Source organism: Stenotrophomonas sp. TWI1183 (assembly GCF_039673115.1).
Lineage (GTDB): Bacteria > Pseudomonadota > Gammaproteobacteria > Xanthomonadales > Xanthomonadaceae > Stenotrophomonas > Stenotrophomonas maltophilia_AA.
On record NZ_JBDJKZ010000023.1, the window covers coordinates 1 to 55155 of the forward strand.

The 55155-nt window shown below is 64.6% G+C and carries 58 protein-coding genes and 5 tRNA genes (1 of these 63 only partly in view); 55 read left to right on the forward strand and 8 right to left on the reverse strand.

The features are described from left to right. The first annotated feature begins 468 nt into the window (after nucleotides 1-468). Complete coding sequence (locus tag ABE434_RS16810) at nucleotides 469-2214, forward strand: S8 family peptidase (protein WP_346479633.1); 1746 nt, start codon at nucleotides 469-471, stop codon at nucleotides 2212-2214. Nucleotides 2215-2290: 76 nt separating this feature from the next. On the opposite strand, the gene ABE434_RS16815 is transcribed toward ABE434_RS16810, so the two are convergent. The 3 genes from ABE434_RS16815 to wrbA all read right to left on the reverse strand — a co-directional run bounded on the left by ABE434_RS16815 (nucleotide 2291) and on the right by wrbA (nucleotide 3814). Then, nucleotides 2291-2776, reverse strand: coding sequence for an asparaginase domain-containing protein (locus tag ABE434_RS16815; protein WP_121044584.1), 486 nt, complete (start codon nucleotides 2774-2776; stop codon nucleotides 2291-2293). 103 nt (nucleotides 2777-2879) lie between these two features. Beyond that, nucleotides 2880-3227 carry a DUF2069 domain-containing protein gene (locus ABE434_RS16820; protein WP_346479634.1) on the reverse strand — a complete coding sequence of 116 codons (348 nt, stop codon included), beginning with the start codon at nucleotides 3225-3227 and terminating at the stop codon, nucleotides 2880-2882. Next, on the reverse strand, nucleotides 3224-3814 hold the full coding sequence (gene wrbA / locus ABE434_RS16825) for an NAD(P)H:quinone oxidoreductase (RefSeq protein WP_019186096.1): 591 nt from the start codon (nucleotides 3812-3814) through the stop codon (nucleotides 3224-3226). Before wrbA ends, ABE434_RS16820 begins: the two co-directional genes overlap by 4 nt. Nucleotides 3815-3919: 105 nt before the next feature. Here wrbA and ABE434_RS16830 point away from each other — a divergent pair, with 105 nt between their 5' ends. Further along, complete coding sequence (locus ABE434_RS16830; protein WP_346479635.1) at nucleotides 3920-5194, forward strand: YihY family inner membrane protein; 1275 nt, start codon at nucleotides 3920-3922, stop codon at nucleotides 5192-5194. Further along, entirely contained in the window at nucleotides 5191-5754 is a 564-nt protein-coding gene (locus ABE434_RS16835) for a TlpA disulfide reductase family protein (protein WP_346479636.1), read from the forward strand. Before ABE434_RS16830 ends, ABE434_RS16835 begins: the two co-directional genes overlap by 4 nt. Nucleotides 5755-5865: 111 nt before the next feature. On the opposite strand, the gene ppk2 is transcribed toward ABE434_RS16835, so the two are convergent. From ppk2 to hemA, 4 genes are read right to left on the reverse strand one after another with little or no spacing between them, the layout of a single operon-like run. Next, a complete protein-coding gene (gene ppk2, locus ABE434_RS16840) occupies nucleotides 5866-6645 on the reverse strand; it encodes a polyphosphate kinase 2 (protein WP_346479637.1) in 780 nt (259 codons plus the stop codon). Between the two features lie 51 nt (nucleotides 6646-6696). Next, a complete protein-coding gene (locus ABE434_RS16845; protein ID WP_346479638.1) occupies nucleotides 6697-8406 on the reverse strand; it encodes a tetratricopeptide repeat protein in 1710 nt (569 codons plus the stop codon). Between the two features lie 25 nt (nucleotides 8407-8431). After that, nucleotides 8432-9517 (reverse strand): peptide chain release factor 1, encoded by a 1086-nt coding sequence (prfA, locus tag ABE434_RS16850; RefSeq protein WP_176990860.1) that lies wholly within the window; start codon nucleotides 9515-9517, stop codon nucleotides 8432-8434. After that, nucleotides 9495-10793: a glutamyl-tRNA reductase gene (gene hemA, locus ABE434_RS16855; RefSeq protein WP_176990861.1), complete on the reverse strand. Its 1299-nt coding sequence runs from the start codon at nucleotides 10791-10793 to the stop codon at nucleotides 9495-9497. Before hemA ends, prfA begins: the two co-directional genes overlap by 23 nt. Nucleotides 10794-10858: 65 nt before the next feature. On the opposite strand from hemA, the gene ABE434_RS16860 reads away from it, so the two are divergent. The 8 genes from ABE434_RS16860 to ychF all read left to right on the forward strand — a co-directional run bounded on the left by ABE434_RS16860 (nucleotide 10859) and on the right by ychF (nucleotide 17926). Continuing rightward, nucleotides 10859-12547: a tetratricopeptide repeat protein gene (locus tag ABE434_RS16860; RefSeq protein ID WP_346479639.1), complete on the forward strand. Its 1689-nt coding sequence runs from the start codon at nucleotides 10859-10861 to the stop codon at nucleotides 12545-12547. Continuing rightward, nucleotides 12544-13203: a lipoprotein insertase outer membrane protein LolB gene (gene lolB, locus ABE434_RS16865; RefSeq protein WP_176990863.1), complete on the forward strand. Its 660-nt coding sequence runs from the start codon at nucleotides 12544-12546 to the stop codon at nucleotides 13201-13203. The genes ABE434_RS16860 and lolB overlap by 4 nt, the downstream gene beginning before the upstream one ends. A gap of 2 nt (nucleotides 13204-13205) precedes the next feature. Next, a complete protein-coding gene (ispE, locus tag ABE434_RS16870; RefSeq protein WP_346479650.1) occupies nucleotides 13206-14069 on the forward strand; it encodes a 4-(cytidine 5'-diphospho)-2-C-methyl-D-erythritol kinase in 864 nt (287 codons plus the stop codon). Nucleotides 14070-14078: 9 nt separating this feature from the next. Beyond that, nucleotides 14079-14155: transfer RNA gene (locus ABE434_RS16875), tRNA-Gln, on the forward strand. A gap of 136 nt (nucleotides 14156-14291) precedes the next feature. Next, nucleotides 14292-15251, forward strand: a complete 960-nt coding sequence (locus ABE434_RS16880; RefSeq protein WP_026070235.1) for a ribose-phosphate diphosphokinase — start codon at nucleotides 14292-14294, stop codon at nucleotides 15249-15251. 111 nt (nucleotides 15252-15362) lie between these two features. Beyond that, complete coding sequence (locus tag ABE434_RS16885) at nucleotides 15363-15977, forward strand: 50S ribosomal protein L25/general stress protein Ctc (protein WP_102789571.1); 615 nt, start codon at nucleotides 15363-15365, stop codon at nucleotides 15975-15977. 81 nt (nucleotides 15978-16058) lie between these two features. Continuing rightward, nucleotides 16059-16637, forward strand: coding sequence for an aminoacyl-tRNA hydrolase (pth, locus tag ABE434_RS16890; protein WP_179460844.1), 579 nt, complete (start codon nucleotides 16059-16061; stop codon nucleotides 16635-16637). A 197-nt stretch (nucleotides 16638-16834) separates the two neighbouring features. Next, complete coding sequence (gene ychF, locus ABE434_RS16895) at nucleotides 16835-17926, forward strand: redox-regulated ATPase YchF (protein ID WP_088434937.1); 1092 nt, start codon at nucleotides 16835-16837, stop codon at nucleotides 17924-17926. Nucleotides 17927-18489: 563 nt separating this feature from the next. On the opposite strand, the gene ABE434_RS16900 is transcribed toward ychF, so the two are convergent. Then, nucleotides 18490-21237: a TonB-dependent receptor gene (locus tag ABE434_RS16900; protein ID WP_346479640.1), complete on the reverse strand. Its 2748-nt coding sequence runs from the start codon at nucleotides 21235-21237 to the stop codon at nucleotides 18490-18492. Nucleotides 21238-21404: 167 nt separating this feature from the next. On the opposite strand from ABE434_RS16900, the gene ABE434_RS16905 reads away from it, so the two are divergent. From ABE434_RS16905 to rpsD, 44 genes are all read left to right on the forward strand, one after another. Then, nucleotides 21405-22421 (forward strand): cyanophycinase, encoded by a 1017-nt coding sequence (locus tag ABE434_RS16905; protein ID WP_346479641.1) that lies wholly within the window; start codon nucleotides 21405-21407, stop codon nucleotides 22419-22421. A 111-nt stretch (nucleotides 22422-22532) separates the two neighbouring features. Next, nucleotides 22533-23546 (forward strand): isoaspartyl peptidase/L-asparaginase, encoded by a 1014-nt coding sequence (locus tag ABE434_RS16910; RefSeq protein ID WP_346479642.1) that lies wholly within the window; start codon nucleotides 22533-22535, stop codon nucleotides 23544-23546. A 138-nt stretch (nucleotides 23547-23684) separates the two neighbouring features. After that, a tRNA-Tyr gene (locus tag ABE434_RS16915) sits at nucleotides 23685-23770 on the forward strand. Nucleotides 23771-23798: 28 nt separating this feature from the next. Next, nucleotides 23799-23872 (forward strand) — tRNA-Gly (locus ABE434_RS16920). Between the two features lie 47 nt (nucleotides 23873-23919). Continuing rightward, nucleotides 23920-23995: transfer RNA gene (locus ABE434_RS16925), tRNA-Thr, on the forward strand. A 41-nt stretch (nucleotides 23996-24036) separates the two neighbouring features. Continuing rightward, the gene (tuf, locus tag ABE434_RS16930) at nucleotides 24037-25227 is read left to right on the forward strand and encodes an elongation factor Tu (RefSeq protein ID WP_176990870.1); all 1191 of its coding nucleotides are present in this window, start codon (nucleotides 24037-24039) and stop codon (nucleotides 25225-25227) included. Nucleotides 25228-25330: 103 nt separating this feature from the next. Then, nucleotides 25331-25406, forward strand: a tRNA-Trp gene (locus ABE434_RS16935). Between the two features lie 44 nt (nucleotides 25407-25450). Next, complete coding sequence (gene secE, locus ABE434_RS16940; RefSeq protein WP_121044666.1) at nucleotides 25451-25858, forward strand: preprotein translocase subunit SecE; 408 nt, start codon at nucleotides 25451-25453, stop codon at nucleotides 25856-25858. Nucleotides 25859-25868: 10 nt separating this feature from the next. Further along, complete coding sequence (gene nusG / locus ABE434_RS16945; RefSeq protein ID WP_019186115.1) at nucleotides 25869-26429, forward strand: transcription termination/antitermination protein NusG; 561 nt, start codon at nucleotides 25869-25871, stop codon at nucleotides 26427-26429. 243 nt (nucleotides 26430-26672) lie between these two features. After that, nucleotides 26673-27101: a 50S ribosomal protein L11 gene (gene rplK / locus ABE434_RS16950; RefSeq protein WP_019186116.1), complete on the forward strand. Its 429-nt coding sequence runs from the start codon at nucleotides 26673-26675 to the stop codon at nucleotides 27099-27101. Between the two features lie 4 nt (nucleotides 27102-27105). After that, the gene (gene rplA / locus ABE434_RS16955) at nucleotides 27106-27804 is read left to right on the forward strand and encodes a 50S ribosomal protein L1 (RefSeq protein ID WP_121044663.1); all 699 of its coding nucleotides are present in this window, start codon (nucleotides 27106-27108) and stop codon (nucleotides 27802-27804) included. 387 nt (nucleotides 27805-28191) lie between these two features. Further along, a complete protein-coding gene (rplJ, locus tag ABE434_RS16960; RefSeq protein WP_123728446.1) occupies nucleotides 28192-28725 on the forward strand; it encodes a 50S ribosomal protein L10 in 534 nt (177 codons plus the stop codon). 62 nt (nucleotides 28726-28787) lie between these two features. Next, nucleotides 28788-29156, forward strand: a complete 369-nt coding sequence (gene rplL, locus ABE434_RS16965) for a 50S ribosomal protein L7/L12 (RefSeq protein ID WP_019186119.1) — start codon at nucleotides 28788-28790, stop codon at nucleotides 29154-29156. Between the two features lie 296 nt (nucleotides 29157-29452). Continuing rightward, complete coding sequence (gene rpoB, locus ABE434_RS16970) at nucleotides 29453-33607, forward strand: DNA-directed RNA polymerase subunit beta (RefSeq protein ID WP_346479643.1); 4155 nt, start codon at nucleotides 29453-29455, stop codon at nucleotides 33605-33607. 89 nt (nucleotides 33608-33696) lie between these two features. Beyond that, nucleotides 33697-37944, forward strand: coding sequence for a DNA-directed RNA polymerase subunit beta' (gene rpoC / locus ABE434_RS16975; RefSeq protein ID WP_176990872.1), 4248 nt, complete (start codon nucleotides 33697-33699; stop codon nucleotides 37942-37944). Nucleotides 37945-38288: 344 nt separating this feature from the next. Next, nucleotides 38289-38663, forward strand: coding sequence for a 30S ribosomal protein S12 (rpsL, locus tag ABE434_RS16980; RefSeq protein WP_017356008.1), 375 nt, complete (start codon nucleotides 38289-38291; stop codon nucleotides 38661-38663). A gap of 12 nt (nucleotides 38664-38675) precedes the next feature. After that, entirely contained in the window at nucleotides 38676-39143 is a 468-nt protein-coding gene (gene rpsG, locus ABE434_RS16985; RefSeq protein ID WP_019186122.1) for a 30S ribosomal protein S7, read from the forward strand. A gap of 136 nt (nucleotides 39144-39279) precedes the next feature. Next, nucleotides 39280-41421 (forward strand): elongation factor G, encoded by a 2142-nt coding sequence (gene fusA / locus ABE434_RS16990; RefSeq protein WP_346479644.1) that lies wholly within the window; start codon nucleotides 39280-39282, stop codon nucleotides 41419-41421. Between the two features lie 53 nt (nucleotides 41422-41474). Next, nucleotides 41475-42665: an elongation factor Tu gene (gene tuf, locus ABE434_RS16995; protein WP_176990870.1), complete on the forward strand. Its 1191-nt coding sequence runs from the start codon at nucleotides 41475-41477 to the stop codon at nucleotides 42663-42665. Between the two features lie 333 nt (nucleotides 42666-42998). After that, entirely contained in the window at nucleotides 42999-43310 is a 312-nt protein-coding gene (rpsJ, locus tag ABE434_RS17000; RefSeq protein WP_010341589.1) for a 30S ribosomal protein S10, read from the forward strand. Between the two features lie 11 nt (nucleotides 43311-43321). Next, a complete protein-coding gene (rplC, locus tag ABE434_RS17005) occupies nucleotides 43322-43972 on the forward strand; it encodes a 50S ribosomal protein L3 (RefSeq protein ID WP_019186145.1) in 651 nt (216 codons plus the stop codon). Nucleotides 43973-43984: 12 nt separating this feature from the next. Continuing rightward, nucleotides 43985-44590 carry a 50S ribosomal protein L4 gene (gene rplD / locus ABE434_RS17010; RefSeq protein WP_128095571.1) on the forward strand — a complete coding sequence of 202 codons (606 nt, stop codon included), beginning with the start codon at nucleotides 43985-43987 and terminating at the stop codon, nucleotides 44588-44590. Then, a complete protein-coding gene (rplW, locus tag ABE434_RS17015; protein WP_019186147.1) occupies nucleotides 44587-44886 on the forward strand; it encodes a 50S ribosomal protein L23 in 300 nt (99 codons plus the stop codon). The genes rplD and rplW overlap by 4 nt, the downstream gene beginning before the upstream one ends. 10 nt (nucleotides 44887-44896) lie before the next feature. After that, nucleotides 44897-45724, forward strand: coding sequence for a 50S ribosomal protein L2 (gene rplB, locus ABE434_RS17020; protein ID WP_017355408.1), 828 nt, complete (start codon nucleotides 44897-44899; stop codon nucleotides 45722-45724). Nucleotides 45725-45730: 6 nt separating this feature from the next. Then, nucleotides 45731-46000 carry a 30S ribosomal protein S19 gene (rpsS, locus tag ABE434_RS17025; RefSeq protein ID WP_019186148.1) on the forward strand — a complete coding sequence of 90 codons (270 nt, stop codon included), beginning with the start codon at nucleotides 45731-45733 and terminating at the stop codon, nucleotides 45998-46000. A 12-nt stretch (nucleotides 46001-46012) separates the two neighbouring features. Continuing rightward, a complete protein-coding gene (gene rplV, locus ABE434_RS17030) occupies nucleotides 46013-46348 on the forward strand; it encodes a 50S ribosomal protein L22 (RefSeq protein WP_017355410.1) in 336 nt (111 codons plus the stop codon). 17 nt (nucleotides 46349-46365) lie between these two features. After that, entirely contained in the window at nucleotides 46366-47100 is a 735-nt protein-coding gene (gene rpsC / locus ABE434_RS17035; protein ID WP_121042874.1) for a 30S ribosomal protein S3, read from the forward strand. Nucleotides 47101-47105: 5 nt separating this feature from the next. After that, nucleotides 47106-47519 carry a 50S ribosomal protein L16 gene (gene rplP / locus ABE434_RS17040; protein ID WP_019186150.1) on the forward strand — a complete coding sequence of 138 codons (414 nt, stop codon included), beginning with the start codon at nucleotides 47106-47108 and terminating at the stop codon, nucleotides 47517-47519. Further along, nucleotides 47519-47704, forward strand: coding sequence for a 50S ribosomal protein L29 (gene rpmC / locus ABE434_RS17045; protein WP_019186151.1), 186 nt, complete (start codon nucleotides 47519-47521; stop codon nucleotides 47702-47704). Before rplP ends, rpmC begins: the two co-directional genes overlap by 1 nt. Before the next feature lie 11 nt (nucleotides 47705-47715). Then, a complete protein-coding gene (gene rpsQ, locus ABE434_RS17050; protein ID WP_346479645.1) occupies nucleotides 47716-47985 on the forward strand; it encodes a 30S ribosomal protein S17 in 270 nt (89 codons plus the stop codon). Nucleotides 47986-47998: 13 nt separating this feature from the next. Further along, complete coding sequence (rplN, locus tag ABE434_RS17055; protein WP_038690286.1) at nucleotides 47999-48367, forward strand: 50S ribosomal protein L14; 369 nt, start codon at nucleotides 47999-48001, stop codon at nucleotides 48365-48367. 16 nt (nucleotides 48368-48383) lie between these two features. Continuing rightward, nucleotides 48384-48701, forward strand: coding sequence for a 50S ribosomal protein L24 (rplX, locus tag ABE434_RS17060; protein WP_017355416.1), 318 nt, complete (start codon nucleotides 48384-48386; stop codon nucleotides 48699-48701). A 10-nt stretch (nucleotides 48702-48711) separates the two neighbouring features. After that, the gene (gene rplE, locus ABE434_RS17065) at nucleotides 48712-49254 is read left to right on the forward strand and encodes a 50S ribosomal protein L5 (protein ID WP_176990876.1); all 543 of its coding nucleotides are present in this window, start codon (nucleotides 48712-48714) and stop codon (nucleotides 49252-49254) included. An 18-nt stretch (nucleotides 49255-49272) separates the two neighbouring features. After that, entirely contained in the window at nucleotides 49273-49578 is a 306-nt protein-coding gene (gene rpsN / locus ABE434_RS17070; RefSeq protein WP_121042878.1) for a 30S ribosomal protein S14, read from the forward strand. A gap of 241 nt (nucleotides 49579-49819) precedes the next feature. Continuing rightward, nucleotides 49820-50218: a 30S ribosomal protein S8 gene (gene rpsH, locus ABE434_RS17075; protein WP_019186156.1), complete on the forward strand. Its 399-nt coding sequence runs from the start codon at nucleotides 49820-49822 to the stop codon at nucleotides 50216-50218. A gap of 18 nt (nucleotides 50219-50236) precedes the next feature. Continuing rightward, on the forward strand, nucleotides 50237-50764 hold the full coding sequence (rplF, locus tag ABE434_RS17080) for a 50S ribosomal protein L6 (RefSeq protein ID WP_176990877.1): 528 nt from the start codon (nucleotides 50237-50239) through the stop codon (nucleotides 50762-50764). A gap of 32 nt (nucleotides 50765-50796) precedes the next feature. Further along, complete coding sequence (rplR, locus tag ABE434_RS17085) at nucleotides 50797-51150, forward strand: 50S ribosomal protein L18 (RefSeq protein WP_121042882.1); 354 nt, start codon at nucleotides 50797-50799, stop codon at nucleotides 51148-51150. Nucleotides 51151-51308: 158 nt separating this feature from the next. Beyond that, nucleotides 51309-51848: a 30S ribosomal protein S5 gene (rpsE, locus tag ABE434_RS17090; protein ID WP_121042884.1), complete on the forward strand. Its 540-nt coding sequence runs from the start codon at nucleotides 51309-51311 to the stop codon at nucleotides 51846-51848. Then, nucleotides 51841-52032, forward strand: coding sequence for a 50S ribosomal protein L30 (gene rpmD, locus ABE434_RS17095; RefSeq protein WP_121042886.1), 192 nt, complete (start codon nucleotides 51841-51843; stop codon nucleotides 52030-52032). The genes rpsE and rpmD overlap by 8 nt, the downstream gene beginning before the upstream one ends. 4 nt (nucleotides 52033-52036) lie before the next feature. Further along, nucleotides 52037-52480, forward strand: coding sequence for a 50S ribosomal protein L15 (gene rplO, locus ABE434_RS17100; RefSeq protein WP_019186161.1), 444 nt, complete (start codon nucleotides 52037-52039; stop codon nucleotides 52478-52480). A 3-nt stretch (nucleotides 52481-52483) separates the two neighbouring features. Beyond that, nucleotides 52484-53839, forward strand: coding sequence for a preprotein translocase subunit SecY (secY, locus tag ABE434_RS17105; RefSeq protein WP_176990879.1), 1356 nt, complete (start codon nucleotides 52484-52486; stop codon nucleotides 53837-53839). 344 nt (nucleotides 53840-54183) lie between these two features. Then, a complete protein-coding gene (gene rpsM / locus ABE434_RS17110; protein WP_019186163.1) occupies nucleotides 54184-54540 on the forward strand; it encodes a 30S ribosomal protein S13 in 357 nt (118 codons plus the stop codon). A 12-nt stretch (nucleotides 54541-54552) separates the two neighbouring features. Continuing rightward, nucleotides 54553-54942: a 30S ribosomal protein S11 gene (gene rpsK, locus ABE434_RS17115; RefSeq protein ID WP_017355427.1), complete on the forward strand. Its 390-nt coding sequence runs from the start codon at nucleotides 54553-54555 to the stop codon at nucleotides 54940-54942. 14 nt (nucleotides 54943-54956) lie between these two features. Further along, nucleotides 54957-55155, forward strand: partial view of a 30S ribosomal protein S4 gene (gene rpsD / locus ABE434_RS17120; protein WP_019186164.1) — the 5' portion only. Its footprint extends 431 nt past the window's final position; 199 of the gene's 630 nt are visible here — the first part of the coding sequence; its start codon is at nucleotides 54957-54959; its stop codon lies off the right edge, out of view.

Sequence of the window (55155 nt, forward strand, 5' to 3'; positions counted from 1 at the left end):
CACTACAGGATGGTCGGGAGCCGGCCAGCGGCCGGCACTACAGGATGGTCGGGAGCCGGCCAGCGGCCGGCACTACAGGATGGTCGGGAGCCGGCCAGCGGCCGGCACTACTGTCCTGCGGTGGCAGTGGCGTAAGTCATTGATGCGCAAGTGGTGTCCCGGTTTTGTCGCGCGTGACAGCCATTTCAGACAATCCGTGGCGCAATCGGACCACCCGAAAGGCCGTGAGGTCCTTCACTTTCACAAACCCTCGACCCGGAAAGTCTCAGATCCGACATTTCATGTGACTGAAGTGCAGCTGAAACGTTGTTGATCGGCCAGCCAGCCACTAGCGTCGGGTTGGGCGGTTTGATTCAGGGGAACCGATCCACTCACCCGGCCGATCCGCGCCATCGATTTCAGCAGCCCCGGATCGGACCTGGATTCTCAGCCGCGACGACGGCATTCACTGTCTGAAAGGGAAATCCGATGTCTCATGTCTCGCAACACCGTTTGCGTCAGCGTGCATTGGTTGTACTGGGCGCGTCCGTTCTCTCGACCCTGCTGCTGGCCACCCCGGCGTTCGCCGGCGATGTGCAGTTGAGCGGCCTGTCCTCGGCGCCGACCCATCAGCGCTTCATCGTGAAGTACAAGGATGGCAGCACCGAGGTCGCCACGCCGACCGCGCTGGCCAGCTCGCTCAAGGCTGCCGCCGCGGCGGTGCCGGCCGCACAGGGCCGCGCGCTGGGACTGCAGAAGCTGCGTCAGCTGGCGATCGGCCCCACCGTGGTCAAGGCCGACCGGCCGCTGGACCGTGCCGAAGCCGAGTTGCTGATGCGCCGCCTGGCAGCCGACCCGAGCGTGGAATACGTCGAGGTCGACCAGCTGATGCAGGCCACCCTGGTGCCCAACGACACGCGTTTCTCCGAGCAGTGGGGCTTCGGCACCAGCAATGCTTCGATCAACGTGCGCCCGGCGTGGGACAAGGCCACCGGCACCGGCGTGGTGGTCGCGGTGATCGACACCGGCATCACCAACCATCCCGACCTCAACGCCAACATCCTGCCCGGCTATGACTTCATCAGCGACGCGGCGATGGCGCGCGATGGCGGTGGCCGCGACAACAACCCCAACGACGAAGGCGACTGGTACGCCGCCAACGAATGCGGCTCGGGCATTCCGGCCTCCAACTCGAGCTGGCACGGCACCCACGTGGCCGGTACCGTCGCGGCGGTAACCAACAACAGCACCGGCGTGGCTGGTACGGCCTTCAATGCCAAGGTCGTCCCGGTGCGCGTGCTCGGCAAGTGCGGCGGCTACACCTCCGACATCGCCGACGCGATCGTCTGGGCCTCCGGCGGCACCGTCAGCGGCGTCCCGGCCAACGCCAATCCCGCCGAAGTGATCAATATGTCGCTCGGCGGTGGTGGCAGCTGCTCCACCACCTACCAGACCGCGATCAATGGCGCCGTCTCGCGCGGCACCACCGTGGTGGTCGCCGCGGGCAACAGCAACACCAACGTCTCGTCCTCGGTGCCGGCCAACTGCGCCAACGTCATCGCCGTCGCCGCGACCACGTCGGCCGGCGCCCGTGCCAGCTTCTCCAACTACGGCACCGGCATCGACATCTCGGCGCCGGGGCAGGGGATTCTCTCCACCCTCAACAGCGGCACCACGGTCCCGGGCAGCGCCTCGTACGCCTCCTACAACGGCACCTCGATGGCGGCCCCGCATGTCGCCGGCGTGGTGGCCCTGGTCCAGTCCGTCGCCCCCACCGCGTTGAGCCCGGCCTCCATCGAGAGCCTGCTCAAGAGCACTGCACGTCCCCTCCCGGGTGCCTGCTCGGGTGGCTGCGGCGCAGGCATCGTCGACGCCGATGCGGCGGTGACGGCGGCGCTCAACGGCACCGGCCCGGGACCGGGTACCGGCACCGTGCTGCAGAACAACGTCCCGGTCACCGGCCTCGGCGCCGCCAGCGGTGCCTCGCTGGCCTACACCGTGGCCGTGCCGTCGGGCAGCAGCCAGTTGAAGGTCACCATCGCCGGCGGCAGCGGCGATGCCGATCTCTACGTCCGCTCCGGCAGTGCCCCGACGGATACCGTCTACACCTGCCGCCCGTACCTCAGCGGCAACAACGAAACCTGCACGATCAGCGCCCCCGCGGCCGGCACCTGGCATGTGCGGGTGAAGGCCTACTCGACCTTCTCCGGGGTCACCCTTACCGCGCAGTACTGATCGCTTTCCCATCGCACCAACGCAGAACGCCCCGGCATGCCGGGGCGTTCGTTCGATCAACATGCTGCGCCAATGATTACGCCGCTTCGAACCGGTTGGCCGCCACGTTCTTGCGCACCTGCTCTGGATTCCAGATGCGGCCGTTCATCGCAATGTACACACCGCTCGGCAACGACTGCACCGCACCGATCGCACACCCGATGTTGAACTCCGCATCCGAGCCACGGAAGCGCGCCGGGCTCAGCGCACCGGTCATCACGATCGTCTTGTCGGTGATCGACTTCAGCACCTGGCCGGTCTGCACCATGGAGTCGGTCCCGTGCGTCACCAGCACATGCCGCGTCGGCTGCGCCGCGATCGTCGCGCGGATCAGCTCGCGGTCATCGTCGGTGATGTGCAGCGAATCCTTGCGCAGGATCGGAATCACATTGAAACGGAAGGTCACGCCCAGCTCGCGCAGGATCATCCCGATCTGCGGATCACCGATCTGATAGTCCGACTTGTCGTCGAAGTAGATCTTGTCGATCGTGCCACCGGTGGTGATGATCAGTAGTTCTTCCATTGCAAGCATCCTGGGTACCAGACAGAAGGGCACGGAACCGCCGCGCCGACCCGTAGATGATACGGCTGCCGCCCGCCGGATGCAGGCCCGCGACGCCGGACGGTCAGCCAGCCGTTTTCTTCTGCCCGAAGCGCCGCCGCAGCCCCGGCGTGCTCGCCACCGCGATCACGGCCAGCGCAAGCCCGAGCTCGATCCAGGCCCACAGCGCCACCTCCGGATGGCTCCAGGCGCTCATCACCCCGTGGCTGAACCAGAACAGCGCCAGTACCCCGGCCCAGAACATCGCCTTGCCGCGCCGCACCAGCACCCCCAGCGCCAGCAGCAGCGGCGGCAGGGTGAACACCAGCTGGGTGGCCAGCCAATGCTTGTCCTGCGCGAACCAGACCGCGAACAGCACCGCCAGCGCGACCAGCAGCAGGGCAAGGACGATTTCCTGCGCCCGCGTGCTCACGCCAGCCGCCGTGCGATATCGGCCACCCGCCGCCCCAGCGCCCGCGCCAGGATGCTTTCATCCTCGCTCGGCACCGGATTGTCGTCCGCGCCGGCGACATGGCTGGCGCCATACGGCGTGCCGCCGGTGGTGGTGTGGCTCAGCGCCGGCTCGGTGAAGGGAATGCCCACGATCAGGCAGCCGTGGTGCAGCAGCGGCACCTGCATCGAGAGCAGGGTCGATTCCTGCCCCCCGTGCAGTGACGCCGTCGAGGTGAACACCCCCGCCGGCTTGCCGGCCAGCGTGCCGTTCACCCACTCCGCGCCCAGCCCGTCCAGGAAATGCTTCACCGGCGCGGCCATGTTGCCGAACCGGGTCGGGCTGCCCAGCAGCAGGCCCGTGCACTCGGCCAGGTCGGCCACGCTCACATACGGTGCGCCGTCCTCGGGCACCGGCGGCAGCGCCGTCTGGGTTACCGCCGCCACCGGCGGCACCGTGCGCAGGCGCGCGCTCATGCCCGGCACCTCACCGATGCCGCGGGCAATCTGGCGGGCAAGCCGTGCCACTGAACCGCCACGGCTGTAGTACAGCACCAGGATCTCCGCCATTTCGCTTCCATCTCGTCGAATCCGATGCGGCCAGTATGGCAACGCAGCCCGCTGAGGGCGAGGTCCGTGCATGCCGCACACCCGTCATCGGGTACCCTTGCGCCGATGGAACCTCTCGATACGATCAACCTGTGGATCGAACGCGTCCGGGACCGCGCGCGCGCGACCAGCTTCGGCCGCTTCCTGTGGCGCCGCTTCCTCGATGACCGCCTGTTCCAGGCAGCCGCCTCGCTGGCCTATACCACGGTGTTCGCGCTGGTGCCGCTGGCCATCGTCGTGTTCGGGGTGCTCTCCGCGTTCCCGGTGTTCGACCGCTGGAGCGATACCCTCAGCGACTACGTGTTCTCCAACTTCGTGCCCAACGCGGCGCGTGCCGCCGAAGGCTACCTGCGGCAGTTCTCGGCCAGTGCCGGGCAGCTGACCGCCGCAGGCTTCATCGCCCTGGTGGTGTCGCTGCTGATCACCCTCAACAGCGTGGAGGAAACCTTCAATCAGATCTGGCGGGTGAGCTCCACCCGGCCGAAGCTGACCCGCTTCCTGGTCTACTGGACCGTGCTCACCCTCGGCGCGATGCTGGCCGCCGCCTCGCTGGCGGTCTCGGCGCGGGTGTTCGCGCTGCCGCTGTTCGGGACCAGCGAAGGCCGCTGGCTGGCCAACGTGTCGTTGACGGTCGCCCCGATCCTGATCGAGTTCATCTGCATCATGCTGGTCTACCGCGTGGTGCCGCACCACACGGTCAAATGGCGGCATGCCATTCCCGGTGCGATCCTGGCCGCGCTCATGCTCGAGCTGGTCAAGTGGGGCATGGGCGCCTACCTGGGCAGCTTCCAGTCCTATCAGAAGCTCTACGGCACGGTCGCCTTCGTGCCGATCCTGCTGCTGTGGATCTACCTGTGCTGGGTGTCGGTGCTGCTCGGCGCCTCGCTGGCCTCTTCGATCGCCGCGTTCCGCTATCAGCCGGCCGACCTGCGCCTGCCGGTGGGCTATGAGATTTACGGCCTGCTGCGCCTGATCGGCCGGTTCCACCAGGCACGCGCCGAAGGCCGCAGCCTGGATGACGACGAGATCCTGAGGCTGGAGCCGATGCTGACCGACTCGCTGCTGCAGACCCTGCTCTGCGACCTTGAAGCGATCCGCGTGGTCCGTCGCGACGAGCGGGGCGAATGGCTGCTGGCACGCGATCTGGACAAACTCACCCTGGCCGACCTGTACGAGACCACGCAGATGCGGATCCCGATCAAGGAAGCCTACCTGCCGTATCGCGACGACAGCCTCGGCACGGCCTCGGTGGCCGCGCTGGACACGCTGCGCCTGCCGCTGCGCGAACTGCTCAAGCGGCGCGTCAGCGACATCTATACGACCCCCGGAGACAAACCATGACCGCCAAGCCCCTGCTGCTGGCTCTCGGCCTGCTGACGCTGGCCGCCTGCAACAAGCCCGCCGCCCAGAGCGAGGCCACCGCGCCCGCCGCCCCGGCGCCGATCGAAGAACCGGCCGCGGCGCCGACGGAGGCCGTTCCGGCCACCGAGCGCAAGACCGTCGAACAGCCCACGCTCAAGGCCAAGGCGCTGGATGGCACCGAGTACGACCTGGCCGCGCACCGCGGCAAATGGGTGGTGGTGAACTTCTGGGCGACCTGGTGCGCGCCGTGCCGCAAGGAAATGCCCGAGCTGTCCGCGCTGCACGCGATGCGCAGCGAGATCGAAGTGGTTGGCCTGGCCTTCGAGGACATCGAGCCGGCCGAGATGAAGGCCTTCCTGGAGAAGCGTCCGGTCACCTATCCGATCGTGATCGTGGATACCTACAACCCGCCGGAAGACTTCGCGATCCCGCGCGGCCTGCCGATGACCTACCTGATCGCGCCGGATGGCAAGGTCGCCAAGGAGTTCCTCGGCCCGGTCACCGCGCATGACATCGAAGCGCGGATCAAGGAAGGCTGATCCTCACGGGCATGCCGACGGATACCCGGCATGCCTGTGCCTCGCTGTGCGCGGTAGATCCACGCCATGCGTGGATACGGGATGCATGAAGCATCCACGCATGGCGTGGATCTACCCGACGATGAAGGGTTCAATCGGCTTCAAGACCCCGAAGTGCTCCTTGTGCAGCTTGCCCTTCAGCGGCGGCAGCGCCAGCACCGGTTCGTCCACCCGGGTATCGGGCAGGCGGTCGAGCAGGTTGCGGATCAGGCCCAGGCGCCCGCGTTTCTGGTCATTGAAGTCGACCAGGGTCCACGGCGCCGCGTCGTTGTGGGTCGCGCGCAGCATCGCTTCGCGGCTCTCGGTATAGGCGCTGTACTTGCTGCGTGACTTGAGATCCACCGGCGACAGCTTCCAGCCCTTGAGCGGATCGAGGTGACGCTCGGCGAAGCGCTTTTCCTGCTGCGCCTGGTCCACGCTCAGCCAGTACTTGAACAGCACGATGCCATCGTCGATCAGCAGATTCTCGAACACCGGCGCCTGCGCCAGGAAGCTGCGGTACTGCGCTTCGGTGCAGTAGCCCATGACATGCTCGACGCCGGCACGGTTGTACCAGCTGCGGTCCATCAGCACGATCTCGCCGGCCGCAGGCAGGTGGGAGACATAGCGCTGGAAATACCATTGCGTGCTTTCGCGGTCGGTCGGCTTGGGCAGCGCGACCACCTTGCACTGGCGCGGATTGAGATGCTCGGCGATCGCCTGGATCGCGCCGCCTTTGCCGGCCGTGTCGCGGCCTTCGAACAGCACCAGCACGCGCTGCCCGGTGTGCTGCACCCAGCGCGCCATCGCCGCCAGTTCCAGTTGCATCGGTTCCAGCAGGGCCTGGTACTCCTTGCGCTTGAGCTTGCCCATCGGCGTGCCTCGGTGATCCACGGGGAAGCCCGAGCCTAGCGCAGCCGATGCTCAGGCGATGTGTGGGCCATGCCAGCCACGCTCACGGGCAAGCGCTTCAATCATCTCGGCGATGTCATGCGCGAAGCCGGCCATGTCGAACAGCCCACTGTCCTCGCGCCGGTGGGCCAGCGTGGCGCGCGCCGCCTCCAGTGCAGCCGGGTCGTTGCCGAGCCGGAGGGCGGTGGCCACGAACGCCGCGTCGTCGGCCACGTTGAAATCGTGCATGCCCAGGTGATGGTTGAGGCTGCCGGCCACCCGCGAGGCGAACGTCGTACCGGGGCAGGTCAGCACCGGGCAGCCGGCCCACAGCGCATCCGAGGCGGTGGTGTGGGCGTTGTACGGATGCGTGTCCAGGAACAGGTCGGCGTGCTGGTAACGCGCCAGATACTGCAGGTGGGGCAGGCGTGGCATGAACACCAGCCGCGCCGGATCCAGCTGTGCCTGGCGGGCCGCGCTGCGCAGCCGCGCATCCGCATCGCCCGGGCCGGACAGCAGCCACAATACGCTGCCCGGCACGCCCTGCAGCACCGCGAACAGCCGCTGCATGCTGCGCGGGTTGAGTTTGTAGCTGTTGTTGAAACAGCACAGCACCACGCCGTGCGCGGGCAGGCCACAGGCCTCGCGCGCGGGCACCGGCTCCAGCACCCGGGTGTTGTCCGACGGCTGGAACGCGCGCGGCAGCCGCCGCACGTTCTCACTGAAGGCCGGCGCCATCGCCTCGGGAAGCACGAAGGCATCGGCCAGCACATGATCGATCCACGGCGCGCCGGAGGTACCCGGATAAGCCAGCCAGTTGATCTGCACCGGGGCCGGGCGCATCGCCAGCACCTGCGGGGTACCGCCGCCGCCCCAGCCGCGCAGATCGAACAGCACATCGATGCCGGCCTCGCGGATGCGCCGGGCGATGATCTGGTGCGGCTGCGTGCTGACATCGTGCAGCGTGTTGGCCGCCTGCTGCAGGCGCTGTCGGATGGGGCTGCCGTCGTCGCCGGTGAGCGCGAACAGATGCAGCTCCAGCGTGCCGAGCGCACGCAGCTGTTCGAACAACGCGACGGTCAGCAGGCCGGTCGGATGTGCGCCGAAGCCGTTGGAGAGAAAGCCGACCCGCAAGGTGCCCTGCGGCCGCACCGTGCTCGGGGGCAGGCGCGCAATGCCCTCGGCCAGGGCGGCCGCGCGCTGGCGGGCGCAGGCGAGCTGCTCGGCGGCGCTGCTGTCTTCGCTGAGGAAAGCGAACGGTTCGACCACCGCCTGGCCCTGCGCGACGGCCTGGCGGACCTGCGCCGACAACCGCTCCAGATCGCGCCAGTCGCACAGGCGGCGCTGCCAGTTGAGCAGCTGCGCGGTGATGTAGGGCTCGCCCGGCAGCAGGCGATGCGCATGGCGATAGGCATCGGCGGCCGCTTCGGGCTGGCCGGCATCCTCCAGTGCGTGGCCGAGCCACAGGGTGATGCCGGGATGTTGTGGGGCGCGATCCGCCGCCTGGCGCAGCAGCGTGGCCGCTTCGCCGTGGCGGCCCTGCATCCAGCGTGCGCGACCCAGCCGGGCCAGCGCCTCGGGATGGTCGCCGCGCAGCTGCAGGGCGCGCGTGGCGGCCTGTTCGCCCGCCCGCACATCGCCGGCCTCCAGCTCCGCGTCGGCCAGCATGACCCAGGCGATGAAGTCCGCCGGTTGCCGCTGCACGGCCTGGCGCAGCTGCAGGCGCTGCGGATCGACACTCATCGCTGCCGCTCGGCGGCCGCCATGCTCAGTTGCCTTCCGCGAGCCGGGCCAGCTCGTCGGCCTGGTGTTCGTGGGTCAGGCGGCTGACCAGTGCATCCAGATCGCCGGTCAGGATGTTGGGCAGGTCGTACAGGGTCAGGCCTTCCACGCGGTGGTCGGTGATCCGCCCCTGCGGGAAGCTGTAGGTGCGGATGCGCTGGCTGCGGTCGCCACTGCCGACCTGCAAGCGGCGGCTTTCGGCCTGGGCCGCGGCCTGCTTGCTGCGCTCGGTATCCAGCAGCTGCGCCTTGAGGCGCTTCATCGCCTTGTCGCGGTTGGCATGCTGGCTGCGTTCGGTCTGGCACTCCACCACCACGCCGCTGGGCAGGTGGGTGATGCGGATCGCCGATTCGGTCTTGTTGACGTGCTGGCCACCGGCGCCGGAGGAGCGGTAGGTGTCCACACGCAGGTCGGCCGGGTTGATCACCACGTCCTCGACATCGTCTGCCTCGGGGATGATCGCCACGGTCGCGGCCGAGGTATGGATGCGCCCCTGCGACTCGGTCGCCGGCACGCGCTGCACGCGGTGCGTGCCCGATTCGAACTTCAGTCGCGAGAACGCGCCACGGCCCACCACGCGCGCCACGACTTCCTTGTAGCCGCCGTGTTCGCCCGGGTTGTCTGATTCGATTTCGACCTTCCAGCCCTGGCGCTCGGCATAGCGGGCGTACATGCGGAACAGGTCGCCGGCGAAGATCGCCGCCTCGTCGCCGCCGGTGCCCGCGCGCACTTCCAGGAACAGGTTGCCGTCATCGCGCGGATCGCGCGGTACCAGCAGCAGGGCCAGTTCTTCGTCCAGCTGCTGCAGGCGCTGCTGCGCGGCGGTGATTTCCTCGTCGGCCAGCTCGCGCAGGTCCGGATCGTCGCGCATCGCTTCGGCGGCGGCGAGATCGGCCTTGGCCCGGCCTTCGTCGGCCAGCGCGGTGGCGACCGGCTCCAGCTGCGAGAACTCGCGCGAGAGCGCGCGGAAACGGTCGTTGTCGCCGACCACGGCGGGGTCGGACAACAGGCGTTCGAGTTCTTCGCGGCGCTCGGCCAGCGCTTCGAGCTTACGGCGCAGGGTCGGCGTCATCTTTCCTCGCTACATCATTACGCACGGCAGGGTGCTGGTAACCCGGCTTGGCCGGGAACAGGCGCTCGGCGGCGCGGGTGAGTTCAGTATCGCCGCTGAGCGCGGCCGCGCGCAGGGCGGCGGTGGGCGGGTGCAGCAGGCGGTTGGTCAGGCCGTGCGCGAGCAGCTCAAGCACTTCCTCCGGCGATTTGCCGTGCGCCAGCTGCTGGCGGGCTTTCTCCAGCATCTCCACGCGGGTCGCTTCGCCATAGGCGCGCAGCTGCCGCAGCGGGGCCTGGTGCGCGCTGGCCTGCAGGGTTTCAACGAAGCGCGCGACCTGCAGTTCGATGATCGCCTCGGCCTCGGCCGCAGCTTCCCGACGGCTGCGGCGGTTGTCTTCGACCGCGCGCTCCAGATCGTCGACGGTGTACAGGAAGGCGTCGGCCAGTTCGCCCACGCCGGCCTCGATGTCGCGCGGCACGGCCAGATCGAACAGCAGCATCGGCTTGTGCTTGCGGGTCTTCAGCGCGGCGGCCACCTGCGCCCGGGTGATCACCGGCTCACGCGCGGCCGTGGCCGAGAACACCACGTCGGCCTCGCCCAGATGGCGGTCCAGCTCGCTCAGCGGCAGGGCGACCCCGCCGTGGCGGCTGGCCAGCTCCTGCGCATGCGCGAGGGTGCGGTTGGCGATCAGCAACCGGCGCACGCGCCCTTCGCTGAGGTGGCGCGCGGCCAGCTCGATGGTCTCGCCGGCGCCGACCAGCAGCACGGTGGAATCCTCCAGCCGCGCGAACGAGTTCTGCGCCAGGCGCACCGCGGTGGAAGCCACCGAGACCGGGTTGGCGCCCACGCGGGTATCGGTGCGGGCGCGCTTGGCCACGGAGAAGGTCTGCTGGAACAGCCGGTCCAGGCGCTGGCCGAGCAGGCCGTGATCGCGTGCCAGGGCCCAGGCATCCTTCACCTGCCCGAGGATCTGCGGCTCGCCCAGCACCATCGAGTCCAGCCCGGTGGCGACCCGGAACAGGTGGCGGACCGCATCGGCGTCGGCGTGCTGGTAGAGGTAGCCGTGCAGGGTGCCGGCGTGCGACTCCAGCCACTGTGCCAGCGCGTCACCGGATTCGGCCACCGCGTACAGCTCGGTGCGGTTGCAGGTGGAGAGCAGGACCGCCTCGGCCACCTGCGGGGTATCGCGCAGCGACGCCAATGCCTGGGGCAGGGCGTCGCCGCCAAAGGAGGCGCGTTCGCGCAGTTCCACTGGCGCGGTCTGGTGATTCAGTCCGAGCACCCACAGGGTCATTGTTCAGTTGCTTGCGATAAGCTGCTGGCCATTCAAGTCGTCATTTTAAGGCTCAGATGCCCCCGATGCCCGCATTGATTCGCATCTCCAGCGTTCTGCTGCTGTCTTTGTTCACCGCCAACGCCCTGGCCGCCCCTCCGGCAGCCCCGGCCAAAGCCAAGGACAGCGCGGCCGAGGCGATCCCCCTGGCCCCGGTCATGGCGGGCGAATTCGCCCTGCAGGCCGGCAAACTGGGCGATGCCGCACGCTGGTACCTGGAGGCGGCCGAGGCCAGCGACGGCGATGCCGGGCTGGCCGAGCGCGCCGCCCGGATCGCCATGCTGGCCAACGATGACAAGCGCGCCGCCCGCGCGCTGGCCCTGTGGGAGCAGCGCGCACCGCGCTCGCTGGCCATGCGCAGCAGCACGGCCGCGCTGGACATGCGCCAGAACAAGGTGAAGGCCGCCCGCACCGAGCTGCAGGCCCTGCTCAGGGATCCCGACCCGACCGCGTGGAAGTTCGCGATCGGTGCCCTGATCAGCGGCGGCAGCGATCCGAAGGTGCCGGCCCAGGTGCTCGGCGAGCTGGTCGATGCCAATGCGATTCCCGACCGCCTGGAGGTCTGGCAGGAGTTCGGCCGCCTGGCGATGCGCATGGAGCAGCCCGAGCTGGCCCGGCGCATGGTCGATGAGGTGGTCAGGCGCTTCCCCGATGAACCGCGCGTGGCCCTGCTGCATGCCAGCCAGCTCAACCAGGCCGGCAAGACCGATGAGGCCCTGGCCCTGTTGAAGGGCGTGGAGCCCAAGACCACCCGGGACCCCGAGCTGCGCAACGCGGTGGCGATCTCCTACGACCTGATGGGGCAGCCTGCGGCGGCCGAGCGCGTGCTGGCGGTCGGCCCGCAGGACGTGCAGACCTACGGCATGCGCGCCTCGCTGCTGGCCAAGCAGAAGGACGATCCGGGCCTGCTGGCGCTGTATACCGATATCTCGAAGCAGGCGACCAAGCCGGATCCGGCCCAGCGCCTGCTGCTGGGCAAGATCGCCGAGTACCTCAAGCGCTATGAGGAGGCGGTCAACTGGTACCACAGCGTGCCCGGTGGCCCGGAACGCGATGAGTCGCGCCTGCGCGCGGCCAATGCGCAGAACGAACTGGGCCGCACCGACACGGCACTGGCCGAGGTGCACGCGATCCAGTCCGATGCGACCGTCGATGACGATGCCCGCCGCGATGCCTATCTGTTGGAAGCCGAGCTGCGCCAGCGCGGCAACGACGATGCCGGCGAGCTGGATGCGCTGGCCCGTGGCCTGGCCGCGTATCCGGACGAGAACGCGCTGCTGTATGCCCGCGCGCTGGCCTGGGAACGCCGCGATGACATCCCGCGTGCCGAGGCCGACCTGCGCAAGGTGTTGGTCACCGACCCGGAGAACATCGCCGCGCTCAACGCGCTCGGCTACACCCTGGCCGACCGCACGCAGCGTTATCAGGAGGCACTGGAGCTGATCGACCGCGCGCGCGTGGCCGAGCCGGACAACGCCGCCATCGTCGACAGCTACGGCTGGGTGCTGTATCGCCTGGGCCGCAATGAAGAAGCGCTGGTGCAACTGCGCCGCGCCTGGACCCTGTCCAAGGACCCGGAGATCGCCGCGCACGTGGGCGAGGTGCTGTGGGTATTGAACAAGAAGGACGAGGCGCGCCACTTCTTTGAAGAGGCCCGCAAGCTCGACCCGGACAACCGCGCCCTGCAGCGCGTGATCGAGAAATACGGCGTATGAATCTGGTGTCCCTGAAGGCCGCGTTCGCCGCGGCCGTGGCGTTGTCGCTCTCCGCCTGCGTGTCGCTGGATGAGCGCAAGGCCCCCTCCGCTCCGACCGTGGTCAACACCGTCTCGGCCGCTGCACAGCAGGCCGAGACCGAACGCGTCGCCGCCGTGCGCGCGCAGCCGGCCTGGTCATTCCAGGGCCGGGTGGCAATCAGCAAGGGGCGCAATGGTGGCAGCGGCCGCATCGACTGGCAGCAGCAGGCGGCCGGGTATGTGGTCGAGCTCAGCGCGCCGGTCACAAGGCAGAGCTGGAAGCTGACCGGCGACAGCCATCACGAGGGCGGCCGCCTGGAAGGTCTGGAAGGCGGCACGCGCGAGGGCGAGGATGCCCAGCAGGTGCTGCTGGAGGCCACCGGCTGGGATATCCCGGTCAACCAGCTGCCCGATTGGGTGCGCGGCCTGGTCGCCGACGCGGCCCCGGCCGAGCGCATCGAACGCGATGGCGACGGGCGCCCGCGTCGGGTGCAGCAGATGGGCTGGGAGATCCAGTACCTCGACTGGTACCCGGCCGAAGCCGGTCGCCCGGTGCTGCCGCGCCGGATCGAAGCGGTCAATGGCGACGCGAAGGTGCGCCTGGTGGTCGACAGCTGGGTACTGGCCGGCCCATGAGCATGCTGGATGCGGCCGATGGCGGGTCGACCTGGCCGGCCCCGGCCAAGCTGAATCTGTTCCTGCACATCACCGGGCGGCGCCCGGACGGCTATCACCAGCTGCAGACCGTGTTCCGGTTGCTCGACTGGGGCGATCGCATCCGCCTGCGGGTGCGGGACGATGGCCGGATCCGGCGTGAAGGCATCTCGGTCGCCGGGGTGGCCGAGGCCGATGATCTGGCGGTGCGTGCCGCCCTTCTGCTGAAAAATGCGGCGAATGTCGCCCAAGGTGCCGACATCGGCATCGAAAAAGTGGTGCCGGCGGGTGGCGGCTTCGGCGGCGGTTCGTCCGACGCCGCTACCGTCCTGGTCGCCTTGAACCGTCTCTGGAACACCGGGCTGGACGTGGATGCGCTCGCCGCGCTGGGTCTGCAGCTGGGCGCGGACGTGCCGGTCTTCGTGCGCGGGCACAACGCCTGGGCCGAAGGCGTGGGCGAACTGCTCACCCCGATGGCGTTGCCGCCGGCCTGGTTCGTGCTGGTCCATCCGGGCGTTCACGTGCCGACACCGGCACTTTTCGCATCACCGGATTTGACGCGGGATGCCCCAGTGGCGAAAATAGCGGACTTCGCTTCCGGGTCTTTGCTCGGGAATGCGTTCGAGCCGGTCCTGCGCCGCCGCGAACCTGCCGTAGAGGCAGCGCTCGCAGCGTTGAGCAGTATCGGCCGGGCACGACTCACCGGGTCGGGAAGCGGTTGTTTCGTCGAGTTCGCCACGCGCGCTGCTGCAGAGCAGGGCCTGGCGCAATTGCCGAAGGAACTGCGGGCATGGGTGGCTGCGGGCGTGGAGCGCTCGCCACTGCTTGATGTACTCGAGCGTTACTGATTTTGATGCAGGGGCGTCGCCAAGAGGCCCAAGGCACCAGGTTTTGATCCTGGCATTCGGAGGTTCGAATCCTCCCGCCCCTGCCACTAGCGGATATCTGCCGCGACTCCATGCGCATGTCTGCGCGGGCGCGGTGCATACGCCGCGGTGTTGTCACCGCAGACACCTCCGGGTGCCGGCGGCCCAGTTCTCCGCCAATCGCTCCCGCCCGAGACCGTCATGATGCAAGAACACCCCAACCTGCTGGTATTTTCCGGCAACGCCAACAAGCGCCTTGCGCAGAGCATCTGCAAGGAACTGGGGGTGCGGCCTGGCAAGGCATTGGTGTCGCGCTTCTCCGACGGTGAGGTGCAGGTCGAGATCGAGGAAAACGTCCGCAAGCAGGACGTCTTCGTCATCCAGCCGACCTGTGCGCCCAGCGCCGAGAACCTGATGGAACTGCTGGTCCTGATCGATGCGCTCAAGCGCGCCTCGGTCAACAGTGTCACCGCCGTGGTGCCGTATTTCGGCTACTCGCGCCAGGATCGCCGCATGCGCTCCTCGCGCGTGCCGATCACCGCCAAGGTGGCTGCAAAGATGTTCAGCGCTGTCGGGGCTGACCGGGTTCTGACGGTGGATCTGCATGCCGATCAGATCCAGGGCTTCTTCGACATGCCGGTGGACAATGTGTACGCCTCGCCGCTGCTGCTCGCCGATATCTGGCGCGCCTACGGCACGGAGAACCTGATCGTGGTGTCCCCGGACGTGGGTGGTGTGGTGCGCGCGCGCGCTGTCGCCAAGCGCCTGGACGATGCCGATCTGGCGATCATCGACAAGCGCCGCCCGCGCGCCAACGTCTCCACCGTGATGAACATCATCGGTGACGTCGAAGGCAAGACCTGCGTGATGGTCGATGACATCGTCGATACCGCCGGCACCCTGTGTGCGGCTGCTGCAGCCCTGAAGGCGCGTGGCGCCCTCAAGGTCGCCGCGTACTGCACCCACGCCGTGCTCTCGGGCCCGGCGGTGGACAACATCAACAACTCCCAGCTCGATGAGCTGGTGGTGACCGACACCATCCCGCTGCGTGAAGAGGCGCGGGTGTGCAGCAAGATCCGCCAGCTCAGCGTGGCGGAAATGCTGGCCGAGACGATGCGCCGCATCGCCTTCGGTGAGTCGGTCAGCTCGCTGTACGTGGATTGATTTTTCCGCCCGCCGGCAACGGCGGGTGGTTTCCCGGGGACATCTGGTCGCGGATGTTCCCTCATCGCTTCGCCATCACGGCGGGGCAAACAACGAAGGTAGTAAACCAGCATGGCCAAGAATCATGAAATCAAGGTCGTCCAGCGCGAACTGCAAGGCAAGGGTGCGAGCCGCCGCCTGCGTGGCGCTGGCCAGATCCCGGCGATCATCTACGGCGGCGACGTCGAGCCGAGCGTCATCCAGCTCAACCACAACGAAATCTGGCTGGCCCAGCAGAACGAGTGGTTCTACTCGTCCATCCTGGACCTGAACCTGGACGGCAAGGTCACCAAGGTGCTGCTGCGTGACATGCAGCGCCACCCGTTCAAGCAGCTGATCCTGCATCTGGATTTCCTGCGCGTGAACGAGAACGAAGCGCTGACCGCCAACGTCCCGCTGCACTTCATCAACGAAGACACCTCGCCGGCCGGCAAGGCTGCCGACGTCGTGGTCACCCACGAACTGAAGGAAGTGAGCATCACCTGCCTGCCGAAGGACCTGCCGGAATCGATCGACGTCGACCTGGCCGACCTGAAGGCTGGTGACGTGATCTACCTGTCGGACATCAAGCTGCCGAAGGGCGTCGAGATCCCGGCCCTGGCCCAGGGCAAGGACCATGACGACGCGATCGTCACCGCCAAGCTCGGCAAGGAAGAAGCTGCCGACGAAGCGCCGGCTGCAGAGTAAGTGATTGCGGCGCCTGTCCTTCGGGGCAGGCGCCGTTTCTGTATGTACCGGCACAGGGCTGGTACCGACGAAAGAAGAGTAATGACAGGATTGCGATTGATCGTTGGTCTGGGCAACCCCGGACCCGAGCACGCCCAGACCCGGCACAATGCCGGGTTTCGTTTCATTGACGCCCTGGTCGAACAGGCCGGCGCGCGCTGGAGCGTGGACAGCAAGTTGTTCGGCGAGACCGCCAAGGTCGACATCGCCGGCCAGCCGGTATGGCTGCTCAAGCCCGCCACCTTCATGAACCTCAGTGGCAAATCGGTCACCGCGGCGCAGCGCTTCTGGAAGATCGAACCGGAAGAGACGCTGCTGGCGCACGACGAGCTCGACCTGCCGCCCGGCGTGGCACGGCTCAAGTTCGACGGTGGCCACGGCGGCCAGAATGGCCTGCGCGACACCATCCGCCTGCTTGGCCATGGCCGGTTCCACCGCCTGCGCATCGGCATCGGCCATCCCGGCCACAAGGACCGCGTGGTCCCGTGGGTGCTGGGGCGTGCCAGCAAGGATGATGATGTGCTGATCGGGCATGCGGTCAACGATGCGATCGACGTCCTGCCGCTGGCGGTACGCGGCGATTTCAGTGAAGCGATGAAGCGGCTGCACACCCCGAAGTAGCGTGACCGGTAACTGACGTGACCGGTAGGTGCCGACCGTTGGTCGGTACGGAGACGTTACCGGTAGGTACCGACCGTTGGCCGGTACGGAGGCGTGACCGGTAGGTACCGACCGTTGGTCGGTACGGAGAATGATTGGAAAAGCAGCGCCGAACGTCGCTGCTTCCCCAATCACTTTCACCCCAGAGGTTGTCAAAGATGGGTATCAAATGCGGCATCGTCGGTCTGCCCAACGTCGGCAAATCGACCCTGTTCAATGCGCTGACCAAGGCGGGCATCGCGGCGGCCAACTTCCCGTTCTGCACGATCGAACCGAACGTCGGCATCGTGCCGGTGCCGGATCCGCGCCTGAACGAGCTGGCTGCCATCATCAACCCGCAGAAGGTCATCCCGACTGCGGTGGAGTTCGTCGACATCGCCGGCCTCGTCGCCGGCGCGGCCAGTGGTGAGGGCCTGGGCAACAAGTTCCTGGCCCACATCCGCGAAGTGGATGCGATCACCCACGTGGTGCGCTGCTTCGAGAACGCCGACGTCATCCACGTCAACAACAAGGTCGACCCGCTCTCGGACATCGACACCATCGATACCGAACTGGCCCTGGCCGATCTGGACAGCGTCGAGAAGGCCCTGAACCGCGCCGAGCGCGCTGCCAAGGGGGGCGACAAGGAAGCGGCCGCCCGCAAGCCGGTGCTGGCCAAGCTGCAGGCCGCGCTGGCCGACGGCAAAGCCGGTCGTACCGCCGGCCTGGACGAGGAAGAGAAGGCGCTGGTCCGTGACCTGTTCCTGCTGACGCTCAAGCCGGTGATGTACATCGCCAACGTGCTGGAAGACGGCTTCGAGAACAACCCGCACCTCGATGCCGTGCGTGCCCGTGCCGCCGAAGAGGGCGCGCAGGTCGTGCCGGTGTCGGCTGCGATCGAAGAAGAGCTGTCCCAGCTCGACGACGAAGACCGCGATACGTTCCTGGCCGACCTGGGCCTGTCCGAGCCGGGCTTGAACCGCGTGATCTACGCGGCCTACCAGCTGCTGGGCCTGCAGACCTACTTCACCGCAGGCGTGAAGGAAGTCCGCGCGTGGACCGTACGCAAGGGCGCCACCGCCCCGCAGGCCGCCGCCGTCATCCACACCGACTTCGAGAAGGGCTTCATCCGCGCCGAAACCATCGCGTATGACGACTTCATCAAGTACAAGGGCGAAGCCGGTGCCAAGGAAGCGGGTCGTCTGCGTCTGGAAGGCAAGGAATACCGCGTCCAGGAAGGCGACATCCTGCACTTCCGCTTCAACGTCTGAGTTCCTCGCCCGTTGATGCCCGAACGCCCCGCCTCGCGCGGGGCGTTTGCGTTTGTGCCGAGCACATTCCGCACCAGAGTGGGCTGGATAAAAAATGACCAGGCATCGAAACCCTTGCCTGGTATGTCTCCGCCTCACTTGTCCACAGCAAACCCCCACGCCTCTCCACGCACCGTGTGGAAAACCCCTGCGCGGTAGTGTCGGCCGCTGGCCGGCACCCCGACGCACCCGCCCGCAAGCCACGTGGTCAATTTATGACCACCACTGAAAACCGTTGCAGTGCATTGCTCACCCGGGGTTGTCCACAGCAAACCCCCATCGCTTTCCACGGTGCGTGTGGAAAACCGCGATCTGCGGCTGGACAAAATATCGCCACGCCCTGAAAGCGTTGCGCTGCATGGCTTGCATGCACTTGTCCACATCAAACCCCCATGGGTTTCCACGGGGTGTGTGGAAAACAGGAAGCGCCCACCCGCAACGCGAGGAGCCGGCCAGCGGCCGGCACTACCGGTACATGAGGAGCCGGCCAGTGGCCGGCCCCACCGGGGCCCACCGAACGGCGCTTACAGCGCCGAGCCGCCAAACTTGTGCGTGTACTGCAGGTTGATCGTGCGGCCCACCGTATCGAACCAGGACACGTCGTAGTACGGATACGGCGTATACGTCGCATCCTTCGGCGGCAGCTTGTTGGCGATGTTGACCACCGACAGCGACAGGCGCGAATGATCGTCGAAGCGGTACTGCAGCGACACGTTGTAACGGTACGTCGCGCCGATCCAGGGGCTGTCGCCGCTGTCCGGATCGAAGCTCTGGTCGTAGCTGTCGTAGGTCGGCAGCCTGCCCAGGCGCGAGCCGTACAGCGTGGCCGACCACGCCGCGTTCTCCCAGGTCACGCTCGCACTGGTCTTGGTGCGCGGAATGTCGAAACCGCTGTTGACCGCGAACTGGTCCTCGACCACATCGCCCTCGAACTGCTGGAAATCGTGGGTCTTCACCCAGGTGTGGTTGCCACTGAAGATGAAGTCGCCGATCCCGGTGCCCAGGCGGTAGCGCAGGCCCACGTCGATGCCGCGCGTGGTCTCGCGCGCGATGTTGATCGGGCTCACATGCACGCCATAGAGGCGGCCATCGCTGGTGCGGGTGACCCGGCTGATCGCATCCACGCAGGTCGGCGAGGCCGCATCGGCGCCGCCCAGGCGGCAGGCCGCCTCATCGCGCAGGATCGTGCTCACGTCCATGTCCTGCACCTGGTCGCGCATGTCGATGTCGAACCAGTCCACCGACAGGTCCAGCCCCAGCGCTGGCGACCACACAAAGCCGGCACTCCACGAGGTGCTGGTTTCCGGATCCAGCCTGCGATTGCCTTCGCGCGTGCGGATCAGGTTCTCCTCGTAATCCGAGCAGTCATCACCGCCGTCCGCCGCACAGGCGTAATAGTCGTTGGCGCTGGTTTCGTCATTGCCCGGGCCGGCATAGACGTAGTGCAGGTCCGGCGCGCGGAAGGCGGTGCCGTAGGAGCCGCGCACCAGCAGGGTCTCGATCGGGCGCCATTCCAGGCCGCCGCTCCAGGTCGCCTTGCCGATGGTGTTGCCCGAGTAGCGGTACTGGTCGAAGCGGCCGGCCACGCTGAGGTTGAACGTGTCGTGCAGCGGCAGGCGCAGCTCGGCCGCGGTCGCCCAGCGGTTGCGGCTGCCGTGGCCGTCCGAGTCCTTCCAGCTGTAGTAGTAGTACTGCGTCGCCAGCGGGTCCGGGTTCAGTGCATAGGACTGGTTGCCGAACTCGGCCGTCGCCGCGAAGCCGGCCTTGCCGCCCGGCAGCTCGAACAGCTCGCCGTTGGTCAGGGTCAGCGCGGCGGTATCGGTGCGCGACTTTGGCGTATAGGTGGTGCGTGCGGCGATCGCGTCGTACTCGCTGCGGCTCAGCGGCCGATACAGGCGCGCCGGGTCGGCATTGAAGACCGGGAACACATTGTCGTCGTCATCGGTGTACTCGCCCAGCTGCTCGCCCAGGAACAGCGCATTGGCCTTGGCGGCGATGATCTGCGGCCAGCGGATGCGGGACTGGTACTGCGAGTGGCTCAACGACGCCTCGTACTCCCAGTCCGCACCGAGTGCGCCCTTGAAGCCGGTGGTCACGCTGAAGGTCTTCTGCGTGCTGCGCACCATGCCGTTGTTCAACCCGCCCATCTCTTCCGGAGAGAACTGGCGCTGCCAGAACTCCACCTGGTCGGTGGCCTGGTTGTAGAAGTAGCCGTCTTCATTGCCGTCGGCGGCCATGCGGCCCCATTGGGTCACATCGCGCATCAGCGCCAGGTCGTGGTAACCCATCTGCACATCGGCGAACCATTCCGCGCCGTTGTCAAAGGCGTAGCGCAGCGCGGCATAGCCGTTGGCGCCGCGGCGCTTGCTCAGGATCGTGCCGTAGCCGATCGACCGGTCGCTGCCGCAGTAGAAGCCATAGCGCGCACGCTCGGCGTACTGGGTGCTGCCGTTGTTCTGGCCGGCCAGCGCATCGCAGGTGGCCTGGCCCGGATCGAGGTAGTCATCGTTGTAGTCGGTGCGCAGGTAGGCGCGCCGCGCGGCACGCGCGCTCTCGGTCGGCGCGTCCAGCGTGGAATCCTGCTGGCCACGCTCATACGCCCACAGCGGGGTCTGCGACTGCAGTTCCAGGCTGTAGACCGCGCTGAAGCGGCCGGCGTCGAAGCCACTGGCGATGCTCATGTCGAAGGACTCACCGCCGCCTTCGCTGGTGGTGCCCATGCGCATGTCGACCGTGGTGCCATCGACCTGCTTCTTCAGGATGAAGTTGACCACGCCGGCAATGGCATCCGAGCCGTAGATCGCCGAGGCGCTGCCGGTCAGCACTTCGATGCGCTCGATCATCCCGATCGGGATGTTGGAGACGTCGGTGAAGTTGCTGCGGCCCTGGAAGGGCATCGGGAAATCGGCGATGCGGCGGCCGTTGACCAGCACCAGGGTGTGGTTGGGGCCGAGGCCGCGCAGGTCGACCTGCTGCGCACCGGGGGAGAAGTCCGCGCCGCTGGAGGACTGCTGGCTCTGGGTCTCACCCCCGTTCTGGGTCATCGAGCGCAGCACGTCCGGCACGCTGGTGAAGCCGCTGGCCTGGATCTGCTCGGCGGTGATGACGGTGACGGGGGCCGGCCCCTCCACGTGCGCGCGCGGGATGCGCGAGCCGGTGACCTGCACCGTATCCAGTTGCTGCACCCCGGGGGCGGAGGTCTGGGCAGCCGCGGTTGCGGCCACACCCATCAACGCCAGCTGGATCGACCACGCCATCGCCTGTTTACGCATGAGAATTCTCGAGAAGAAAGTGTCGGCCTCGAGGGAGGCCTGTCCCCATTCACATTTCGCGAATGGACGGCGCGCATTTAACGCCTTTTTTACGGGGTTGACCACTGCCAATTTCTCTGGCAAAGAGTGAAAGCGCTTTCAGGCCCGTTTTGTTCAGGGAGGTCAACGTGCACAAGGGTTTCCGGCCGATCCATTCCCTCCTGTGGCTGTTGCTCGCCGCGCTCTCGCTCCCCCTCCACGCCCAGGATTCGCGCAGTCTGCAGGACCCGGGCTATCGCTATTACGAGGTGGGCGCCCTGGACGCCCCGCGCGCCACCCATACCGAGCCGGCGATGATGCTGATGGGCGGTGGCGAGTGGGTGCCGGCCGCGTTCCAGTGGTGGCTGGCGCGTGCCGGTCACGGCCGGGTGGTGATCCTGCGCGCCTCCGGCGCCGATGAGCTGCAGGACCGGCTCTACCGGGAGATCGGCGGGGCGGTCTCGGTACAGACCCTGGTGTTCAACAGCCGGCGCGCGGCCGACGACCCGGCGGTGCTGGGGGTGATCGCCGCTGCCGATGCGATCTTCATCGCCGGCGGCGACCAGTCGCGCTATATCCGATTCTGGAAGGGCACGCCGGTGAACGAGGCGCTCAATGCGCACGTCCGCGCCGGGCGGCCGATCGCCGGGACCAGTGCCGGGTTGGCCATCCTGGGGGGCTACAGCTACGGCGCCCTGGATGGCGGCAGCGTGACGTCCCGCCGCGCCCTGCGCGATCCGATGGGCCGGGCGGTGACGCTGGACAGCGATTTCCTGACCATGCCGTACCTGGCCAACGTGGTCACCGATACCCATTTCGGCAAGCGCGACCGGCTCGGCCGCCTGATCGTATTCGTGGCCCGTGCCGCCCAGCGCAGCGGGCAGCAGGACATGGTCGGCCTCGGCGTGGATGAAGACACCGCGCTGTGCGTGGAAGCCGACGGCACCGGGCAGGTGTTCAGCCGCGACGGCGGCTATGCGTGGCTGGTGACGCCGCAGCACACCGCCGATCGCCTGCGCGGCGGTAAACCGCTGGATTTTCTTGCCGTTCCGGTCACCGGGGTCGGCGAGGGCAGTCGCCTGCATATGGACGGCTTCCGGGTGGACGACGCGGCGTTCGAGATCACGGCAGACATCCGTGCGGGGCGCCTGCAGCTGCGCCGGTAGATCCACGCCATGCGTGGATGCTGTTGCGCGCGTTGTGACGTCACGGACACGCGCGTGGGTGGCCCGCCGCGCGTGCCATGATGACGCCTCGTCCCTTGAGAGTGCCTGCCCATGTCGCGTTCTGCTGTGGTGGTGTTGTCGCTGTGCCTGTCGCTCCCGCTGGCGGCCACCGCCGCCGAGCCGGTGCTGGTCATCCATGGCGGAGCGGGGGTGGAGCGCAAGGATCTCTCGCCCACCGAGGAAAAAGCCGCGCGCGCGGCCCTGCAGCAGGCGCTGTTGAAAGGGCATGCCGCACTGGCGGCGGGCAGGCCGGCGCTGGAAGCCGTTACCGCGGCGATCACCGTGCTCGAGGACGATCCCACCTTCAATGCCGGCAAAGGGGCGGTATTCACCCACGACGGTCGCAATGAACTGGATGCCTCGCTGATGGATGGCGCCACGCTCAAGGCCGGTGCGGTGGCCGGCGTGCAGCGCGTGCGCAATCCGATCCTGCTCGCCGAAGCGGTGATGCAGCATTCTCCGCACGTGATGATGGTCGGGCAGGGCGCCGAGGCGTTCGCCAGCAGCCAGGGCATCCCCCTGGTGGATCCGTCCTACTTCCGCACCGACAAGCGCTGGCAGCAGCTGCAGAAGGCGCTGAAAGAAGAGGCCGGTGGCCAGGCCCATGCGGATCTGGAAACGGCGCGCCATTTCGGCACGGTTGGCGCGGTCGCACTGGACAAGGACGGCAAGCTCGCCGCGGGCACCTCCACCGGCGGCATGACCAACAAGCGCTATGGGCGTGTCGGCGACTCACCGATCATCGGCGCCGGCACCTACGCCGATGCGGGGTGTGCGGTGTCCGGCACGGGCTGGGGCGAGTACTACATCCGCACCGCGGCCGCGCACGATATCTGCGCGCGCATGCAGTACCTCAAGCAGGGGCCGGTGGAAGCCGGGCGTGCGGTGATCAACGAGCGCATTCCCGCCCTTGGCGGCGATGGTGGCGCGATCGTACTGTCCGCCGATGGCCGCGCCGCGACGCCGTTCAACACCCAGGGCATGTATCGCGGCTGGATCGGTGCCGATGGCGTGCCGCATGTGGCCATCTTCGCCAGCGAAACCCTGGCCTTGCCGGGCCAATAGCCCGTCCCGGCAGGGCAATTCGAAATTCATGTGAAAAAATTCAAAAAGGTTGTTGACAGAACCCCCGTTTATCCCCAAAATTCACGGCTCTTCCACCCCACACCGAAAACGCTTCGGCGCCACGGGACAGGGTGGTAAGGAGGGATACCCAAGCGGCCAACGGGGGCAGACTGTAAATCTGCTGGCTTACGCCTTCGGTGGTTCGAATCCACCTCCCTCCACCAGTTTCATGTTGTGGCAAGAGCTTCCGATGCGGGAGTAGTTCAATGGTAGAACCTCAGCCTTCCAAGCTGATGGTGCGGGTTCGATCCCCGTCTCCCGCTCCATTGAATGAGTTTGAATATATTCAAATTCGTGCCATAATACAAAACTCGCTCACGTAGCTCAGTCGGTAGAGCACCTCCTTGGTAAGGAGGAGGTCGAAGGTTCGATTCCTTTCGTGAGCACCATCTAAGTGCCACCAATTCAGACGATTTCGAGATAAGCAGCCATGGCCAAGGGTAAGTTCGAGCGCACCAAGCCGCACGTCAATGTCGGCACCATCGGTCACGTTGACCACGGCAAGACCACGCTGACCGCCGCACTGACCAAGATCGGTGCCGAGCGCTTTGGCGGTGAGTTCAAGGACTACTCGTCGATCGACGCCGCGCCGGAAGAAAAGGCACGTGGCATCACGATCTCGACCGCACACGTCGAATACGAATCCACCGAACGTCATTACGCCCACGTCGATTGCCCGGGCCATGCTGACTACGTCAAGAACATGATCACCGGTGCTGCCCAGATGGACGGCGCGATCCTGGTCTGTTCGGCTGCTGACGGCCCGATGCCGCAGACCCGTGAGCACATCCTGCTCTCGCGTCAGGTCGGCGTGCCGTACATCGTCGTCTTCCTGAACAAGGCAGACATGGTCGATGACGCCGAGCTGCTGGAACTGGTCGAAATGGAAGTCCGCGAGCTGCTGAGCAAGTACGACTTCCCGGGCGACGACACCCCGATCATCTCGGGTTCGGCCCGCCTGGCGCTGGAAGGCGACCAGAGCGAGATCGGCGTGCCGTCCGTGATCAAGCTGGTCGAGGCTCTCGACAGCTGGATCCCGACCCCGGAACGCGACATCGACAAGCCGTTCCTGATGCCGGTGGAAGACGTGTTCTCGATCTCGGGCCGCGGCACCGTGGTGACCGGTCGTATCGAGCGCGGCGTGATCAAGGTCGGCGAAGAAATCGAAATCGTCGGTATCCGTCCGGTCCAGAAGACCACCGTCACCGGCGTGGAAATGTTCCGCAAGCTGCTCGACCAGGGTCAGGCAGGCGACAACGCCGGTCTGCTGCTGCGCGGCACCAAGCGTGACGACGTCGAGCGTGGCCAGGTCCTGGCCAAGCCGGGTTCGATCAAGCCGCACACCACCTTCGACGCCGAAGTGTACGTGCTGTCCAAGGACGAAGGCGGCCGTCACACCCCGTTCTTCAAGGGTTACCGTCCGCAGTTCTACTTCCGTACCACCGACATCACCGGCGCTTGCGAACTGCCGGAAGGTGTGGAAATGGTGATGCCGGGCGACAACGTGAAGATGGTTGTCACCCTGATCAACCCGGTCGCCATGGATGAAGGCCTGCGCTTCGCGATTCGCGAAGGCGGCCGTACCGTCGGCGCCGGCGTGGTCTCCAAGATCATCGCGTAATTTTTGCACTACCGGCGGTTGCTTAGCGCTGCCGGTCTCGCGAAAGGCGGGCCGGGAACCTCGGTCCGCCTTCGCCGTCTAAGGGAAGGCAAGTTTTTTCAGTACGCCAGTAGCTCAATTGGCAGAGCAGCGGTCTCCAAAACCGCAGGTTGGGGGTTCGAGTCCCTCCTGGCGTGCCACTTCTCCCTTCCAGCGGCTATGCCGCCACAGTAGCCAGAGCCGGATGAACAGCAAGATCGAGCATTCCAAAGACAACGCCTCCACGGGGGGTGACATCGTCAAGTACGCCGTCGCAGCGATCCTGGTGCTGGCGGGTCTTTTTGCTTGGTATTGGTTCGGTGCTCCTGAGCATGCCTCCCAGAGTGCGTGGGCCGGTCCGCTTCGCGGTCTGGCCGTTGTCGTTGGCCTGGTGGCCGGCCTCGGCGTGTTCCTGCTGACCGGCAAGGGTCGCGACACGCGGGAATTCCTTTCCGAATCGCGTTTCGAACTGCGCAAGGTGGTCTGGCCGACGCGCCAGGAAGCCATTCGCATGACCTGGGTGGTGATCGTTGTCGTGATCATCCTCAGCCTGCTGCTGGGCGGATTTGACTTCGTGATTCAGAAATTGACCCAGTGGTTCCTGGGTCGATAAGGAGAAACCAGTGAAGCGTTGGTACGTCGTTCACGCCTATTCGGGCTTCGAAAAGTCGGTTGCGCAGGCTCTGCGCGATCGCATCGTGCGTGACGAGATGCAGGAGCGCTTCGGTGACGTCCTGGTCCCGACCGAGGAAGTGGTTGAGATGCGCGCCGGCCAGAAGCGCCGTTCCGAGCGCAAGTTCTTCCCGGGTTACGTGCTGGTCCAGATCGAGACCCACGAAGAAAACGGGATCCCGCGCATCGACAACGAAAGCTGGCACCTGGTCAAGGACACCTCCAAGGTGATGGGCTTCATCGGCGGCACCGCCGATCGTCCGCTGCCGATCCGTGATGAAGAGGCTGCCGCCATTCTGGACCGCGTTCAGGAAGGTGTGGAAAAGCCCCGTCCGAAGGTGCTGTTCGAGCCGGGCCAGATGGTCCGCGTCACCGAAGGTCCGTTCAACGACTTCAACGGCGTGGTCGAGGAAGTCAACTACGAGAAGAGCCGTCTGCGCGTCTCGGTGCTGATCTTCGGTCGTGCCACCCCGGTGGAGCTCGAGTTCGGCCAGGTCGAAAAGGCCGTCTGAGCCTGAGGCAGCAGGGTTCCGGGCGGCCGCCCGGAACCTGAACAGCCTGCGCCCGCCAGCCTTGAGGCAAGGGCGGAAAAAACCTGATATAGTGCGCGGCTTCCTGCCAGGAAGCTGGCAAAAAGCAAGGGCCGCCGCGAGGTGGCCTTCTGCGTGAATTCAAAACGCGATGCCGGGACGCGTGATTCCCGGTCCGATGGGGAGCCTGTTGTCGTAAGGCGCTAGCACCCGGAGAGCATACTCATGGCAAAGAAAGTTGTCGGTTATATCAAGCTGCAGGTGAAGGCCGGTCAGGCCAACCCCTCGCCGCCGGTCGGTCCTGCGCTGGGTCAGCGTGGCCTGAACATCATGGAATTCTGCAAGGCCTTCAATGCCGCCACGCAGAAGCTGGAGCCGGGTCTGCCGGTGCCGGTCATCATCACGGCCTACTCGGACCGTACCTTCACCTTCATCACCAAGAGCACCCCGGCCGCCGTGCTGCTCAAGAAGGCTGCAGGCATCTCGTCGGGCTCCAAGCGCCCGAACACCGAGAAGGTGGGCAAGGTGACCCGCAAGCAGCTCGAAGAGATCGCCAAGACCAAGGAAGCAGACCTGACGGCTGCCGATCTGGATGCCGCGGTGCGCACCATCGCCGGTTCTGCCCGTTCCATGGGCCTCGTGGTAGAGGGTTAAGAAGATGGCACAGACCAAGCGTGAGAAGGCCATCAAGGCCGCCGTCGTCCCGGGCAAGGCATATGCCTTCGAGGACGCCATCAAGATCCTGAAGACCGCTACCAAGGCCAAGTTCGTCGAGTCCTTCGACGTCGCTGTGCGCCTGGGCGTGGACGCCAAGAAGTCCGACCAGCAGGTGCGCGGTTCCACCGTGCTGCCGTCCGGTACCGGCAAGAGCGTGCGCGTTGCCGTCTTCGCACCGGCCGGTGCCAAGGCTGACGAAGCCCTGGCCGCTGGCGCCGAAGCCGTGGGCATGGACGACCTGGCCGAGAAGATGCAGGCCGGCGATCTGAACTACGACGTCGTCATCGCGACCCCGGACGCCATGCGCGTCGTGGGCAAGCTGGGCACCGTGCTCGGCCCGCGCGGCCTGATGCCGAACCCGAAGGTCGGCACCGTGTCGGCCAACCCGGGCGAAGCCGTCAAGAATGCCAAGTCGGGTCAGGTGCGTTACCGCACTGACAAGGCCGGCATCATCCATTGCACCATCGGCAAGGCCGACTTCGCCGAAGACGCGCTGAAGTTGAACCTGCAGGCGCTGCTGATGGATCTGGTCAAGGCCAAGCCGGCCACCTCGAAGGGCACCTACCTGCAGAAGGTTTCGGTCAGCTCGACGATGGGCCCGGGCGTGACCATCGACCAGTCCTCGCTGTCGCTGAAGTAATCGTTTCAAGCGGGTACCGGGCCCCGGTCCGGTACCCGCGATATTTGAAGGCAATCCGAGTGGGGCTCGCCCTGCGGAGATAGCCGTCAAAGACCGCAGGCGCGGTCAGTACATACCGGCGACGGGCAGGGATGCTCGCATTGGCAGGGAGTCGCCGCCGGCGCAGTACCGAACGCTTAATCGATTCCTTCGGGAATCACCCTGCGTAGATGGTGCCCTTCTGGAGTTTTTCTGGTTTACGCACGTCTGGGTTCTCCCAGGTTGGCCATCCAGGTCTAGAACGGCCCACCCTTGGAACATCACCTGATGTTCCCGGCGTCCAGGACGGATGCCGCCCAGGACCGCACACGGCAGGAGCCGTAAGCGGAGTTCAATTGGAGGAGTGCAATGGCTCTCAATCTGTCCCAGAAGCAAGAAGTAGTCGCCGAGCTGGCAGACGTCGCCGCCAAGGCCCACTCCTTGATCGCAGCCGAATACGCTGGCACCACGGTCTCCCAGATGACCGCGATGCGCAAGCAGGCACGCGAAACCGGCGTTTTCTTGAAAGTTGTCAAGAACACGCTGGCGGCACGTGCAGTGGAAGGTACCGAATACGAATGCGCCAAAGACGCACTCGTCGGTCCGCTGCTGTACGCGTTCTCGCTCGAGGAGCCCGGCGCAGCCGGTCGCCTGATCAAGGATTTTGCCAAGACCAACGACAAGCTGCAGGCAAAGGTCGTGGCCATCGGCGGGGAACTGTTCCCGGCTGGCCATGTCGACGTGCTGGCCTCGCTGCCGACCCGTGATCAGGCCCTGGCCATGCTGGCCCGCGTCCTGGCCGAGCCGGTCACGATGTTCGCCCGTGCCGTCAAGGCCGTGGCCGACAAGCAGGGTGGCGGTGAAACCGCTGACGCTGCCGAGCCGGTCGCCGAAACCGCCTGAGTCGACGTTTCCGTGGTTCCGAACGGAACCTCAACCCAGAAAATTATCCAAAGGTAATCAAAATGTCCCTTACCAACGAACAGATCGTCGACGCCATCGCCGAGAAGTCCCTGATGGAAGTGATGGAGCTGGTCAAGGCCATCGAAGAGAAGTTCGGCGTCTCCGCCGCTGCTCCGGTCGCCGCAGCTGCTGCTGCTGGCCCGGCTGCCGCTGTTGAAGAGCAGACCGAATTCGACGTCATCCTGAAGTCGGCCGGCGACAAGAAGGTCGAAGTCATCAAGGCTGTCCGCGCCATCACCGGCCTGGGCCTGAAGGAAGCGAAGGATCTGGCTGAAGCCGGCGGCATGATCAAGGAAGCCGCTTCGAAGGACGACGCTGCCAAGTTCAAGAAGGACCTGGAAGCTGCTGGCGCGACTGTCGAAGTCAAGTAAGCAGTTCCTTGCCTCGCCATCGAATCACGGCGATGCAGCCAAGGCTGGGGGCGTAAGCCCCCGGCCTTTGGTCGTTTCACGCAACACCCGAAATACGAGCCCAACACGGGCTGCGGTCATCCCCGGTCACAGCGGCGCCCAGGCGCGCGGGCAGGGGAGTGGATGCAGACGAGTTGGCAGTTGGAAGTAGCGGGAGAAGGCGTGCTGGTGCCGGCAATACCAGCGACTTCCAACTGACAATTTCAGTTTCCCCTCGGGTCGTGGACGCACGATCCGCACAGCCAAGGTGATACCTCATGACGTCTTATTCGTTCACCGAAAAGAAGCGTATCCGCAAGGATTTCGGCAAGCAGCGCTCGATCCTCGAAGTGCCGTTCCTGCTTGCCATCCAGGTCGATTCCTACCGTGAATTCCTGCAGGAAAACGTCGATCCGGCCAAGCGCACGGACCACGGCCTGCACGCGGCCCTGAAGTCGGTGTTCCCGATTTCCAGCTACAGCGGCAACGCTGCCCTGGAATACGTCGGCTACAAGCTCGGCGACCCGGTGTTCGACGAGCGCGAATGCCGCCAGCGCGGCATGAGCTACGGCGCGCCGCTGCGCGTGACCGTGCGCCTGGTGATCTACGACCGTGAGTCGTCGACCAAGGCCATCAAGTACGTGAAGGAGCAGGAGGTCTACCTCGGCGAAATCCCGCTGATGACCGACAACGGCACCTTCATCGTGAACGGTACCGAGCGCGTGATCGTCTCGCAGCTGCACCGTTCGCCGGGTGTGTTCTTCGACCACGACCGTGGCAAGACCCACAGCTCGGGCAAGCTGCTGTACAGCGCCCGCATCATCCCGTACCGCGGCTCCTGGCTGGACTTCGAGTTCGACCCGAAGGACGCCCTGTTCACCCGTATCGATCGTCGCCGCAAGCTGCCGGTCTCGATCCTGCTGCGTGCGCTGGGTTACAGCAACGAAGAGATGCTGGCCGAGTTCTTCGAGATCAACACCTTCCACATCAACCCCGATGAAGGTGTGCAGCTCGAACTGGTGGCCGAGCGTCTGCGCGGCGAAACCCTGAACTTCGACCTGGCCGATGGCGACAAGGTCATCGTCGAAGCCGGCAAGCGCATCACCGCGCGCCACGTCAAACAGCTGGAAGCCTCGGGCATTGCCGCCCTGGCCGTGCCGGACGATTACATCGTCGGCCGCATCCTGTCGCACGACGTGGTCGATGCCAACACCGGTGAACTGCTGGCCCAGGCCAACGACGAAATCACCGACGAGCAGCTGCAGGCCTTCCGCAAGGCCGGTGTGGATGCCGTGGGCACCCTGTGGGTGAACGATCTGGATCGTGGCCCGTACCTGTCCAACACCCTGCGCATCGATCCGACCAAGACCCAGCTGGAAGCGCTGGTCGAGATCTACCGCATGATGCGTCCGGGCGAGCCGCCGACCAAGGATGCCGCGCAGAACCTGTTCCACAACCTGTTCTTCACCTTCGAGCGCTACGACCTGTCCACGGTCGGCCGCATGAAGTTCAACCGCCGTGTCGGCCGCAAGGCTGTCACCGGCGAAGCCGTGCTGTACGACCGCAAGTACTTCGGCGAGCGCAACGACGAAGAGTCCAAGCGCCTGGTCGCCGAGCATGCCGACAGCTCCGACATCCTGGAAGTGATCAAGGTCCTGACCGAGATCCGCAACGGTCGTGGCGTGGTCGATGACATCGATCACCTGGGCAACCGTCGCGTGCGTTCGGTCGGTGAAATGGCCGAGAACGTGTTCCGCGTGGGCCTGGTCCGCGTCGAGCGCGCGGTCAAGGAGCGCCTGTCGATGGCCGAATCCGAAGGCCTGACCCCGCAGGAGCTGATCAACGCCAAGCCGGTCGCCGCGGCCATCAAGGAGTTCTTCGGCTCCTCGCAGCTGTCGCAGTTCATGGATCAGAACAACCCGCTGTCGGAAGTGACGCACAAGCGTCGCGTCTCGGCCCTGGGCCCGGGCGGTCTGACCCGCGAACGCGCCGGCTTCGAAGTGCGCGACGTGCATCCGACCCATTACGGCCGCGTCTGCACCATCGAAACGCCGGAAGGCCCGAACATCGGCCTGATCAACTCGCTGGCCGTGTACGCCCGCACCAACCAGTACGGTTTCCTCGAGACCCCGTACCGCAAGGTCGCTGACGGCAAGGTGTCCGACGAGATCGAATTCCTGTCGGCCATCGAAGAAAACGAGTACGTCATCGCCCAGGCCAACGCCCTGACCGATGCCAAGAGCATGCTCACCGAGCAGTTCGTACCGTGCCGCTTCCAGGGTGAGTCGCTGCTCAAGCCGCCGGCAGAAGTCCACTTCATGGACGTCTCGCCGATGCAGACCGTGTCGATCGCTGCCGCGCTCGTCCCGTTCCTGGAGCACGATGACGCCAACCGCGCACTGATGGGCGCCAACATGCAGCGTCAGGCCGTGCCGACCCTGCGTGCCCAGAAGCCGCTGGTGGGTACCGGTATCGAGCGCGCCGTGGCCCGTGACTCGGGTGTGACCGTGAACGCCCGTCGTGGCGGCGAGATCGTGCAGATCGACGCCGGCCGCATCGTGGTCAAGGTCAACGAAGTGGAGATCACCGACGCGACCGATGCCGGCGTGGATATCTACAACCTGATCAAGTACACCCGTTCCAACCAGAACACCTGCATCAACCAGCGTCCGCTGGTGGAAGTGGGCAACGTGGTGGCGCGTGGCGACGTGCTGGCCGATGGTCCGTCCACCGACATCGGTGAACTGGCCCTGGGCCAGAACATGCTGATCGCCTTCATGCCGTGGAACGGCTACAACTTCGAAGACTCCATCCTGCTTTCCGAGCGCGTGGTGGAAGAGGATCGTTACACCACGATCCACATCGAAGAGCTGACCTGCGTCGCGCGTGACACCAAGCTGGGGCCGGAGGAAATCTCCGCCGACATCCCGAACGTCTCCGAGCAGGCGCTGAACCGCCTGGACGAGAGCGGCGTGGTGTACATCGGTGCGGAAGTCCGCGCCGGCGACATCATGGTCGGCAAGGTCACCCCGAAGGGCGAAAGCCAGCTGACCCCGGAAGAGAAGCTGCTGCGTGCGATCTTCGGCGAGAAGGCCTCGGACGTGAAGGACAGCTCGCTGCGCGTGCCCCCGGGCATGGACGGCACCGTCATCGACGTGCAGGTCTTCACCCGCGACGGCATCGAGAAGGACAAGCGCGCCCGTCAGATCGAAGAGTCTGAAATCAAGCGCGTCAAGAAGGACTTCGACGACCAGTTCCGCATCCTGGAAGGCGCCATCTACGCCCGTCTGCGCTCGCAGATCGTGGGCAAGGTGGTCAACGGCGGTGCCAACCTGAAGAAGGGCGACACCGTTACCGACGCCTACCTGGATGGCCTGAAGAAGGCGGACTGGTTCGTGCTGCGCATGAAGGACGAGGACGCTTCGGAAGCCATCGAACGCGCCCAGAAGCAGATCCAGGCGCACGAGAAGGAATTCGAGCGTCGCTTCGCCGACAAGCGCGGCAAGATCACCGCGGGCGACGACCTGGCGCCGGGCGTGCTGAAGATGGTCAAGGTGTTCCTGGCCGTGAAGCGTCGCATCCAGCCGGGTGACAAGATGGCAGGCCGCCACGGCAACAAGGGTGTGGTCTCCAACGTGGTGCCGGTCGAAGACATGCCGTACATGGCCTCGGGCGAGACCGTGGACATCGTGCTGAACCCGCTGGGCGTGCCGTCGCGTATGAACATCGGCCAGATTCTGGAAGTGCATCTGGGCTGGGCCGCCAAGGGCCTGGGTCGCAAGATCCAGGGCATGCTGGAAGCCCAGGCCGCGATCAGCGACCTGCGCAAGTTCCTGGACGATGTCTACAACCACGACAAGACCCAGCACGCCAACCACGTCGACCTGACCCAGTTCAGCGACGAGGAGCTGCTGCGCCTGGCCGACAACCTGACCGACGGCGTGCCGATGGCAACGCCGGTGTTCGACGGTGCGACCGAAGCCGAGATCAAGCACATGCTTGCCCTGGCCGACCTGCCGCTGAGCGGCCAGACCCAGCTGTATGACGGCCGCACCGGTGAGGCATTCGATCGCCACACCACCGTGGGCTACATGCACTACCTGAAGCTGAACCACCTGGTCGACGACAAGATGCACGCCCGTTCGACCGGCCCGTACTCGCTCGTTACCCAGCAGCCGCTGGGCGGCAAGGCGCAGTTCGGTGGCCAGCGCTTCGGTGAAATGGAAGTCTGGGCGCTGGAAGCCTACGGCGCGGCCTACACCCTGCAGGAAATGCTGACGGTGAAGTCCGATGACGTGCAGGGCCGCAACCAGATGTACAAGAACATCGTCGACGGTGAGCACGAGATGGTCGCGGGCATGCCGGAATCCTTCAACGTGCTCGTGAAGGAAATCCGCTCGCTGGCCATCAACATGGAACTGGACGGCAACTGATCGTGCAGGCGCGGCTGCCCCGGCAGCCGCGCCGCCGGATCTGAACCGACAGCCCCATCGACAAGATTTCCTCCTTTCGGAGAAACACCATGAAAGACTTGCTCAACCTCTTCAACCAGCAGCGCCAGACGCTGGACTTCGACGCGATCAAGATCGCGCTGGCCTCGCCGGACCTGATCCGTTCGTGGTCCTTCGGCGAAGTGAAGAAGCCGGAAACCATCAACTACCGTACGTTCAAGCCGGAACGTGACGGCCTGTTCTGCGCCGCCATCTTCGGACCGGTCAAGGACTACGAGTGCCTGTGCGGCAAGTACAAGCGCATGAAGCACCGCGGCGTGGTCTGCGAAAAGTGCGGCACCGAAGTCACCCTGGCCAAGGTGCGCCGCGAGCGCATGGGTCACATCGACCTGGCCTCGCCGGTCGCGCACATCTGGTTCCTCAAGTCGCTGCCGTCGCGCATCGGCCTGATGCTGGACATGACCCTGCGTGACATCGAGCGCGTGCTGTACTTCGAAGCGTACGTGGTGACCGAGCCGGGCCTGACCGCCCTGGAGCGCCGCCAGCTGCTGACCGAAGAACAGTACCTGCAGGCCCGCCAGGAACACGGCGACGACTTCGATGCCGCCATGGGCGCCGAGGCTGTGTACGAGCTGCTGCGCACGATCGACCTGCAGTCGGAAATGACCCGCCTGCGCGAAGAAATCGCCAGCACCGGTTCGGAAACCAAGCTCAAGCGACTGACCAAGCGCATCAAGCTGGTCGAGGCCTTCCTCGAGTCGGGCAACCGCCCGGAGTGGATGGTCATGACCGTGCTGCCGGTGCTGCCGCCGGACCTGCGTCCGCTGGTGCCGCTGGACGGTGGCCGCTTCGCGACCTCCGATCTGAACGACCTGTACCGCCGCGTCATCAACCGCAACAACCGCCTGCGCCGCCTGCTCGAGCTGAACGCGCCGGACATCATCGTGCGCAATGAAAAGCGCATGCTGCAGGAATCGGTCGATGCGCTGCTGGACAACGGCCGTCGCGGCCGTGCCATCACCGGCACCAACAAGCGCCCGCTGAAGTCGCTGGCCGACATGATCAAGGGCAAGCAGGGTCGCTTCCGCCAGAACCTGCTGGGCAAGCGCGTCGACTACTCGGGCCGTTCGGTCATCGTGGTTGGTCCGTACCTGCGCCTGCACCAGTGCGGCCTGCCGAAGAAGATGGCGCTTGAGCTGTTCAAGCCGTTCGTCTTCGCCAAGCTGCAGCGTCGTGGCCTGGCCACCACCATCAAGGCCGCCAAGAAGCTGGTCGAGCGCGAAGAAGCCGAAGTCTGGGACATCCTGGAAGAGGTCATCCGCGAACATCCGGTGATGCTGAACCGTGCGCCGACCCTGCACCGTCTGGGCATCCAGGCGTTCGAGCCGGTCCTGATCGAAGGCAAGGCCATCCAGCTGCACCCGCTGGTCTGCACCGCGTTCAACGCCGACTTCGACGGTGACCAGATGGCCGTCCACGTGCCGCTCTCGCTGGAAGCCCAGCTGGAAGCGCGTGCGCTGATGATGTCCACCAACAACATCCTGTCGCCGGCCAACGGCGAGCCGATCATCGTGCCGTCGCAGGACGTCGTGCTGGGTCTGTACTACATGACCCGCTCGCTGGTGAACAAGAAGGGCGAGGGCATGGCCTTCGCCAACATCGCCGAAGTGAAGCGCGCCTACGACAACCGCGTGGTGGAACTGCACGCACGCGTCAAGGTCCGCATCACCGAAGTGGTGACCGACGAGGAAGGCAACAAGCAGAACAAGACCTCGATCGTGGACACCACGATCGGTCGCGCCCTGCTGGCTGAAATCCTGCCGGAAGGCCTGCCGTTCGCGCTGGCCAACACCGAGCTGACCAAGAAGAACATCAGCCGCCTGATCAACTCCAGCTACCGTCAGCTGGGCTTGAAGGACACGGTCGTGTTCGCCGACAAGCTGATGTACACCGGCTTCGCCTACGCAACCCGCGCCGGCGTGTCGATCGGCATCGACGACATGCTGATCCCGGACGAGAAGAAGGGCATCCTCACCGAGGCGGAAGCCGAAGTGCTGGAAATCCAGGAGCAGTACCAGTCGGGCCTGGTCACCGCCGGCGAGCGCTACAACAAGGTGGTCGACATCTGGTCGCGCACCAATGAGCGCATCGCCAAGGCGATGATGGACACCATCGGTACCGAGAAGGTCGTCAATGCCGAAGGCGAGACCATCGACCAGAAGTCGATGAACTCGCTGTACATCATGGCCGACTCCGGTGCGCGTGGTTCGCAGGCGCAGATCCGTCAGCTGGCCGGTATGCGCGGCCTGATGGCGCGTCCGGATGGCTCGATCATCGAAACGCCCATCAAGGCGAACTTCCGTGAAGGCCTGAACGTGCAGGAGTACTTCAACTCCACCCACGGTGCCCGTAAGGGTCTGGCCGATACCGCGCTGAAGACGGCGAACTCGGGTTACCTGACCCGTCGTCTGGTCGACGTGGCGCAGGACGTGGTCATCACCGAAGTGGATTGCGGTACCACCGAAGGCCTGACCATGACCCCGATCGTGGAAGGCGGCGACGTCGTGGAGCCGTTGAAGGACCGCGTGCTGGGTCGTGTCGTGGCCGAGGACGTGTTCCTGCCGGGCAACGACGAAGATCCGATCGTGACCCGCAACACCCTGCTCGACGAAGCCTGGGTGGCCAAGCTGGAAGACGCGTCGGTGCAGTCGGTCAAGGTCCGTTCGACCATCAGCTGCGCCTCGCCGTTCGGCGTCTGCGCACACTGCTACGGTCGCGATCTGGCCCGTGGCCACATCGTCAACATCGGCGAAGCGGTCGGCGTCATCGCCGCGCAGTCGATCGGTGAGCCGGGTACCCAGCTGACCATGCGTACGTTCCACATCGGTGGTGCGGCGTCGCGAGCTGCTGCGGTCGACAACATCACCGTCAAGACCACCGGTTCGGTGAAGTTCAACAACCTGAAGTCGGTCGAGCACGCCAGCGGTTCGCTGGTGGCGGTCTCGCGTTCGGGCGAAATGTCGGTGCTCGATGCCCACGGCCGTGAGCGTGAGCGTTACAAGCTGCCGTACGGCGCGACCATCACGTCCAAGGACGGCGATGCGGTCAAGGCTGGCCAGACCGTGGCCAACTGGGACCCGCATAACCACCCGATCGTGTCGGAAGTGGCAGGTTTCATCCGCTTCATCGACTTCATCGACGGCGTCACCGTCATCGAGAAGACCGACGAACTGACCGGCCTGGCATCGCGTGAAATCACCGATCCGAAGCGTCGTGGTTCGCAGGCGAAGGACCTGCGCCCGATCGTGCGCATCGTGGACAAGAACGGCAACGATCTGACCATCCCGAACACGGATCTGCCGGCGCAGTACCTGCTGCCGCCGCGCTCGATCGTCAACCTGCAGGACGGCGCCGCCGTCGGCGTGGGTGACGTGGTCGCCAAGATCCCGCAGGAAGCGTCCAAGACCCGCGATATCACCGGTGGTCTGCCGCGCGTCGCCGATCTGTTCGAAGCGCGCAAGCCGAAGGATCCGGCGATCCTGGCCGAGCGTTCGGGCATCATCAGCTTCGGCAAGGACACCAAGGGCAAGCAGCGCCTGATCATCAAGGACACCGATGGTTCGGAACACGAAGAGCTGATCCCGAAGTACCGTCAGGTGATCGTCTTCGAAGGCGAGCACGTGACCAAGGGCGAAACCATCGTGGACGGCGAGCCGAGCCCGCAGGACATCCTGCGTCTGCTGGGTGTCGAACCGCTGGCGGCCTACCTGGTCAAGGAAATCCAGGACGTGTACCGCCTGCAGGGCGTGAAGATCAACGACAAGCACATCGAGGTGATCACCCGCCAGATGCTGCGCAAGGTCGAGATCACCGATCAGGGCACCAGCAAGTTCCTGAATGGCGAGCAGGCCGAGCGCCAGCGCGTCATCGAGGAAAATGCCCGCCTGGCCACCCGCAACGAGCTGCCGGCCCGTTTCGATCCGGTTCTGCTGGGTATCACCAAGGCCTCGCTGGCGACCGAGTCGTTCATCTCGGCGGCGTCGTTCCAGGAAACCACCCGCGTGCTGACCGAAGCGGCCGTTCGCGGCACCTCGGACAACCTGCGCGGCCTGAAGGAAAACGTCATCGTCGGCCGTCTGATCCCGGCCGGTACCGGCCTGGCGTACCACGCCAACCGTCGTCGCAACGCCTCCGGGCTGACCGACTCGGAAATGCAGACCCTGTCCGGCAGCACGCCGGCCGTGGCTGAAGTGGCCGCAGTGGCCGCCGTGGCGGTCGAGCCGACCGAAGCTGAACAGGCTCCGGGCAGCGACGAGTAATACGCAGTCCCGGCTCCGGCCGGGACCGCGGCAGGGCAGGGCGCCGACTCCGGTCGGCCCCTTCCCGGCAAATCGACGGCACCGGCCACTGGCCGGATGCCTGCCGATGAGGTAGGATGCCCGCCGGTCTTTCAACGGACCGGCTTGACAACCTGAACGGGGGGCATGGAAAAGGCTCCCCTGTAACGGCCCGGGATCAGGGCTGGCTTGGCGCGTGCGCATTTGACTGCGTTTTCGCCGGGTTGCTACAATCGTCTGTCTCAGCAGGCCGGTCTTTCGCCTGCTCGCACATTTCCGCATTCATGGCCAGTCTTTTCATTGGCCTCTCTCAGAAGAACATACTGATGGCGACGATCAATCAGCTTGTCCGCAAGCCGCGGCAGGCAACCACTTATAAGAGTGCCTCCCCGGCGCTCGATAAGTGCCCCCAGCGCCGTGGTGTCTGCACGCGCGTGTACACCACCACTCCGAAGAAGCCGAACTCGGCGCTTCGCAAGGTTGCCAAGGTTCGCCTGACCAACCAGGAAGAAGTGATTAGCTACATCGGCGGCGAAGGCCACAACCTGCAGGAACACTCCGTGGTCCTGATCCGTGGCGGCCGCGTCAAGGATCTGCCGGGTGTGCGTTACCACACCGTGCGTGGCTCGCTGGACGCCTCCGGCGTTGCCAAGCGTCGCCAGGGCCGTTCCAAGTACGGCGCCAAGCGTCCGAAGAGCTAAGGGAAAGTACACATGTCTCGTAAAGGTAATACGCCGCAGCGCTCTGTCCTGCCGGATCCGAAGCACGGAAGTGAAACCATCGCTCGTTTCATCAATATGGTGATGCTGAGCGGCAAGAAGTCGGTCGCTGAAAAGATCGTCTACGGTGCCATGGACGTGATCGGCGAAAAGAACCCGAATTCCGTCGAGCTGGTTCAGAAGGCTCTGGAAAACGTGGCTCCGTCGGTCGAAGTCAAGTCCCGCCGTGTCGGTGGTGCGACCTACCAGGTGCCGGTCGAAGTGCGTTCGTCGCGCAAGATGGCCCTGGCCATGCGTTGGCTGATCGACTCGGCTCGCAAGCGTGGTGAGAACACCATGCCGAAGAAGCTGGCTGCCGAACTGCTGGACGCCTCGGAAAATCGTGGTGGCGCCATCAAGAAGCGCGAAGAAACCCACCGCATGGCCGAAGCCAACAAGGCATTCGCCCACTACCGCTGGTGAGTTTGACGGCCTTGCAAAACAGGCACGGCAGCACCATCTAGGTGCTGCCCCGCGGCACCTGGGGTGTCGCGCCAATCCGAAGGCCGCCGAAAGGCGGCGTTCGGCCATCCGAATTCCAAGAAATCGAGAGGCTCCCGTGGCCCGCACCACTCCCATCGAGCGTTACCGCAATTTCGGCATCATGGCCCACATCGATGCCGGCAAGACCACCACGTCCGAGCGCATCCTGTTCTACACCGGCAAGAGCCACAAGATCGGTGAAGTGCATGACGGCGCTGCCACCATGGACTGGATGGAGCAGGAGCAGGAGCGTGGCATCACGATCCAGTCCGCTGCCACCACCGCGTTCTGGAAGGGCATGGACAAGTCCCTGCCGGAGCACCGCTTCAACATCATCGACACCCCCGGACACGTCGACTTCACCATCGAAGTGGAGCGCTCGCTGCGCGTGCTCGACGGTGCCGTCTTCGTGCTGTGCGCCGTCGGTGGCGTGCAGCCGCAGTCGGAAACCGTGTGGCGCCAGGCCAACCGTTACAAGGTGCCGCGCATCGCGTTCGTCAACAAGATGGACCGCACCGGCGCGAACTTCACCAAGGTCGTTGGCCAGCTGAAGGCCAAGCTGGGTGCCGTCGCGGTGCCGATGCAGCTGCCGATCGGCGCCGAAGACAACTTCAAGGGCGTGGTCGACCTGATCAAGATGAAGGCCATCCATTGGGATGAAGCCTCGCAGGGCATGAAGTTCGAGTACCTGGAAATCCCGGCGGACATGCAGGCGGAGGCCGAAGAGGCCCGCACCTACATGATCGAAGCCGCGGCTGAAGCCAGCGAAGAGCTGATGGAAAAGTACCTGGGCGGCGAAGAGCTGACCGAGGCCGAGATCGTCGAAGCCCTGCGCGTGCGCACCCTGGCCACCGACATCGTGCCGATGTACTGCGGCTCGGCGTTCAAGAACAAGGGCGTGCAGGCCATGCTGGACGGCGTGGTGCAGCTGCTGCCGTCGCCGATCGACGTCCCGGACGTGACCGGTACCGACGTGGACGATGAATCCATCGCCCTGAGCCGCAAGTCCGATGACAAGGCACCGTTCTCGGCGCTTGCCTTCAAGATCATCACCGACCCGTTCGTCGGCGCGCTGACCTTCTTCCGTGTCTACTCGGGCACGCTGAACGCCGGCGACCAGCTGCTGAACTCGGTGAAGGGCAAGAAGGAGCGCATCGGCCGCATCCTGCAGATGCATTCCAACGATCGCGAAGAGATCAAGGAAGTGCTGGCCGGTGACATCGCCGCGGCGGTGGGTCTGAAGGACACCACCACCGGTGACACCCTGTGCTCGCAGGACCACCCGATCATCCTGGAGCGCATGGTGTTCCCGGAGCCGGTCATCTCGATGGCCGTCGAACCGAAGACCAAGTCCGACCAGGAAAAGATGGGTCTGGCCCTCGGCCGTCTGGCCCAGGAAGATCCGTCGTTCCGCGTCAAGACCGACGAAGAATCCGGCCAGACCATCATCTCGGGCATGGGCGAGCTGCACCTGGACATCATCGTGGATCGCATGAAGCGCGAGTTCAACGTTGAAGCCAACGTCGGCAAGCCGCAGGTTGCGTACCGCGAAACCATCCAGGCCGCGGACGTCAAGTCGGACTACAAGCACGCCAAGCAGTCCGGTGGTAAGGGTCAGTACGGTCACGTCGTGATCGAGCTGTCGCCGATCACCGCCGAAGATCGTGCCGACCCGAAGATCGGGCCGCTGATCAAGGACGACTTCCTGTTCATCAACGACATCACCGGTGGCGTGATTCCGAAGGAATTCATTCCGTCGATCGAAAAGGGCCTGCGCGAAACCATCACCAGCGGTCCGCTGGCGGGCTTCCCGGTCGTGGACGTCAAGGTCAAGCTGGTGTTCGGCTCGTACCACGACGTCGACTCCTCGGAAATGGCGTTCAAGCTGGCCGCCTCGATGGCCTTCAAGCAGGGCTTCTCCAAGGCCAAGCCGGTCCTGCTGGAGCCGATCATGAAGGTCGAGATCGTGACCCCGAGCGACTATCAGGGTGACGTGATGGGCGACGTCAGCCGTCGTCGCGGCATGCTGCAGGGTTCGAGCGTGACCGGTGACGGTTCGGCTGAAATCATCAATGCGATGATTCCGCTGGGTGAAATGTTCGGCTACGCGACCTCGCTGCGTTCGCAGACCCAGGGTCGTGCAACGTTCACGATGGAATTCGACCATTACGAGCCGGCTCCGTCGAACATCGCCGAATCCGTGGTCAAGAAGTCCTGAGCATAAGCTCAGGACTCCACCTCATTCTTTTCTGATATCCAAGGTATACAACAATGGCAAAGGGTAAGTTCGAGCGCACCAAGCCGCACGTCAACGTCGGCACCATCGGTCACGTCGATCACGGCAAGACCACGCTGACCGCTGCACTGACCAAGATCGGTGCCGAGCGCTTCGGTGGCGAGTTCAAGGATTACTCCTCGATCGACGCCGCGCCGGAAGAAAAGGCACGTGGCATCACGATCTCGACCGCACACGTCGAATACGAATCCACCGAACGTCATTACGCCCACGTCGATTGCCCGGGCCATGCTGACTACGTCAAGAACATGATCACCGGTGCTGCCCAGATGGACGGCGCGATCCTGGTCTGTTCGGCTGCTGACGGCCCGATGCCGCAGACCCGTGAGCACATCCTGCTCTCGCGTCAGGTCGGCGTGCCGTACATCGTCGTCTTCCTGAACAAGGCAGACATGGTCGATGACGCCGAGCTGCTGGAACTGGTCGAAATGGAAGTCCGCGAGCTGCTGAGCAAGTACGACTTCCCGGGCGACGACACCCCGATCATCTCGGGTTCGGCCCGCCTGGCGCTGGAAGGCGACCAGAGCGAGATCGGCGTGCCGTCCGTGATCAAGCTGGTCGAGGCTCTCGACAGCTGGATCCCGACCCCGGAACGCGACATCGACAAGCCGTTCCTGATGCCGGTGGAAGACGTGTTCTCGATCTCGGGCCGCGGCACCGTGGTGACCGGTCGTATCGAGCGCGGCGTGATCAAGGTCGGCGAAGAAATCGAAATCGTCGGTATCCGTCCGGTCCAGAAGACCACCGTCACCGGCGTGGAAATGTTCCGCAAGCTGCTCGACCAGGGTCAGGCAGGCGACAACGCCGGTCTGCTGCTGCGCGGCACCAAGCGTGACGACGTCGAGCGTGGCCAGGTCCTGGCCAAGCCGGGTTCGATCAAGCCGCACACCACCTTCGACGCCGAAGTGTACGTGCTGTCCAAGGACGAAGGCGGCCGTCACACCCCGTTCTTCAAGGGTTACCGTCCGCAGTTCTACTTCCGTACCACCGACATCACCGGCGCTTGCGAACTGCCGGAAGGTGTGGAAATGGTGATGCCGGGCGACAACGTGAAGATGGTTGTCACCCTGATCAACCCGGTCGCCATGGATGAAGGCCTGCGCTTCGCGATCCGCGAAGGCGGCCGTACCGTCGGCGCCGGCGTGGTCTCCAAGATCATCGCGTAATCTGCTAGAATCTGCGCCCCGATGTTGCCTGGGTAGGGCATCGGGGTGTAACCAAACGGGAAAAGAGGCGCAGGATGCTCCTCGTGTTCCCCAGACCAGGAAGGGTCGCGCCATTCAGGCTTTGTCAACAGTAGCCCTGTTGACTGCCAACTTGTATGCGCGCTATACTTTTTGTCTGGGCAGATCGGGAGACCGGTCTGCCTCGATTTTTGAGGTCTACGGAAAGATCTTGTCGCCGCGCAGGAATGTGCGGCGTCTGCATTCAGGATATTCATGGGACAAGGCAACCCAGAGGCCTTGTCCGTCGCTCTTTTAACGAAGGAACCCACCGTCATGGCGGACCAAAAGATCCGGATTCGGCTGAAGGCGTTCGATCATCGTTTGATCGACCGTTCGGCCAGCGAGATCGTAGAAACGGCAAAGCGGACCGGCGCGCAAGTGCGTGGCCCGATCCCCCTGCCGACCAAGATCGAGCGTTACACCATTCTCGTCTCGCCGCACGTCGACAAAGACGCGCGTGACCAGTACGAGACCCGCACGCATAAGCGCGTGCTCGATATCGTTGACCCGAACGACAAGACCGTGGACGCGCTGATGAAGCTCGAACTGGCTGCCGGCGTCGACGTTCAGATCAAGCTGACCTGAGGACTACGACCATGACGAAGAAATATTCGTTGGGCTTCGTGGGCCGCAAGGCTGGCATGAGCCGCGTGTTCACCGAAGATGGCCAGGCCATCCCGGTAACCCTGATTGAAGCTACCCCGAACCGCATCGCGCAGATCAAGACCGTCGAAGCTGACGGCTACAGCGCCGTGCAGGTGACCGTCGGCGCGCGTCGCGCTGCCCTGGTCAACAAGCCGGAAGCCGGTCACTTCGCCAAGGCGAAGGTCGACGCGGGCCGTGGCCTGTGGGAATTCCGCGTTGAAGACGCGCAGCTCGGCGATTTCGCCGTTGGCGGCGAAGTCAAGGCGGACATCTTTGAAGTTGGCCAGAAGGTCGACGTCCAGGGTGTCACCAAGGGTAAGGGCTTCCAGGGCACCATCAAGCGCTACAACTTCCGTATGGGCGATGCAACCCACGGTAACTCGCTGTCGCATCGCGCGCCGGGTTCCTTGGGTCAGCGCCAGACGCCGGGTCGTGTTTTCCCGGGTAAGAAGATGTCCGGCCACATGGGTTCGGTGCAGCAGAGCACCCAGAACCTTGAAGTGGTGAAGGTCGATGTCGAACGTGGTCTGATCGCAATCCGTGGTGCCGTTCCGGGCGCAGCGGGTGGTGACGTGATCGTTCGTCCGGCTAGCAAGGCATAAGGAGAGATGACGATGGAACTCGTTATCACGGGTAGCAACAACAAGGTCTCGGTCTCCGATGCCGTGTTCGGTCGCGATTTCAGCGAAGATCTGGTTCACCAGGTCGTCGTTGCTTACCGCAACGCCGGTCGCGCCGGCACCAAGGCACAGAAGACTCGCTCTGAAGTGGCTGGTACCACCAAGAAGTCGAAGAAGCAGAAGGGCGGCGGCGCGCGTCATGGCGCACTGACGGCTCCGATCTTCGTCGGCGGTGGTGTCACCTTCGCGGCCAAGCCGCGCAGCTTCGAGCAGAAGGTCAACCGCAAGCAGTACCGTGCAGCCATGTGCGCGATCCTGTCCGAGCTGAACCGCCAGGGCCGTCTGACGATCGTGGAGTCCTTCGATGTCGAAGCGACCAACACCAAGTCGTTGATCGCCAAGCTGGCCGGCCTGGAAGTGGGCAAGCGTCCGCTGATCGTCACCGAAGATGCTTCCGAGCACCTGTACCTGTCGGCCCGCAACATTCCCTACGTGGAAGTGCGTGACGTGCAGGGCCTGGACCCGGTGTCGCTGGTCGGTGCCGACACGGTCGTCATCACCGCTGATGCGGTCAAGAAGGTCGAGGAGTGGCTGGCATGAGCAGCAACGAAAAAGTCTTCAGCGTGCTGCGCGCTCCGCGAGTCTCCGAAAAGACCGCGCGCCTGCAGGAACATTCCAACCAGTATGTCTTCGAAGTTTCGAACGAAGCCACCAAGGCCGATGTAAAGGCCGCGGTTGAGCAGCTGTTCGACGTCAAGGTCGAGTCGGTCAACGTGCTGAACGTGAAGGGCAAGAACAAGTCCTTCCGTAACCGCACCGGCCGCCGCGGCGATTGGCGCAAGGCGTACGTGCGTCTCGCCGATGGCCAGTCCATCGATGTAACGGCCAAGGCCTGAGGTCCATCCCATGCCATTGATGAAATTCAAACCCACTTCTCCCGGCCGTCGTTCGGCCGTGCGCGTGGTCACGCCCGATCTGCACAAAGGCGCGCCGCATGCTGCGCTGCTGGAGCCGCAGAGCAAGTCCGGTGGTCGTAACCACCACGGCCGCATCACCACCCGTCACGTGGGTGGTGGTCACAAGCAGCACTACCGTGTCATCGACTTCAAGCGCAACAAGGAAGGCATTCCGGCGCGCGTGGAACGCATCGAATACGATCCGAACCGCACCGCCCATATCGCCCTGCTGTGCTACGTCGACGGCGAACGCCGCTACATCATCGCACCGAAGGGCCTGAAGGCCGGTGACCAGGTGATCGCGGGTTCGGATGCGCCGATCAAGACCGGTAACACCCTGCCGCTGCGCAACATCCCGGTCGGTACCACTGTCCACGGCATCGAACTGAAGCCGGGCAAGGGTGCCCAGATCGCGCGTGCCGCCGGCGCTGCCGTGCAGCTCGTCGCTCGTGAAGGCATCTACGCCACCCTGCGCCTGCGCTCGGGTGAAATGCGTAAGGTGCCGGTCGAGTGCCGCGCCACCATCGGTGAAGTCGGCAACGACGAACACAACCTGGAAAAGCTGGGCAAGGCTGGCGCGAAGCGCTGGCGCGGTGTCCGCCCGACCGTTCGTGGTGCTGCCATGAACCCGGTTGACCATCCGCACGGTGGTGGTGAGGCGAAGGCCGGCCAGGGCAACCCGCATCCGGTCACCCCGTGGGGTGTCCCGACCAAGGGTTACAAGACGCGCCATAACAAGCGCACCCAGCAATTCATCGTCCGCGATCGTAGGGGCTAATCGACCATGGCACGTTCACTCAAGAAGGGCCCGTTTGTCGATCACCACCTCATCAAGAAGGTGGAAGCCGCTGCGGGTAGCAAGAAGCCGATCAAGACCTGGTCGCGCCGTTCGATGATCCTGCCGGAAATGGTAGGCGTCACCATCGCCGTTCATAACGGTAAGAACCACGTTCCGGTGCTCGTCAACGAGAACATGGTCGGCCACAAGCTCGGCGAATTTGCCATCACCCGGACCTTCAAGGGTCACGGTGGTGACAAGAAGTCGGGCAAGTAAGGAGAGATGACAATGGAAGCGAAAGCAATCCTGCGCTCCGCGCGCATCTCTGCGCAGAAAGCCCGCCTGGTCGCTGACCAGGTGCGTGGCCTGCCGGCCGAGCGTGCGGTCAACCTGCTGAAGTTCTCGGACAAGAAGGCTGCCCACCTGATCAAGAAGGTGGTGGAGTCGGCTATTGCAAACGCCGAGAACAACCAGGGCGCCGACGTCGACGAGCTGAAGGTACAGACCATCATGGTAGATGAAGGTCCGACCCTGAAGCGTTTCATGGCGCGGGCGAAAGGCCGCGGCACCCGCATCCTCAAGCGCACCAGCCACATCACTGTGGTTGTGGGCGCCGGCAAGTAAGCGGAAAGGAAAACACCATGGGTCATAAAGTTCATCCGATTGGTATCCGCCTCGGCATTTCCAAGGACTGGAACTCCAAGTGGTACGCCAACAAGGCCGAGTTCGCTGGTTATCTGGCAGCCGACCTGAAGGTGCGGGAAATGCTGCGCAAGAAGCTTGCGCAGGCCGGCATCAGCAAGATCCTGATCGAGCGTCCGGCAAAGACCGCTCGCGTGACGATCCACACCGCCCGTCCGGGCGTGGTGATCGGCAAGCGCGGTGAGGACATCGAGAAGCTGCGCAAGGAAGTGAGCGAAATGATGGGCGTCCCGGCGCACATCAACGTCACCGAAGTGCGTAAACCCGAGCTGGACGCACAGCTGGTTGCCGAGTCGATCGCGCAGCAGCTGGAGCGTCGCATCATGTTCCGCCGCGCGATGAAGCGTTCGGTCGGCAATGCGATGCGCCTCGGTGCCCTGGGCATCAAGGTCAACGTCGGTGGCCGCTTGAACGGCGCGGAAATCGCCCGTTCGGAGTGGTACCGCGAAGGCCGCGTGCCGCTGCATACGCTGCGTGCCGACATCGACTATGGCTTCGCTGAAGCCAAGACGACCTACGGCATCATCGGCATCAAGGTCTGGATCTACAAGGGCGAAGTCTTCGATTTCTCCCAGGTTGGCCAGGAAAAGCAGGACGACTCCCCGCGCAACGATCGTAACGATCGCGGCGACCGCGGTGACCGTCCGTCGCGCCCGGCTCGTGAAGCGAGGTAACGACAATGTTGCAACCCAAGCGAACCAAATACCGCAAGGTACACAAGGGCCGTAACGATGGTCTGAGCTGGAGCGGCAACGCTGTCAGCTTCGGCGAATACGGCCTGAAGGCAACCGCTCATGGTCAGCTGACCGCGCGTCAGATCGAAGCGGCCCGCCGCTCGATCAGCCGCTACGTCAAGCGCGGCGGCAAGATGTGGATCCGAGTGTTCCCCGACAAGCCGATCACCAAGAAGCCCATCGAAGTCCGAATGGGTTCTGGTAAGGGCAACGTGGAGTACTGGGTAGCCCAGATCCAGCCCGGCCGCATGATCTATGAAATCGAAGGCGTCGCGGAAGACGTGGCACGTGAGGCGTTCCGCCTGGCTGCCGCCAAGCTCTCCGTGACCACCACTTTCGTGACCCGGACGGTGCTCTGATGGATATCAAACAACTTCGCGAAAAGTCGGCTGACGACCTGAAGAGCCACCTGATCGACCTGCGTAAGGAGCAGTTCTCGCTCCGTATGCAGCAGGTCACTGGCCAGCTGCCGAAGACCCACGAAACCCGCCGGGTTCGCCGCGAGATTGCTCGCGTCAAGACCCTGCTCGGCAGCACCAAGTAAGGATGGCCGCGATGAGCGAAAATACTGAAAACAAAACGCTGCGTACGGTCGAAGGCCGTGTCGTCAGCAACAAGATGGACAAGACGGTCACCGTGCTGGTGGAACGCCTGGTCAAGCACGCCCTGTACGGCAAGTACATCAAGCGTTCGACCAAGCTCCATGCACACGACGCCGACAATGCCTGCAATGAAGGCGATGTCGTCCGCGTGACCGAGATTGCTCCGATGTCCAAGACCAAGAACTGGCGCGTGGTGGAAGTCATCACGCGTGCGGCTCAATAAGGAGATCTGAATCATGATCCAGATGCAGAGCTACCTCGAGGTCGCGGACAATTCCGGTGCCAAGGAAGTGATGTGCATCAAGGTGCTGGGCGGCTCCAAGCGTCGCTACGCCCACATCGGTGACATCATCAAGGTCACCGTGAAGGATGCGATCCCGCGCGGCAAGGTCAAGAAGGGTGAAGTGTTCGACGCCGTCGTGGTGCGTACCCGCAAGGGTGTGCGTCGCGCCGACGGTTCGCTGATCCGTTTCGACGCCAACGCTGCGGTCCTGCTCAACAACAAGCAAGAGCCGATCGGCACCCGCATCTTCGGACCGGTGACGCGTGAACTTCGTACCGAGAAGTTCATGAAGATCGTCTCGCTCGCTCCCGAAGTGCTGTGAGCGACAGGAGATAATCATGGCTAACCGTATCAAGAAGGGCGACCAGGTCGTCGTCAACACCGGCAAGGACAAGGGCAAGCAGGGCGAAGTCGTCCGCGTCGACGGCGATCGTGTGATCGTCGCCAACGTGAACATCGTCAAGCGCCACACCAAGCCGAACCCGCAGGCAGGCGTTGCCGGCGGCGTGGTCGAGCGTGAAGCGTCGATCCATATCTCCAACGTGAATGTGCTGAACCCGGCTTCGGGCAAGGGCGAACGCGTTGGTTTCAAGGTGCTGGAGGATGGACGCAAACTGCGTGTGTTCCGCTCCAGCGGTGAGGCGCTCGACGCCTGAGGATGCGCTGATGAATACCCGTCTCGAAAAGTTTTACAAGGAAGAAGTGGTGCCGGCGCTGATGAAGCAGTTCGGCTACACCAATCCGATGCAGGTTCCGAAGCTGGTCAAGGTCACCCTGAACATGGGTGTCGGCGAAGCAGCCACGAACAAGAAGATCCTGGAAAACGCCGTCGCCGACATGGCCAAGGTCTCCGGTCAGAAGCCGATCGTGACCAAGTCCCGCGTCTCGGTGGCATCGTTCAAGATCCGCGATGGTTGGCCGATCGGCTGCAAGACCACGCTGCGTCGTGAAAAGATGTACGAGTTCATGGACCGTCTGATCAACATCTCGTTGCCGCGCGTGCGCGACTTCCGTGGTGTCTCGGGTCGTTCCTTCGACGGTCGTGGCAACTTCAACATGGGTGTGAAGGAACAGATCATCTTCCCGGAAATCGACTTCGACGCTGTCGACGCGATCCGCGGCATGGATATCGCCATCACCACCACCGCCAAGACCGATGCGGAAGCGAAGGCGCTGCTCGCAGCGTTCAAGTTCCCGTTCCGTAACTGATACGTCGAGGAATCCGAAATGGCAAAGACCTCCATGGTCAACCGCGACCTCAAGCGTGCGAAGCTGGCCGTCAAGTACGCCGGCAAGCGTGAAGAGCTGAAGAAGATCATCTCCAGCGCGACCGCGTCGTACGACGAAAAGGCCGAGGCCGTCATCAAGCTGCAGAAGCTGCCGCGCGATTCGTCGCCGAGCCGTCACCGCAACCGTTGCGAGCTCTCGGGCCGCCCGCGTGGCGTGTACAGCAAGTTCGGCCTGGGCCGCAACAAGCTGCGCGAAGCCACCATGCGTGGTGACGTACCGGGCCTGCGCAAGGCCAGCTGGTAAGGGATTCGTCCCTTCAACTGCCCCGCGCCTTCACGGTGCAGGGCAGGGGAGAGGGGCCGGTTTTCCGGCCCTGATCCCGGATTAAGGGAGCCCGACGCAAGTCGGGCTCTTTTTGCCGTATACTCCCGCGTCTTGCTCGCCCGCAAGGCGTGAGCAGTGTGTGAAGACGGGCCCTGGCCCATTCCAGGTAGACACAAGATTTTCGCGAAAGCGGATATCGGTGCACTCAAAGGTATCGACTATGAGCATGACTGATCCCATCGCCGACCTGCTGGTACGCATCAAGAATGCGGCCGCGGTTGGCAAGCAGACGGTGAAAGCACCGTCGTCCAAGATCAAGGTGGCAATCGCAGAGGTGTTGAAGGCCGAAGGCTACATCACCGATCTGCGCGTGACCAAGATCGAGAACAACAAGGCCGAGCTTGAAATCGTCCTGAAGTATTTCGAGGGCAAGCCGGTCATCGAGACCCTGAAGCGCTTCTCGCGTTCGGGTCTGCGCCAGTACCGTGGCAAGTCCGAGCTGCCGAAGGTCCTCAACGGCCTGGGTATCTCCATCATCTCCACCTCCAAGGGCATCATGACTGATGCGCAGGCGCGCCAGTTGGGCGTCGGCGGCGAAGTCCTGTGCTTCGTGGCCTAAGGCGAGAAGGAACCAACTATGTCCCGCGTAGCCAAGAAGCCAGTCAACCTGCCCAAGGGCGTTGAACTGAACATCCAGCCGGAATCCGTCAGCGTGAAGGGCCCGAAGGGCACCCTGTCGCTTGTCAAGGTTGCCGGCGTTGAAATCACTGTCGACAACGGCGTTGCCACCCTGGCCGCCAACGATGCCTCGCTGGTCGCCCTCACCGGCACCGTGCGCGCCATCCTGGCCAACATGGTCAAGGGCGTCACCGAAGGCTTCGAGCGCAAGCTTGAGCTGGTCGGCGTCGGTTACCGTGCCGCCATGCAGGGCAAGGATCTGAACCTGTCGCTCGGGTTCTCGCATCCGGTCCTGTTCGTGGCGCCGGAAGGCATCACCATCTCGACCCCGACCCAGACCGAAGTGCTGGTCCAGGGCACCGACAAGCAGCGCGTTGGCGAAGTTGCCGCCAAGATCCGTGGCTTCCGTCCGCCGGAGCCCTACAAGGGCAAGGGTGTGAAGTACGCCGGCGAAGTCATCATTCGTAAGGAAGCCAAGAAGGCCTAATTCAGGTCCTCAGCTTTCCAAGGAAAAAGATCATGAACAAGAACATCGCTCGTCTGCGTCGTGCCAAGTCGACCCGTGCACACATCCGTGTGCTCGGCGTGCCGCGCCTGTCGGTGCTGCGCACCGGCCAGCACCTGTACGCCCAGGTCTTCACCGCCGATGGCTCCAAGGTGCTGGCTTCGGCCAACACCACCCAGGCCGACGTCAAGGAAGGCCTGAAGAACGGCAAGAACAGCGACGCCGCCACCAAGGTCGGCAAGCTGGTCGCCGAGCGCGCCAAGGCTGCGGGCATCGAGAAGGTCGCTTTCGACCGCTCGGGCTACCGCTACCACGGTCGCATCAAGGCACTGGCTGATGCAGCCCGCGAAGGCGGCCTGCAGTTCTAAGGGATAAGGAAGCGGGGCTGGTCCCCGCTTCCACCTGCCTGCCGGCGCGGGTTGCGCCGGGCGACGTCCTTCTTCTGCAGGGGCGCTCGAATCACCGCTCCATCTCACAGCTATAAGCGGCCCTGAGCCGTACATACTCAATCAATCAAGGAATCAACATGGCAGAAGAACGTCAGCAGCGGGGTCGCGATCGCGATCGCCGCGAAGAGAAAGTCGACGACGGCATGATCGAGAAGCTGGTCGCGGTCAACCGCGTCAGCAAGACCGTCAAGGGCGGTCGCCAGTTCACCTTCACCGCACTGACCGTGGTCGGTGACGGCGCAGGCAAGGTCGGTTTCGGTTACGGCAAGGCGCGCGAAGTGCCGGTCGCCATCCAGAAGTCGATGGAACAGGCTCGCAAGAACCTGGCCAATGTCGATCTGAACAACGGCACGTTGTGGCACCCGGTGAAGTCCGGCCACGGCGCAGCCCGCGTGTTCATGATGCCGGCCTCCGAAGGTACCGGTGTGATCGCCGGTGGTGCCATGCGCGCCGTCCTGGAAGCCGTTGGCGTCAAGAACGTGCTGGCCAAGGCCGTCGGCTCGCGCAACCCGATCAACCTGGTTCGCGCCACGCTGAAGGGTCTGAGCGAAATGCAGTCGCCGGCCCGCATCGCGGCCAAGCGCGGCAAGAAGGTGGAGGATCTCAACCATGGCTAATGACACCACCAAGACCATCAAGGTCCGTCTGGTTGGCGGCCTGCGCGGCGCCCAGGCACGTCACCGCCTGTCGGTGAAGGCGCTTGGCCTCGGCAAGCTCAATAGCGTACGTGAACTGAAGGACAGCCCGCAGGTTCGCGGTCTGATCAACAAGGTCCACTACCTCGTCAAGGTTGAGGAATAATCCAATGACCATGCATCTCAATGAACTGAGCCCGGCACCGGGCGCTCGCAAAGAGCGTACCCGCGTCGGTCGTGGTATCGGCTCCGGCCTGGGCAAGACCTGCGGCCGCGGCCACAAGGGTTCGTTCGCCCGTAAGGGTGGCGGCAAGATCAAGGCAGGCTTCGAAGGCGGCCAGACCCCCATGCAGCGTCGTCTGCCGAAGGTCGGTTTCCGTTCCAAGATCGCCAAGGACACTGCTGAAGTGCTGTCCTACCAGCTTGAGCGTCTGGAAGCTGGCGAGATCGACTTTGCCGCGCTGCGCGCTGCCAAGCTGGTCCCGAGCACCGCGAAGCGTGCCAAGATCGTCATGAAGGGTGACCTGACCAAGGCCTTCACCCTGAAGGGCGTCGCTGCAACGGCCAGTGCCAAGGCCGCGATCGAAGCTGCCGGCGGCAGCGTACAGGAGTAAGACATGGCGCAAGCTGGCATTGGTAACCTCGGCGGCGGGCTCGGCAAGTTCACGGAACTCCGCCAGCGACTGCTGTTCGTCATCGGGGCATTGATCGTCTACCGCATCGGCTGTTATGTGCCGGTGCCTGGCGTCAATCCCGATGCCATGCTTGCGCTCATGCAGGCGCAGGGCGGCGGCATCGTGGACATGTTCAACATGTTCTCGGGCGGCGCCCTGCACCGTTTCAGCATTTTCGCGCTGAACGTGATGCCGTACATCTCGGCATCCATCGTGATGCAGCTGGCGGTCCACATCTTCCCGGCATTGAAGTCGATGCAGAAGGAAGGTGAGTCGGGTCGTCGCAAGATCACCCAATATTCCCGCATCGGCGCCGTGTTCCTGGCGGTGGTGCAGGGCGGCAGCATCGCGCTGGCGCTGCAGAACCAGGTGTCCCCGGGCGGTGCCCCGGTCGTCTACGCACCGGGCATGGGCTTCGTGCTCACCGCCATCGTCGCGCTGACCGCCGGTACCATCTTCCTGATGTGGGTCGGTGAGCAGGTGACCGAGCGCGGCATCGGCAACGGTGTGTCGCTGATCATCTTCGCCGGCATCGTCGCCGGCCTGCCGGGCGCGGTCATCCACACCGTGGAAGCCTACCGCGACGGCAACATGAGCTTCATCGCCCTGCTGCTGATCGTGCTGGTGGTGCTGGCCTTCACCTACTTCGTGGTGTTCGTCGAGCGCGGCCAACGCCGCATCACGGTGAACTACGCACGTCGCCAGGGTGGCCGCAACGCGTACATGAACCAGACCTCGTTCCTGCCGCTGAAGCTGAACATGGCGGGCGTGATCCCGGCCATCTTCGCCTCGAGCATCCTGGCATTCCCGACGACGCTGGCCATGTGGTCCGGCCAGGCAAGTTCGGCCACGTGGCTGCAGAAGGTCGCCAATGCCCTCGGGCCGGGCGAGCCGCTGCACATGATCGTGTTCGCCGCGCTGATCAGTGGTTTCGCGTTCTTCTACACCGCGCTGGTGTTCAACTCGCAGGAAACCGCCGACAACCTGAAGAAGTCGGGCGCGCTGATTCCGGGCATCCGTCCGGGCAAGGCCACCGCCGACTACGTGGATGCCGTGCTGACCCGCCTGACCGCGGCCGGTTCGCTGTACCTGGTGATCGTCTGCCTGCTGCCGGAAATCCTGCGCACCCAGCTCGGCGCCTCGTTCTACTTCGGCGGCACCTCGCTGCTGATCGTGGTGGTGGTGGTGATGGACTTCATTGCCCAGATCCAGGCGCACCTGATGTCGCACCAGTATGAGAGCCTGTTGAAGAAGGCCAACCTGAAGGGCGGCAACCGCGGCGGTTTTGCCCGCGGCTGATTGACCTGTTACACTAGTCTTCTTGTTGCGAAGGCCCTCCGGTTCCCGGACTGGCCTTCCAAATCGAAGGGCGGCCCCCGCAGCGGTTTCGGGTGGGGGTGTGATGTGGTGGTCCTGCGCGGGAGTAGCGCAGGCGACGGCGAGGGCAACCTCTGCAGTCAACGACATCCGGCGCCGGAGCATGGGCACACTCCCCACGCCGGGTCCATGGAACCGCCAGGTTCCACGGGCTTCAAAGTAAACCGAGACCTTGATAGAATCGCACGTTCATTTTTTGATCCATCCTGCCGGATTGGCGCGCCCTTGGTGCGCTGTCGGCCATCACTCAGCTGGAGAACCGCGTCATGGCGCGTATTGCAGGCGTCAACCTGCCAGCCCAGAAGCACGTCTGGGTCGGGTTGCAAAGCATTTACGGCATCGGCCGTACCCGTTCGAAGAAGGTCTGCGACGCCGCAGGCGTGACCTCGACCACCAAGATCCGCGATCTGTCGGAGCCGGAAATCGAGCGTCTGCGTCTCGAAGTCGGCAAGTACATCGTGGAAGGCGATCTGCGCCGTGAAATCGGTATCGCGATCAAGCGCCTGATGGATCTGGGCTGCTACCGCGGTCTGCGTCACCGTCGCGGTCTGCCGCTTCGTGGCCAGCGCACCCGTACCAACGCCCGCACCCGCAAGGGCCCGCGCAAGGCGATCAGGAAGTAAGGGACCTAAGAAATGGCTAAGCCCGTCGCTAAGACCAAGAAGAAGATCAAGCGCGTCGTCACTGACGGCGTCGCCCACGTCCACGCTTCTTTCAACAACACCATCGTGACCATCACCGACCGTCAGGGCAATGCTCTGTCGTGGGCGACCTCCGGTGGCGCTGGCTTCCGCGGTTCGCGTAAGTCCACCCCGTTCGCTGCCCAGGTGGCTGCCGAGAAAGCCGGCCGTGCCGCGCTCGATTACGGCGTCAAGTCCCTGGAAGTCCGCATCAAGGGCCCGGGTCCGGGTCGTGAGTCGGCCGTGCGCTCGCTGAACAACGTGGGCTACAAGATCACCAACATCATCGACGTGACGCCAATCCCGCACAACGGGTGCCGTCCGCCGAAGAAGCGTCGCGTCTAAAGGAGCGATAAGAAATGGCTCGTTATATCGGTCCTACCTGTAAGCTCGCCCGCCGCGAAGGCGCCGACCTTTCCCTCAAGAGCCCGGCGCGCGCGCTGGACTCCAAGTGCAAGCTGGAGCAGAAGCCCGGCCAGCACGGCGCTACTGCCCGTAAGGGCAAGCTGTCCGACTACGCTACCCAGCTGCGTGAAAAGCAGAAGGTCAAGCGTATCT

Coding starts and splice junctions, on each gene's coding strand:
- ABE434_RS16810 (WP_346479633.1), top strand. CDS start 469: ATGTCTCATGTCTCGCAACACCGTTTGCGTCAGCGTGCATTGGTTGTA.
- ABE434_RS16815 (WP_121044584.1), bottom strand. CDS start 2,776: ATGGAAGAACTACTGATCATCACCACCGGTGGCACGATCGACAAGATC.
- wrbA (WP_019186096.1), bottom strand. CDS start 3,814: ATGGCGGAGATCCTGGTGCTGTACTACAGCCGTGGCGGTTCAGTGGCA.
- ABE434_RS16830 (WP_346479635.1), top strand. CDS start 3,920: ATGGAACCTCTCGATACGATCAACCTGTGGATCGAACGCGTCCGGGAC.
- ABE434_RS16835 (WP_346479636.1), top strand. CDS start 5,191: ATGACCGCCAAGCCCCTGCTGCTGGCTCTCGGCCTGCTGACGCTGGCC.
- ppk2 (WP_346479637.1), bottom strand. CDS start 6,645: ATGGGCAAGCTCAAGCGCAAGGAGTACCAGGCCCTGCTGGAACCGATG.
- ABE434_RS16845 (WP_346479638.1), bottom strand. CDS start 8,406: ATGAGTGTCGATCCGCAGCGCCTGCAGCTGCGCCAGGCCGTGCAGCGG.
- prfA (WP_176990860.1), bottom strand. CDS start 9,517: ATGACGCCGACCCTGCGCCGTAAGCTCGAAGCGCTGGCCGAGCGCCGC.
- hemA (WP_176990861.1), bottom strand. CDS start 10,793: ATGACCCTGTGGGTGCTCGGACTGAATCACCAGACCGCGCCAGTGGAA.
- ABE434_RS16860 (WP_346479639.1), top strand. CDS start 10,859: ATGCCCGCATTGATTCGCATCTCCAGCGTTCTGCTGCTGTCTTTGTTC.
- lolB (WP_176990863.1), top strand. CDS start 12,544: ATGAATCTGGTGTCCCTGAAGGCCGCGTTCGCCGCGGCCGTGGCGTTG.
- ispE (WP_346479650.1), top strand. CDS start 13,206: ATGCTGGATGCGGCCGATGGCGGGTCGACCTGGCCGGCCCCGGCCAAG.
- ABE434_RS16880 (WP_026070235.1), top strand. CDS start 14,292: ATGCAAGAACACCCCAACCTGCTGGTATTTTCCGGCAACGCCAACAAG.
- ABE434_RS16885 (WP_102789571.1), top strand. CDS start 15,363: ATGGCCAAGAATCATGAAATCAAGGTCGTCCAGCGCGAACTGCAAGGC.
- pth (WP_179460844.1), top strand. CDS start 16,059: ATGACAGGATTGCGATTGATCGTTGGTCTGGGCAACCCCGGACCCGAG.
- ychF (WP_088434937.1), top strand. CDS start 16,835: ATGGGTATCAAATGCGGCATCGTCGGTCTGCCCAACGTCGGCAAATCG.
- ABE434_RS16900 (WP_346479640.1), bottom strand. CDS start 21,237: ATGCGTAAACAGGCGATGGCGTGGTCGATCCAGCTGGCGTTGATGGGT.
- ABE434_RS16910 (WP_346479642.1), top strand. CDS start 22,533: ATGTCGCGTTCTGCTGTGGTGGTGTTGTCGCTGTGCCTGTCGCTCCCG.
- tuf (WP_176990870.1), top strand. CDS start 24,037: ATGGCCAAGGGTAAGTTCGAGCGCACCAAGCCGCACGTCAATGTCGGC.
- secE (WP_121044666.1), top strand. CDS start 25,451: ATGAACAGCAAGATCGAGCATTCCAAAGACAACGCCTCCACGGGGGGT.
- rplK (WP_019186116.1), top strand. CDS start 26,673: ATGGCAAAGAAAGTTGTCGGTTATATCAAGCTGCAGGTGAAGGCCGGT.
- rplA (WP_121044663.1), top strand. CDS start 27,106: ATGGCACAGACCAAGCGTGAGAAGGCCATCAAGGCCGCCGTCGTCCCG.
- rplJ (WP_123728446.1), top strand. CDS start 28,192: ATGGCTCTCAATCTGTCCCAGAAGCAAGAAGTAGTCGCCGAGCTGGCA.
- rplL (WP_019186119.1), top strand. CDS start 28,788: ATGTCCCTTACCAACGAACAGATCGTCGACGCCATCGCCGAGAAGTCC.
- rpoB (WP_346479643.1), top strand. CDS start 29,453: ATGACGTCTTATTCGTTCACCGAAAAGAAGCGTATCCGCAAGGATTTC.
- rpoC (WP_176990872.1), top strand. CDS start 33,697: ATGAAAGACTTGCTCAACCTCTTCAACCAGCAGCGCCAGACGCTGGAC.
- rpsL (WP_017356008.1), top strand. CDS start 38,289: ATGGCGACGATCAATCAGCTTGTCCGCAAGCCGCGGCAGGCAACCACT.
- rpsG (WP_019186122.1), top strand. CDS start 38,676: ATGTCTCGTAAAGGTAATACGCCGCAGCGCTCTGTCCTGCCGGATCCG.
- tuf (WP_176990870.1), top strand. CDS start 41,475: ATGGCAAAGGGTAAGTTCGAGCGCACCAAGCCGCACGTCAACGTCGGC.
- rpsJ (WP_010341589.1), top strand. CDS start 42,999: ATGGCGGACCAAAAGATCCGGATTCGGCTGAAGGCGTTCGATCATCGT.
- rplC (WP_019186145.1), top strand. CDS start 43,322: ATGACGAAGAAATATTCGTTGGGCTTCGTGGGCCGCAAGGCTGGCATG.
- rplD (WP_128095571.1), top strand. CDS start 43,985: ATGGAACTCGTTATCACGGGTAGCAACAACAAGGTCTCGGTCTCCGAT.
- rplW (WP_019186147.1), top strand. CDS start 44,587: ATGAGCAGCAACGAAAAAGTCTTCAGCGTGCTGCGCGCTCCGCGAGTC.
- rplB (WP_017355408.1), top strand. CDS start 44,897: ATGCCATTGATGAAATTCAAACCCACTTCTCCCGGCCGTCGTTCGGCC.
- rpsS (WP_019186148.1), top strand. CDS start 45,731: ATGGCACGTTCACTCAAGAAGGGCCCGTTTGTCGATCACCACCTCATC.
- rplV (WP_017355410.1), top strand. CDS start 46,013: ATGGAAGCGAAAGCAATCCTGCGCTCCGCGCGCATCTCTGCGCAGAAA.
- rpsC (WP_121042874.1), top strand. CDS start 46,366: ATGGGTCATAAAGTTCATCCGATTGGTATCCGCCTCGGCATTTCCAAG.
- rplP (WP_019186150.1), top strand. CDS start 47,106: ATGTTGCAACCCAAGCGAACCAAATACCGCAAGGTACACAAGGGCCGT.
- rpmC (WP_019186151.1), top strand. CDS start 47,519: ATGGATATCAAACAACTTCGCGAAAAGTCGGCTGACGACCTGAAGAGC.
- rpsQ (WP_346479645.1), top strand. CDS start 47,716: ATGAGCGAAAATACTGAAAACAAAACGCTGCGTACGGTCGAAGGCCGT.
- rplN (WP_038690286.1), top strand. CDS start 47,999: ATGATCCAGATGCAGAGCTACCTCGAGGTCGCGGACAATTCCGGTGCC.
- rplX (WP_017355416.1), top strand. CDS start 48,384: ATGGCTAACCGTATCAAGAAGGGCGACCAGGTCGTCGTCAACACCGGC.
- rplE (WP_176990876.1), top strand. CDS start 48,712: ATGAATACCCGTCTCGAAAAGTTTTACAAGGAAGAAGTGGTGCCGGCG.
- rpsN (WP_121042878.1), top strand. CDS start 49,273: ATGGCAAAGACCTCCATGGTCAACCGCGACCTCAAGCGTGCGAAGCTG.
- rpsH (WP_019186156.1), top strand. CDS start 49,820: ATGAGCATGACTGATCCCATCGCCGACCTGCTGGTACGCATCAAGAAT.
- rplF (WP_176990877.1), top strand. CDS start 50,237: ATGTCCCGCGTAGCCAAGAAGCCAGTCAACCTGCCCAAGGGCGTTGAA.
- rplR (WP_121042882.1), top strand. CDS start 50,797: ATGAACAAGAACATCGCTCGTCTGCGTCGTGCCAAGTCGACCCGTGCA.
- rpsE (WP_121042884.1), top strand. CDS start 51,309: ATGGCAGAAGAACGTCAGCAGCGGGGTCGCGATCGCGATCGCCGCGAA.
- rpmD (WP_121042886.1), top strand. CDS start 51,841: ATGGCTAATGACACCACCAAGACCATCAAGGTCCGTCTGGTTGGCGGC.
- rplO (WP_019186161.1), top strand. CDS start 52,037: ATGACCATGCATCTCAATGAACTGAGCCCGGCACCGGGCGCTCGCAAA.
- secY (WP_176990879.1), top strand. CDS start 52,484: ATGGCGCAAGCTGGCATTGGTAACCTCGGCGGCGGGCTCGGCAAGTTC.
- rpsM (WP_019186163.1), top strand. CDS start 54,184: ATGGCGCGTATTGCAGGCGTCAACCTGCCAGCCCAGAAGCACGTCTGG.
- rpsK (WP_017355427.1), top strand. CDS start 54,553: ATGGCTAAGCCCGTCGCTAAGACCAAGAAGAAGATCAAGCGCGTCGTC.